This window comes from Bradyrhizobium sp. NAS80.1, assembly GCF_001908205.1.
In the GTDB taxonomy this organism is placed as follows: Bacteria; Pseudomonadota; Alphaproteobacteria; order Rhizobiales; family Xanthobacteraceae; genus Bradyrhizobium.
In genome coordinates, this window is the sequence record NZ_LGHL01000003.1 from 1 (window position 1) to 56,442 (window position 56,442).

Consider the following 56,442-nt stretch of genomic DNA (forward strand, 5'->3'; position numbering starts at 1 on the left):
CGCGCCCCCTAGTTAAATCCTGATCCTAGAGAATCACGACACGAAACGCTTCGCTACCGACTTCTTCAACAGCCTGCTAGAGCGTTTTCGAGCGAAGTGGATACCGGTGCGCGTCAAGAAAACGCGTAAAAATAGGAATCCAGAGCCCCGTTGCGATTCGATCGGAACGGAAATGGCTCTAATCCTCAGGCTCCGCATTCGGCGCGAGATCAGAGGAGCGGAAGGGCTTGGCCTTGTCCAGTTTCCGGTAGGCTTCCGAGGCGGTTCGCAGCAGCTTCTTTTCTCGCTTGCGGTTGAGGAAGCGCATGCCAGCCTCGGGGCCCGCGCCGCTCAACGATGCTACAAGCGCTTGCCCTCGCGCGTCGTCGTTCAATTGTCCGAGGGACTTTTGCGCCTTACGTAATTGCTTGAGGATGGACTTGTGCTTGGTCAGCGATTTGTCGGCGAACAGATCCTGAAGCGACTCGATCGAATAGGTCAGTCGCTTGTTGAGAATCCGCAGCTTGTGCCGCCTCTCGACGTCGAGCTTCCGAAGCTTCCGAGCCTTCCTGAGCAGTGTCTTTTCCCATTCGGTCAGTTGCGCCGTCGCGTGGTCGGCGAGCGGGCGGCGGCGCAGCCTGACGGCCTCCTTGCTGCGTCGGGTCGACCAGGGGCCGCTCTCGATCCAGGTCGAGGTCTGCTCGACCAGGCGACGATAACGCGCGGATTGCAGCGCCCGTGCCAGCAGGCGGTGGCTTTCGGCGCGCTTCTCGTCCCAGTGCTGGAGTTCGGCAATCACGGCAAGCTCGTTGCCGCTCTCCGCGACGACCCGCTCAATCGCCACGTCGAGATCACGAACCATGCCGAGTTGGCTATTCAGCCATTTCAATTCGGCCCAGACATTCGGCCGCAGCGCGTCGTCGGCCATTGGCGAGAAGAAGCGGATGGCGGTGCGCAGATGAGTCAAGGCGATCCGGATCTGATGCAGCGCCTCCGGGTCCCCGCCGCATGTACCCTCATGTTGGGCGAGGACGGCGTCGAGATGACGGCGGGCGATGATCCGGAACGCCGTATCGCAAGCCATGCCGGGGCTGAGGCGGCCGGGCAGGGCGTTGCGCCTGGTCGCCGGCTTGGCGTGCGCGGTCGCCGACGAACTCTTGGTGGGTCGCGACATCCTTGCCCGCGCCAATCAGATTGCCTTATTTTCCCTCAGCGATCGCGTCGCGGCAGCGCTGGAGCGTCTGCTCTTGTGTCCCGGATGCATCGATGGTCGCCCAACCGATGTGGCCGATCTTATAGTGCTCCTGCTGAGCGGCAACCTGCTGCGTGGCGTCGGATGCGTCCCCCTGGCGGCTTCCGATCCGCGCCTGCCGCGTTGCGAGGTCCGCAACGAGGAATAGGCCGCTCAGCGGCATGTTGCGCTGGCGCGCCAACGCGGCGACAGCGTCTCGCTCATCCTCGCGAGCGAATACGCCGTCGATGATCGCCGAATGGCCTTGCGCCAGCACCCGCCGGGCGTGTTGGGCCAATGTGTCGTAAACGCGAGCCGTGACCTCTGGTGTGTATGCGGATGGCGGCAGCCGGTGCGTGTCCTTGACCCCGAACATCTGTTTGCGGACGAGGTCGCTGCGCAGGACGACGGCTCCCGGCTGTGGCGTAATGATCGGCGCGAGCGCACGTGCCAAAACCGACTTTCCGGTGCCTGAGAGTCCGCCGACCGCAATCAGGCGCGGGGCAGGAGGATGGATCAACGTCCGCGCGAGGTCAAAATAACGCCTTGCGTCGTCAAGAGTGCCGGGATCATGGGAATGCGCTGGCTTCAGCCGTGCCAGCGCCACCTGGGCGCGGATCCCCGCCCGGATGGACATGAACAGCGGCAGGGCGGAGAGGCCGTCGAGGTTCTCGGGCGGCGTCGAAGCAAGATATCGGTTCAGGACGATGTTGGCCGCGAGGGATTGATCGTGGTGCAACAGGTCCATCAGCGTGAATGCGAGATCGTAGAACACATCGACAGTTGCCATCTGCGCGTCGAACTCGATGGCGTCAAACAGGACCGGCTGTTCGTCGATCGACACGATGTTCGCAAGATGCAGGTCGCCGTGACAGCGGCGCACGAAGCCCTGACGGCCGCGCTCCTCGAGCAAGGGACGGATGCGTAAAAATGCCTCGTGCGAGGCTTTGCCGAGTTGCTCGATCTCTTCAGCTTCCAAATGGCGGCCTTTCCGCAGGCCGTTGCTGTTTCCATCGATCAGTCCGGGGATGGAGGAAACCCATGCCTTGCCGTTGGCACGGGGCGCCGCCGCGTGCGAATCCACGATTGCGTCGGCGGCAGCCGAGACAAGGTTCGCATTCAGCGGGCCGGCCTTTGCCAGATGGTCCAGCGTCCGGCGTTCGTCGAAACGAGACATGTCGACCGCATACTCGACCGGCCGGCCGTGACCGTTGACCTGCAGTGATCCGTCCGGCTCTTCCGTGATCGCCACGACGCCGTGATAGATCTGTGGTGCCAACGGCCGGTTGATCCGGATCTCCTCCTCGCAGGCCGCCTTGCGCCTCTCGAGCGTCGAATAGTCGAGGAACGGAAACCTGACGGCCCGCTTGATCTTCAACGCGCGAGTCCCGTCGAGAAACACCGAAGCCGCGTGGGTGTCGATCCGTTTCACGTCGGGACGCGCGCTTAGTGCTTGGAAGACCCGTTCCTGGGCTGCAGACTCGTCCGTCATCTTTGCGGGCATATCCAGATGCATCGGCAAGCGCTCGGGAAGCAGGCTAACTCTTAGAGCGGGATCGCGGCCAGTCCTTGACTTCCGTCAAGGCCTGCCGTCGGCTGCCTGAGCGGTATTCCCGCCTTGAGGAGAATCAAGGGTCCCGGCGAAAGCGGGGCTATCACGATCAGCAAGGAGAATTCCGATGCCCATCAAGGACGTCTTTCTGCCGCTTGTTGGCCCTCCGCGCGGGCCGGCCCTCGCTGCGGTTGAGAAATGCGTGGCTGTGGCCGCGGGCCTCGGCGCCAGGATCACCGCGTTCGCTCTGGAAGACGATGTTTTCGTGCGCCCGACAGTGGTGTTTCCGGCCGATCCGGAATCCGCCCAAGCTGCGGGCGCGCGCGAAGCGTGCGACATGCAGCAACTCCTGAATGCCTTCGTCAATGCAGCCTCCCGCACAGGCATTCGCGCCCAAAGCCGCTCCGGCAAGGTGCCAGCCGACCAGATCGCTTCGACCCTGGCCGAGCATGCGCGTTTCAGCGATCTCTCGCTGGTCCCCGTGAAGCCGCATGATAGTCGAACGGAGCATATCATCGAAACGTTCCTGTTCGAATCCGGCCGGCCGCTCCTGCTCTGCCCGGAACAGCATGTGGACGAGCTACGACCGGAATTTGAGAACGTCATGATCGCGTGGGACCACTCCGCGCGTGCGGCGCGGGCGGTGGGAGATGCGTTGCCGGTCCTTCAGGCGGCCGCCTCTGTTCGGGTGGTGACCGTGGCGGACGACAAGACCGACGCGATCGTGCAATCCAGAACGGCACTCGTTGACCATCTCAGGGAACACGGTGTCTACGCCTCGTTCGAAACCGCGAAGGGCAGCGGCAGTTCGATCGGCAAGGTTCTCGGAAGCTGGGCGAACTCCCATGCCATCGATGCTCTCGTGATGGGAGCCTACCACCATTCGCGCCTGAACGAGACCGTTTGGGGCGGTGTGACAAAGACCGTCATTGGCGAGCCACCGTGCTGGGTTATGATCTCGCACTAGCCAAGTTTCCGGCCTGACCTTAACCTTCGGAACCGCCACCGATCGGGCGCATTTCATGTCAACCTACCGCTTGAAGAATCTGCTGTCGCCGCGCTCAGTCGCGCTCGTCGGGGCGAGCGCCCGTCCGGTCTCCGTGGGACGCGCCATTCTGGAGAACATTCACAAGGCCGAATTCAAGGGGCAGTTCGGTCTGGTCAATCCGCGTCACGCCGAGATCGGCGGCATTGCCGCGGTGAAGAGCCTGGACAGGCTGGACTTCGTGCCCGAGCTGGTGGTCATCACCGCGCCGGCGCGGGAGGTTCCCGCCATCATCGACCAAGCCGGGCGGCGCGGCTCGGCGGGTGCGCTGATCGTCTCGGCCGGACTGGGGCACGGACCGGGATCCCTGCACGAGGCCGCAATCGCTGCGGCCCGCAAATACGGCATGCGGCTGATCGGGCCGAACTGCCTCGGCATTATGATGCCCGGCGTGAGCCTCAATGCCAGCTTTGCCGCGCACATGCCGGGGGCAGGAAATCTCGCGCTGATTTCGCAATCGGGTGCGATCGCCGCCGGCATGGTGGATTGGGCCGCGCAGCGCGGCGTCGGCTTCTCCGGCATCGTCTCGATCGGCGATCAGATCGACGTCGATATTGCCGACCTGCTCGACCATTTCGCGATGGATCACAAGACCCGCGCGATTCTGCTCTATGTCGAGGCCATCAAGGACGCGCGCAAGTTCATGTCGGCGGCGCGCGCCGCGGCACGCGTAAAACCGGTCGTCGTGGTGAAGTCCGGCCGCATGGCGCAGGGTGCGAAGGCCGCTGCCACCCATACCGGCGCACTGGCCGGTGCCGACGCCGTCTATGACGCCGCGTTCCGCCGCGCGGGTGTTCTGCGCGTCTCTGACCTGCGCGAGCTGTTCGACTGCGCCGAGACGCTTGGCCGTGTCGAATCTCCGACTGGAAAGCGCCTCGCCATCCTGACGAATGGGGGTGGCATCGGCGTCCTCGCCATCGATCGATTGGTTGATCTTGGCGGAATTCCGGCGTCCATCTCGGCGGACGCTCGCAAGAAACTCGATGACGTGTTGCCGCCGACCTGGTCCGGCGCAAATCCCGTCGACATCGTGGGCGATGCCGATGCACCGCGCTACGCGGCGGCACTGGAGGTGCTGCTCGGCGATTCCGATAATGACGCCGTCCTCGTCCTCAATGTGCAGACAGCAATCGCTTCGGCCGCCGACATCGCGGCGACCGTGACGGAGCTCGTCGGAAAATACCGCGAGCGGCAGCGCCGATGGGCAAAGCCCGTGCTGGCCGCCTGGGTCGGAGCCGACCACAACATCATTCAGGCGCTTTCCGACGCCGGCATTCCGAACTATCCGACCGAAGATGACGCCGTGCGCGGCTTCATGCATCTCGTGAGGCATCGCGAAGTGGTGGAGGAGCTGAGCCAGGTTCCGCCGGCGATGCCAGATAGGTTCGCGCCGGATGCCCGGGCGGCCAGGAAGATCGTCACCGCTGCGATCGCCGACGGCCGCAAATGGCTCGAGCCTGTCGAGATCAAGCACCTGCTCGAGGCCTACGACATCGCGATGGTGCCGACCTATGCCGCGACCGATGTCGAGCAGGCGGTGGCCTACGCCAACGAGATGTTTGCGAAAGGCGCCACAGTCGTGCTGAAGATCATGTCGCGCGACATCGTCCACAAGTCTGACGTTGGTGGCGTCGTCCTCAATCTGACGACGCCAGACGCCGTACGCGCGGCTGCCACCGACATTCTCGCCCGCGCGAGGAAGCTGCGTCCCGAAGCCCGCATTGAGGGCGTTATCGTGCAGGCGATGGTCGTCAAGGCGAAGGCGCGCGAGCTGATCCTCGGTCTGGCCGACGATCCCACCTTCGGCACCGTCGTCGTCTTCGGCCGGGGCGGGACCGCAGTGGAGATCATCAACGACAAGGCACTTGCGCTGCCGCCGCTCGATCTGCAGCTCGCCCGCGACCTGATCGACCGCACGCGCGTGTCGCGGCTGCTTCGCGCCTATCGGGACGTGCCGGCGGTGAAACAGGACGCCGTCGCGCTGGTGTTGGTCAAGCTAGCGCAGATGGCGGCCGACATCCCGGAGATCCGTGAATTCGACATCAACCCGTTGCTTGCGGACGAAACCGGCGTGACGGCCGTCGATGCCCGCGTCGCGGTGGGACTGCCGGAGCGAAAGTTCGCAGGCTCCGGCCCAGCCAATTTCGCCGTTCGCGCCTATCCGTCGCAATGGGAACGCCAGCTGGCGTTGAAGGGCGACTGGCGCATCTTCGTGCGGCCTCTGCGCCCCGAGGACGAGCCAACCATCCATGAATTCCTGCGTCACGTCACGCCGCAAGACCTCCGCCTGCGCTTCTTCGCGCCGATGAAGGAGTTCACCCACGAGTTCATCGCGCGCCTGACCCAGCTCGACTATGCGCGCGCGATGGCTTTCATCGCATTCGACGAGGCCACTAACGAGATGGTCGGCGTGGTCCGGCTCCATTCGGACTCGATCTACGAGAGCGGCGAATACGCGATCCTGCTGCGGTCTGATCTCAAGGGCAGGGGGCTGGGATGGACCCTGATGCAATTGATCATCGATTACGCAAAGTCGGAAGGGCTGAAGGTCATATCGGGCGACGTGCTCCAGGAGAACACCGCGATGCTCGATATGTGCCGGCAGCTTGGTTTCGAGGTAAAGCCGGATCCGAGCGAGCCGGACATCTGTGACGTCCGGCTGAAGCTCTGAGCGCGGGGCTAGGAGCGCGCGTCAGCCGACGTTGCAGCGGCGGATTCCCTCGCCGACTTCCGCAGGCTCTTGATGATGATGGCGATCAGCGGCACCAGCACCGGCGCGACCGTGCTCAGCGGATGATGCACCGCGCCGGACACCTGGGCCTGGAACGCCCGCGCCTCAAGCTGCAGGGCTTCGATGGATGTGCCGTGAATTTCATTGGCGAGCTTAAGGTCGCGACCCGAGGGAGGACGGCCAGCAATGACGAAGAGAACGCCCGCGATAGCGAAATTGACGGCGCCAAGGATGGCGGCCGCGGCAATTGCGCTCCAGATCTGCACGAGTGCGAAATAGGCCGAAAGCTCCAACATCAGGAGCCCGAATGCTGCGATCAGCGCCGCGAAGGCGCGAAGGCCCAGCCCGACCAGAAGATTGCGTAGCCTGATGTCCGCGATGATCCTGTCCGTGCGCCACAGCGCGCGCAGATGTTTGACTACATTTTCCGTATTCACCTAGTGCCTCCTCAGCATGAAGCCGACGACCACGCCGAGCGCGAAGGCGGACGCAAGCGATGCAACCGGGCGCTCCGTGATGAGGCCCTGGAGCTGTTCCTGCTCGTCGCTGACGGTCTCGCCGAGTTCGGCAAGCGCTGCCCAGATCTGATCGGCCAGGCCTCGGCACGATCTTTCGAATTGTCGAACATCTCCTCGCCGGCGGTGCTCAGCAGACGCGTGACGTCGACCTTCAGCGCCCGCAGTTCTTCGCTCATCCTGTCGCTATCGAACATGGATTTGTTGTCTCCATTGAATCGAAGTGAACCTAAGACCTGCGGGAGCGCTCGCGCTTGACTTGCGTCAAGGGGCGGTGCGTGGTCCTGGTCTTGAGACAGGTCAAACCGATCGCCACATGCTGGCCTAGAAATACCGGCTGAATAGGGGCCAATTGTCCCGAAGAGGAGGAAGTGTGAACTCCGAACCGCTGTTGCTGGCGACGCCGTCCGGCGATGCGCTGAACCTGCGCCCGGAAGGGCCGTGGACCGCAGCGAATGTGGCGACGCTCGAAACGCTGTCCCGATCGGTCGGGGCGGATGTCGATCGATCCAGATCCGTGACGCTGGACATGTCAGGCGTCGGCGCGCTCGACACGCTCGGCGCCTGGGTCCTGGAAAAGCTGACGCGCAGGGCCGCATCCTCCGGCAGATCGGCCGAACTCGTCGGTGTCGCCGATCATTTCAGCGGGCTGATGGACGAGGTGCGTCAGGTCAATCGCCATACGCCAGCGCCGGCGGCCGCGCCGAACCCGGTTCTGCTCTGGCTGAACGATCTCGGCAAGTCCACGATCGGCGCGCGAGAAGACATCGCGGTCTTTCTTCAAATGCTCGGCGCACTGTTCACGGCCGTGATCGGCGTACTGCGTCGGCCACGATCGCTGCGGCTGACGTCGCTGGTCTACCAGCTCTACCGGATCGGATGGCAGGCGATTCCCATCATCGTGCTGATCACCTTCCTGATCGGGGCGATCATTGCCCAGCAGGGCTTCTTCCATTTCCGCAGGTTCGGTGCCGAGTCCTACACCGTCGACATGGTTGGCATCCTGGTGCTGCGCGAGCTCGGGGTGCTGATCGTCGCGATCATGGTCGCCGGCCGCTCGGGAAGCGCCTACACGGCCGAGCTCGGGTCGATGAAGATGCGCGAGGAGATCGACGCGCTCTCGACTATGGGGCTCGACCCTGTCCATGTCCTGATCCTGCCGCGCGTTGCGGCCCTGGTCATTGCGCTGCCGATCCTCGCCTTCATCGGATCGATTGCCGCACTCTATGGCGGCGGCCTGGTCGCGCAATTCTACGGGGATATGGGACCGGCGATTTACATTGCACGGCTGCATGAGGCCATATCCGTCACCCATTTCGAGGTCGGCATCCTGAAAGCACCGTTCATGGCGCTGGTGATCGGGATCGTCGCCTGCAGCGAGGGACTGCGCGTGAAGGGTAGCGCCGAGTCGCTCGGACGGCAGACCACGACGTCGGTGGTCAAGTCGATCTTCCTGGTGATCGTGCTCGACGGCCTGTTCGCGATCTTCTTTGCCTCGATCGGAATGTGACGATGGAGGGAACGCAGGAAGAGTTCGCGATCCGCGTCCGCGACCTCGTGGTCGGCTTCGGGCGCCAGACAGTGCTCGACCATCTGTCGCTTGATGTGCGCCGGGGCGAGATCCTCGGGCTGGTGGGCGCGTCTGGTGGCGGCAAGTCGGTGTTGATGCGGACCATCATTGGTCTCATCCCACGCCAAGGCGGGACCATCGAAGTCATGGGACAGCCAATCGGCGGCCGCACGCAAGACGCGGCCACGACATGGGGCATCCTGTTCCAGCAGGGTGCGCTGTTCTCCTCGCTGACGGTTCGGCAGAACGTCCAGTTTCCGCTGCGCGAAAATCTTGTCCTGTCGCCGGAGTTGATGGACGAGATCGCGATTGCCAAGCTCGAAATGGTCGGGCTGCGGCCGCAGGATGCAGATAAATATCCGGCAGAACTGTCGGGTGGCATGACCAAGCGCGTGGCGCTGGCGCGCGCCCTTGCCCTCGATCCGCCGATCCTGTTTCTCGACGAGCCGACCTCCGGCCTCGATCCGATCGCCGCCGGTGATTTTGATGCGCTGATCAGGACGCTGCAAAAGACTTTGGGACTGACCGTGTTCATGGTCACCCATGACCTTGCGAGCCTCACCACGGTCTGCGACCGCGTCGCCGCGCTCGCGGACGGCAAGATCGTGGCTATCGGCCCGATGCGCGAACTGCTGCAATCCGAGCATCCCTGGGTGCGCGCCTATTTCCACGGCAAGCGCTCGCAGATGCTGCAACACCAGATGAGATGAGACATGGAAACCCGCGCTCCCTATGTGCTGATCGGCGCCTTCGTGCTGGCCGCGATTCTCGCGGTGTTCGGCTTCGTCTATTGGCTGAACAATACCGGTGGCATCGGGCCGCGCACGAACTACCACGTGCAATTCCAGGGACCGGTGCCGGGCTTGCTGGTCGGCGCCGGCGTGCTGTTCAACGGCATCCGCGTCGGTGAGGTGACGCAGCTCGGCCTTGCGCCGGACAACCCGCGCTTCGTCAATGCGACGATCTCGGTCGCCACGACGACGCCGGTGCGTGCCGACACCAAGGTCGGGCTCGATTTCCAGGGGCTGACCGGCGTGCCGGTGGTGACGCTTGAGGGCGGTATGATCGTCGCCAAAGCCGGCGAGACCCCGACCTTGATCGCCGAGGCCGGCGCCGGCCAGAGCATGACGCAAGCGGCGCGCGACGCGCTGCGGCGGGTCGACACCGTTCTGGAGGACAATTCCGGGCCGCTGAAGGACACAATCGCCAACTTCAAGACGTTCTCCGACGGGCTCGCGCGCAACACCGGCAAGCTCGACGGCATCCTGGCGGGCCTCGAGAAGATGACCGGCGGCGGCGCGCCCGCGCAGAAAATTACCTACGACCTGCGCACGCCGCAGAACCTGGGGCCGACCGGCAAGACGCTCTCGGCGTCATTGGCCATACCCGAGCCGACCGCGGTCGCGATGCTCCAGACGCAGCGAATGCTGTTCTCGCCGGTTGGGGACAATCCGGGCTTTGCCGACTTCCTCTGGGCCGACAGCATCCCGAAACTGGTGCAGGCGCGGTTGATCGACAGTTTCGAGAACTACGACATTGCCCACGCGCCGTTGCGCACGACCGATCTCGGGCAGGCGGATTATCAGCTCCTGATCGACATCAGACGCTTCCGGATTGCCACGGAAGGCGAGACCAGGGTCGAGATTGGTCTATCGGCGCGGATCGTTGACAAGACCGGCAAGGTGATTGCCTCGCGCCTGGTCGAGACCAGCGAGAAGCTCGACAAGGTCGAGCCGGCCGCAGCAGTCGCAGCGTTCGACGCAGCCTTTGCCCGTGTCGCGAAGGAGCTGATCGGCTGGACCGTGCAGGCGGTGTGACGCCGGCTATTCCAGCGTCTTCAGGTAGGACAGCAGATCGTGGATCTGGTTCGGATTGAGCTCGAAGGCTGGCATGTCAGCGTGGCCGGTGTAGATGCCTTCGGCCAGCGCCTCGCCGAGGGTCTCGATCGGATAACGCTGGTGCAGGGTGCGCAGGGGCGGCGCGATCTTGAGCGGGCTTGCCGAGGTGCGATCGATCGCGTGGCAGCGTGCGCAATTGGCCCGCGCAAAGGTCTTACCCCGCTGGGCGGCGATCGGTCCGGCCAGGGCAGGGGTGGCCAGAAGCAGCGCAATCAGGCCTTGAATTCGGCCTTGGCGGAGCGCGCCTTGCAGCATCAACGTGATCCCCTTGAACTCCGGAAAGCAGAATAAGGCGGGGATACCTGCCAAATTTGATTTGAGTCAATTGGCTTTGGCGCAGTGCAGTAAAATGCAGCCTGCGCGGTAGACTCGGCCTGATGCGGAGGCAGCCGGCGCTTGGAGCGGTGGATGAAGCCTTCCGTGGTGACAATTGAGCCGAACGGGCATTTCTGCAGTGATTGCGCGGTCCGCGACTTCGCGGTGTGTTCGTCGCTGGACCCGGCCGAGCTTAGGGAATTCGAGCATCTGGGGCGTCGAGTCCATTTTGGTACGGGCGAGACCGTCTTCTCCGAGGAAGATATTACGACCTCGTTCTACAATCTCCTCGAAGGCGTCATGCGCTCTACAAGCTGCTGCCCGACGGCCGGCGGCAGATCGTGGGGTTTGCCTTGCCCGGCGATTTCCTGGGGATGAATCTTTCCGGCCGTCACAATTTCTCGGCCGATGCGATCGGCGCGGTGACCGTGTGCCAGTTCGCAAAGGCGCCCTTCGGCCGTTTCATTGAGGACCGGCCGCATCTGCTCCGACGGATCAACGAACTGGCGATTCGCGAGTTGAGCCAGGCGCGGGATCACATGGTTCTGCTCGGCCGCCGCTCGGCGGACGAGAAAATTGCGACCTTTCTGCTCGGCTGGCGCGAACGGCTGTTCGCGCTCAAGGGGCTGCCCGACACGGTGCCACTTCCGATGAGCCGCCAGGATATTGCGGACTATCTCGGCCTGACCATCGAAACCGTCAGCCGCACCTTCACCAAGCTGGAGCGCCACGGCACGATCGAGATCATTCACGGCGGCATCAGCCTGCTCGACCCTGCACGCGTCGAGGCCCTGGCTGCTGCTTGACGTCTGATCCATACGCGGCGCTCCGCGATTTTGATCCCGATTAATGACGCCGTCCACGTGCCGCCGATAATGCCCAAAACAATCGGGGAGGTGGTTTATGCCCGCTGACGCGTTGCCGGTGACCATTGTCGTCGTAGCGGTCTTCGTCGGTTTTGCCGGCGCTTTGGCTTGGGCGGACCGACAAACCAGCGCAGGCCGGCTCGACCGGGATTCCAAGCGTGAAGCTCCTGAGGCCGCAGCCCCATCTGACGGGCTGATCGCCGGCCAACTCTTGACCATTCGGTAGCGCCTCAACGCAATCGCAGCTTGCGCTGTGTGCAACTCTGAAGCGGCCAAAATGGATCGGCGCATCCTTCGGATGCCGAGTTCGAGCCCTCCGCGGCATTTTCGCCGTATTTGCCTCAAGCCGCGGGCTTGCTTTCCGGTTGAAAACCCTGCCAACGTTGACTACGCAGGAACTCCAGTGCCTCGCAGTCTTAGGAGCCCCGTGGCGTGCCTCAGGACAAGACCGGCGACCCCCGACAGTCGGCGGGCAACAAACTATCGGTCCTGCGCAAGCACCCGATCTTCGCGGATCTGGAGCCGGAGGCGCTCGATCAGCTCTGCCGTTACGCCAAACACACCACGGTGAAGCGCGGGGCGACGATCGCTGCCAAGGGCGATCCCGGCAACAACCTGTTCGCGGTGATCACGGGGACAGTAAAGATTTCCTCTTCATCGCCAGATGGCCGCAACGCTATTCTCAATCTCATCGGTCCCGGAGAAATCTTTGGCGAGATCGCGGTTCTCGACGGTGCGCCCCGTTCGGCCGATGCGACCGCCAACACCAATTGCGAGCTCTACATCATCGATCGCCGGGACTTCCTGCCGTTCGTGAAGAGCCAGCCGGCGCTGGCCATGAAATTCATCGAGCTGCTCTGCGCACGCCTGCGCTGGACCAGCCAGCAGGTCGAGCAGGTGATCCTGCAGAATCTTCCGGGCCGGCTTGCGAGCGCGCTGCTCGGTCTCACCGAAGAGCGCAAGCTCGATTCAGGCAGTGGCATGCTCGCCATCACGCAGCAGGAGATCAGCGAGATGGTGGGAATGACGCGCGAGAGCATCAACAAGCAATTGCGCGCCTGGGCCGGGCGCAACTGGGTCCGCCTCGAGCATGGCGCGATCGTCGTGCTGGATATCGACGCGCTGCGCGAACTCGCCGAGAGCGGCCTCGACGGCGAGTAGGCTTCACACCTAATTGTCGATGATGGCGACCGCGCGGGTCCAGCCCGCGGAGGCACGTTCGATCTTCACCGGAAAGCACGAGACCGCAAATCCGGTCGAGGGCAGCTTGTCGAGATTGTGCAGCTTCTCGAGGTGGCAATAGCCGATGTGCCGTCCCGCCTTATGGCCTTCCCAGATCAGTCCGGCATTTTTTGTTTCAGCATATTTCTTTGCGGTGTAGACGAACGGCGCGTCCCAGCTCCAGCCGTCGGTGCCGGTCAGGCGCACACCGCGTTCGAGCAGGTACATAGTGGCCTCATAGCCCATGCCGCAGCCGGAATTGACGTAGTCGGCCTGGCCGAATTTGGCGCCGGCGCTGGTGTTGACGACCACGATCTCAAGTGGCGACAGCGTATGCCCGATGCGTTTCAGCTCCTTCTCGACGTCGGCGGCGGTGGCCACGCAGCCGTCAGGCAGATGCCGGAAATCGAGCTTCACGCCGGGCTGAAAACACCATTCGAGAGGCACCTCGTCGATGGTCCACGACCGCTCGCCGCGATTCATGGTCGGATGGAAATGCCAGGGAGCGTCGAGATGCGTGCCGTTGTGGGTCGACAGCGAGACCTGTTCGACGGCCCATCCCTGGCCGTCCGGCAAGTCCTGCGCCTTGAGCCCGTCGAAGAATTGCAGCATGCGCGGCAGGCCCTGCTGGTGATCGATGTACTGGATCGTCGGGTGGTTGCCCGGCGGATCGGCCGTCACGTCGTTGCGCAACGGCACGGAGATGTCGATCAGCTTCCGCGGCATGGGCATTCCCTCGAGATGATCCGATGTTTCTGACATCTTGAGGGGCCTCCATTGGCGGCGTCAAGTCACGCGCCGGCGACGTCAAGTGACGCGCTGGCGACGTCAAGTGACGCGCTGGCGACGCCAGGCCAGCCCGCGGTGATGAGTAACGGCAGATCGATCAATGCAACTCCTGCATTGATCGATGCCGGAATTGGCTTGGACTCAGAATGCCGCCCGCCCTAGGGACGAGATTGGCGATATCGCGCTGATGCAGCGCGTTCGCACAAGGATGGGGCGACCGTCTTGTCCGAACCTCCAAGCCGCAGCCAATAGCGGTCGAGCATGAAACGAGAGGAGCGTCCATGGATCCGACGAGCATCGTCACCTCGCATCCAGCATTGGCCGACGGCGAGGCGATTGCAGCGGGGCCGGCTCTTGCCGCCCAGGCCTCCGCTGGAGAGGGCTGCGGGGAATTTCCCCGATATCAGCCACCTCTTCATGCCACGACGCCGGGGACTACACGGCGAAGCAGCCAAATCCGCTCGACTCCGTCGCACAATCCTACCAAGGTGGTGCGGTTGTAGCGCTTGACTTCACACCTGAAGTGGAGCGACCCAAGGCGGCCGGCAGCACCTGCCCAACGACAACATAACTAACTCAGGAGGAAAGCCCAGATGAAGACACTAACCGGTATCATTGCAGCCGCTGTGCTGGCGGTCTCAGCGCCCTTGGCGACTGCGCGCGATTTCCGCTCCGCCGACATCCATCCCGCCGATTATCCGACCGTCGAAGCCGTCAAGTTCATGGGCAAACAGCTCGCGACGGCGAGCGGCGGCAAGCTTGGCGTGAAGGTGTTTCCCAATGGAGCCCTTGGCTCCGAGAAGGACACCATCGAGCAACTCAAGATCGGCGCACTCGACATGATGCGGATCAACGCATCGCCGCTGAACAACTTCGTGCCTGAGACCATCGCGTTGTGTCTGCCCTTCGTCTTCCGGGACACGCAGCACATGCGTACGGTCCTCGACGGGCCGATCGGCGATGAGATACTGGCGGCGATGGAGCCCGCAGGATTGATCGGGCTTGCTTATTACGACAGCGGCGCCCGGTCCATCTACACCGTCAAGGCACCGGTCAAGTCGCTCGCGGATCTCAAGGGCTTGAAGATCCGCGTCCAGCAGTCCGACCTGTGGGTCGGTATGATCGAGAGCCTCGGAGCCAACCCGACGCCGATGCCGTATGGCGAGGTCTACACCGCTCTCAAGACCGGTCTGGTGGACGCTGCCGAGAACAACTGGCCCTCCTACGAGTCATCGCGCCATTTCGAGGCAGCCAAGTTCTACAATGTCACCGAGCACTCCCTGGCGCCCGAAGTTCTCGTGATGTCCAAGAAGGTCTGGGACACGCTGAGCAAGGAGGATCAGGCGATGATCCGCAAGGCGGCCAAGGAATCGGTGCCCGTCATGCGCAAGCTCTGGGACGAGCGTGAGCAGGCTTCCCGCAAGACCGTCGAGGCGGCAGGCGTTCAGGTGATCACGATCGCCAACAAGCAGGAATTCGTCGATGCGATGAAGCCGGTGTACGCGAAGTTCGCCGGTGACGAAAAGCTGCAGAGCCTCGTCAAGCGTATCCAGGACACGAAGTAAAACACAGCGGCGTCGGGTCCGGAGTCGCCGACCGGCGACACCGGGCCCTCGCAGGGAGACCCGGATGTCAGACCCACACGTCGCAAGTCACGAGCCGGAGGCCGCAGCGGCACGCCCGTCTACCGGCTTGCTGTCGCGGATCAATGCCGTCGTCGCTCGCTTGGGCATGTATCTGTCCGTGAGCGGCCTGCTCGTCATCGTCACCATCGTGTTCTATCAGGTGTTCGGACGTTACGTGCTCAATTCCAGCCCGACCTGGACGGAGAACCTTGCGCTGGTTCTGATCCTGTATGTCACGCTGATCGGCGCGGCCGTCGGCGTGCGGGATGCCGGACACATCGGCATGGACAGTCTGCTGGTGATGCTTCCGGATCGCCTGCGCGAGAAAATCGAGCTTGTAATCCACGTCCTCGTGGCCGTGTTCGGCGTTGCGATGGTCTACAACGGCTGGATACTCGGCGCGTCGGTTGGAACCGTGAAGATCCCCAATCTCGGCCTGCCTGAGGTCGTGCGCTACATACCGCTGATCGCCTCCGGCGTCTTGATCGTCTCCTTTTCAATCGAGCACATCATTGCTCTGCTGCGCGGCGAAGAGGTCGTCCCGTCATGGAATTGATCATTCTCGGCGCCTCCTTCTTCGGCTTCCTGATCCTCGGCGTACCGGTCGCCTTCGCGATCGGCCTCTCGGCGATTTGCACCATCCTCTACGAAGGCCTGCCGGTTGCGGTCATCTTCCAGCAGATGATGTCGGGGATGAACATCTTCTCCTTTCTCGCTATACCGTTCTTCGTCTTCAGCGGTGAGTTGATGCTGCATGGCGGCGTCGCCGACAAGATCGTGCAGCTCGCCAAGAACCTCGTCGGACACATCCGCGGCGGGCTCGGCATGTCGAACGTGGTCGCTTGCACGCTGTTCGGCGGCGTATCCGGTTCGCCGGTGGCCGACGTGTCGGCGATGGGAGCGGTGATGATCCCGATGATGAAAAAGGAAGGTTTCGACACCGACTACGCCGTCAACGTCACCACCCACGCTTCGCTCGTCGGAGCGCTGATGCCGACCAGCCACAATATGATCATCTATGCACTTGCCGCGCGCAAGGTATCGATCGGCGCGTTGATCGCCGCCGGCATCTTGCCGGCGCTCGTGCTGATGGTGTGCATGCTGGTTGCCGCTTACGCGGTCGCGGTGAAGCGAGGTTATCCCGCCGGTAAATTCCCGGGCTGGGCCGAGGTGTTCCGCTCGTTCGCGGCCGCGCTGCCCGGCCTTCTGATCGTCGGCATCATCCTGGCGGGCATCCTGTCCGGTGTCTTCACTGCAACTGAATCTGCCGCCGTCGCGGTCACCTACACGATCCTGCTGACGTTCTTCATCTACCGTACCATGACCTGGAAGAACTTCCTGCGGGCCGCTGCGAAGGCCGTGAAGACGACGGGCGTGGTGCTGCTGCTGATCGGCGTCTCCACCATGTTCCAGTATCTGATGGGGCTCTACGAGGTCGCCGACCTCGCCGGCGACATGATGAGCAAGGTCTCCACGCAACCCTGGGCCATCTTTCTGCTCATCAACGTCATCCTGTTCCTGCTCGGCACGTTCATGGACATGGCTGCGACCATCCTGATCTGCACCCCGATCTTCCTGCCAATAGCGATGAAGGCGGGCATGGATCCGGTGCAGTTCGGCATGCTGATGCTGATCAATTGCGCGCTCGGGTTGAACACCCCGCCGGTCGGAACGACGCAGTTCGTGGGCTGCGCCATCGGTGGCATCTCGGTGGGCGCGGTGATGCGCACAATCCTGCCGTTCTACGCCGCCCTGATCGCAGCTCTGATGTTCGTGACCTACATACCCGCGTTCTCGCTGTGGCTGCCCCGCTTACTGATGGGTTACAAGGGATAACAGCAACACAGGGAGAATCTGTCCGTGACCGACTATCGCAAGCTCTTCGATCTCACCGGCAAGACGGCCGTGGTGCTCGGCGCCGCCTCAGGCATCGGCAGGTCGTCGGCCGAGGCGCTGGCCGGGCTTGGCGCCCGCGTCGTCTGTGCCGATCGCGCGCTTGACGCAGCGGAAGCGACTGCCGCCGGCATTCGTGACAACGGCGGCTGGGCCGAGGCCGCCGCGTGCGACGCCGCGAGCGCTGCCGACGTCAATGCGCTCGCCAAAACCGTGATGCAGAAGTTCCCGCGGCTCGACATTGCCGTGACCACGCCCGGGCTCAACATCCGCAAGACCATCCTCGATTACACCGAGGAGGATCTCGACCGCGTCATCACGCTCAACGTCAAGGGTACGGTCTGGTTCTTCCAGGCCTTCGGCCGCATCATGGTCGAGCAAAGGGGCGGCAGCATCATCGCCTGCTCGTCGGTGCGCGCCGTCACGATCGAGCCGGGCCTTGCCGTCTATGGATCGACCAAGGCCGCCATCGGCCTTCTCGTGAAGGGCTTTGCCTCGGAGGTCGGCCGCTCCGGCGTGCGCGTCAATGCGATCGCTCCGAGCATCGCCGAGACCGCGCTGACCGGCCCGTTCAAGCAGCGCCCCGACATCTACAATCTCTACGCCGGCCACACCGTGTTCAACCGCTGGAGCAGCGCCGATGAGGTCGCAACCGCGGTGGCCTATCTCGCCTCGGACGCCGCAAGCTACGTCAGCGGCAGCACGCTGTTCGTCGACGGCGGCTGGACGGCGGTCGACGGGCCGCCGACCGGCTTGACCCAGCTGCACGAATAGGGCGGCCATCCGCATCTAGCCGACAAAGCCCACGCGTTGGCGCAGATCCCTGTAATCTGCGCCGGTCAGCAGCGCGATCAGCGCGGCCGCCTCTTTCGGATGCGCGGCCCGCGTGGTCACGCCGGCCGTGTACATCGTCACGAGCTCGGATCCCGGCGGCAGCGATCCTGACAGCACAATGCCGTCGGTCGCGATGATCTCGGTGGCCTGGGTGCACCCGATCGGCCTCGTGGCGGTGGATGCCGCAAGCTCCCTCATTGCGGTTGCGCCATTCGGAAAGATCTTCAGGCGCGAGGCGACTTCATAGGCGATGCCGAGCTGGTCCAGCACCTTGGCGACGTGTCGTCCCGCGGTCGAGGCCTTGGTATCAGGGACGTAGATTGCGTCGGCGCCGCGCAGCACCTCGCGCAGATCGGCTTCGGTCTTCACGGTCACCCTGGGATCGCGGCTGCGGACTGCCAGCGCGGTCTCGACCCGGCCGATATCGGCGATCGAGGAGCGGATCACGAGCTTCTCCTCGGCGAGCTTTGCAAGGAGGGCCTGCGTCAGGATGACGAGGTCGGCCGGCGTGCCTGCACGCAGCTTGTCGGCCATGATGCCGACCGCGCCGAACTCGCCGTCGATGCCGAAGCCGGTCTTTGTCTTGAAAGCGTCAGTGAGGCCGCGCACCAGGCCTTGCGCCGCGCCACCGCTCAGGATGTTCACTGTCATCACGATGCAAGCTCCATGGCTGCGATGATCTTGTCGCGCGTGATAGGAAGGTCGCGCACGCGCACGCCGAGGCAATCGAAGACCGCATTCGCGATCGCCGCCGTCACCGGACCGGGAGCAGCTTCGCCGGCACCGACCGGCTCGATCTCCGGCCGCTGGATGATCTCGACATCCACCACCGGAACCTCGCTGAAGGTGAGGATCGGATAGTCCGTCCAGGAGGTTGAGGTGATGCGGGCCCGGTTGAATCGGACGCGCTCCTTCAGCACCCAGCTCGTTGCCTGGATCGCGCCGCCCTCGATCTGGTTGACCACGCCATCCGGATTGATGGCCTCGCCAACATCGACCGCAAGCGTCAGCCGCTTCACGCGGATGTCGTCGGTTCCTTCGATCTCGGCAATCGCGGCGCAATAGGCGCCCATGTTCTTGTAGCGGGCGAAGCCGACGCCGTGACCGATGCCGGATTGCTTCGGTGGTTTCCACTGGGCGCGTCGCGCCGCGGCCCGGATGACGTCCTTCGCTCGATCGTCACGCAGATGCCGTAGGCGAAACTCGATCGGGTCTTCGCCGCGCAGGGCGGCGATCTCGTCGAGCAGAGATTCGATGGCGAACACGTTGCCTTGCGCACCCAGGGTCCTCAGCGCCGAGGTGCGCACCGGCATGGTCAGCAGCCGGTGGCTCGTGATCGTCCAGGCCGGAAAGTCGTAGAGCGGAACGGAATTGCGGTCGCCGCCGCCGCCATTGGCAGCCGGCGGATTGGACGAGATCATGCGCGGATACGGATCTGCGATCTCGGTCGCGGCGAGCAGCGCAGGCTGTGCCGCACGCCCCGGCCGCGCTGCGTGGCCATTGCTCCAGATCGCATGGCGCCAGCCGACGATGTCGTTGTCCGCATCGAGGTCGGCTTCGACCTCGATGGCCATGGCTGCACCGAACGGCGCATGGGACATCTCATCGTGGCGTGACCACTGCACCCGGACCGGGCGGCCGCTGGCAGCTTTCGCCAGCAGCACGGCATCGAGCGCGACGTCGTCGGCCGCGTTGTGTCCGTAGCAACCGGCCCCCTCCATGTGCTCGACAATGATGCTCTCGGCCGGCAGCTTGAGCACGATCGCGAGATCGGCGCGCAGCAGGTAGACACCCTGGCTGTGCGTCCAGACGTGGACACGATCGTCGTCCCATTGCGCCATGGCGCAGGATGGTGCGATCGAGGCATGCGCGATGTATGGGCGCGTATATTGCCGGCGGAGGGTTTGGGCGGGCTTGGGCGTCGTCGCCGCCGTCCTGGTATCGATGATGGTCGTTTCGACCGGCTGGCTCTTCAGGAAACCCGCAAGGTCATCTTCATTGGGCAGCGGCTCGCCGCCCGACCATGCCGCGCCCTTGCGTAAGGCTTTCAACGCGGCTTCCGCCGCCGCCACACTGTCGGCGACCACGCCGCCAAAGTTGCCATCGCGCACGATCGCGACGAGACCGGGGACGGCGCGCGCAGCCGCCTCATTGAGCACGATCAATCTGGCGCCCGAGACATCCGGCCGCAGCACGCGTCCGTGTAAGATGTCCGGCAGCGCGCGGTCGTGGATGAAGCGCGGGCGCGCGAACACCTTGTCGGGAATATCGACGCGCTGAACCGAGTGTCCGGCGACGGCGCGCTTGGCGGCAATCTTCGCTGCTGCGCCTGCCGTGGCGTCGTGGTCGAGAGAGACCTCGCCGGCCAGCTCCCAATAGCTGGTTCTGACATTGCCCGGTCCCGAGATCGTGCCGTCATCGACGTCGAGCTGGGATGGATCGACGCCAAGGCGTTCCGATGCTGCGGCCAGGAATAGCTGGCGCACCTCAGCGCAGACGTGTCGGAGCGCGCGGCCGGACTGCTGGACCGAAAGGCTGCCCGAGGTGACGCCCTCGTTCGGGCTCGTCGCCGTCGAGGCGCGGATCATCTCGATCCTGATGATCTCGACGTCGAGCTCGTCCGCGGCGATCTGGGCCAGCGCCGTGACGATGCCCTGGCCGATCTCGACCTTGCCGGGCGAGATCGCCACGTGGCCCTCGTCGGTGATCCGCACCCAGGACGACAGCTTTGGATTGGCCGCCAGGCTGACCGGCAGTTTCGGGGCGGGGGACGGTGTCGTCATGGCGCGGCCATCTCCAAAGCCGCCCGCAGCACGGCGCGAACCATGCGGTTATGCGATCCGCAGCGACACAGATTGCGATCGAGCGCCGCTCTGACCTCACCCTCCGTCGGCGACGGATTGCGCTTCAGCAGCGCCGCCGCGCTGACGAGGATTCCCGAGACGCAATAGCCGCACTGCATCGCCTGTTCGGAGATGAAAGCGCGTTGCAGCGGATGCGGTTGCTCCGCCGTGCCCAGGCCCTCCACCGTGACAATGTCCTTGCCGGCGACCGACCACATCGGCATGTCGCAGGAGGTTACCGCGCGGTCGCCGACCATGACGTAGCAGGCGCCGCACTCTCCGGCGCCGCAGCCAAAATGCGGGCTGGTGACCCCGAGCCGGCCGCGCAGCACCTCGAGCAGCGTCTGATCGGGATCGGCATCCACGGCGGCCGCGGCGCCATTGAGCTGGAATTGAATGTTGGGCATTATCACTCCACGGCCTCAGGACTTGTCGAACTTCTTGACGACGTCGGCCCATTTCTCGATGTCGCCGCGCAGGAACTTGTCGAACTCCTCCGGTGTCATCGACATGGGCACGGCGCCTTGCTCGGTCCAGAGCTTGACGATGTCGGGCCGCTTCACCATTGCGTTCACGGCGGCATTGAGCTTGTCGATGATCGGCTTCGGCGTGCCGGCCGGCGCCATCAGGCCCAGCCAGATCGTTGCCTCGTAGCCGGGTACTCCGGCTTCGCCAGCGGTCGGCACGTTCGGCAACACCGCGGATCGTTGCTTGCCGGTGGTCGCGAGCGCGCGGACCTGGTTCTCGCCGATATTCGGCGCCATCGCCGGCACCGCGTCGATCATCATCTGCACCTGCCCGCCGATCACGCCGCTGCGCGCCTCGCCGCTGTTGCGGTAGGGGACGTGCACGACGTCTATGCCGGCCATGGCTTTGAACAGCTCACCGGCCATGTGATAGGGCGTGCCCTGGCCAGAGGAGGCGTAGTTCAGCTTGCCCGGCTGCGCTTTGGCGAGCGCGATAAACTCTTGCAGCGTCTTTGCCGGAACTTGCGGGTTCACCACGATGACGAGATCGGAATAGTTCACCGGCGCGATCGGCGCGAGGTCGCGCATCAGCTCGTATTTGCGCTGCGCCGGGGTCAGCAGCGACTCGTTCGCTGTCTGGGTGTTGGACATCATCAACAGCGTGTAGCCGTCGGCGGGCGACTTCGCCCCCTCGACCGTGCCGATGACACCGCCCGCGCCGGTGCGGTTCTCGATCACGAAGGGCTGGCCAAAGCTCTCCTGGAGCACGTTGCCGATCAGCCGGGCCGCGACGTCAGCCGGCCCGCCAGCCCCGAAAGGAACCACGATCCGGACCGAATGAGCAGGATAATCTTGCGCAAGCGAGGGGGCAGCAGCGAATTCAGCAACCAGTCCGCCCGCCAATGCCAGCGCGAATCTTCGGGCTGTCATGCCCACCTCCCGGATCTCGTTCTTGTTGGCCGGCACTGTAGCGGCAGGTGAAGCGGACTGTCGACGCCTCACAAAGCCTAGCGGGCAGGGAATATCGGGCAGATTTCGGTGTGACCGCGCCGCCTTTCGCGGTTGCGGCAGGAACCCGCGGCGCGTGCGGTTTGAGCAAATCGCATGGGCATTGCCGGATAAATACGCTCGGCTGGCTGGTATTTTGGTGTTACGAATTTGGTCATGAACCAGCACGCCAAGATCGAAATCCGCCACTCGACCTGTCCGCACGATTGCCCGTCGGCCTGCGCGCTCGATATCGAGGTGGTCGAAGGCCGCAGCATCGGTCGCGTCCGCGGTTCGAAAAAGCAGACCTACACGGCGGGCGTCGTCTGCGCCAAGGTCGCCCGTTATGCCGAGCGCATCCATCATCCTGAAAGGGTGACATTTCCGATGCGCCGCATCGGGCCGAAGGGCTCCGGGCAGTTCGCGCGGATCTCCTGGGACGAGGCGCTGGACGAGATCGGAGATCGCTTCAATCAAGCCGAGCGCGAGTTCGGCGCGGAATCGATCTGGCCCTATTACTACGCCGGCACGATGGGGCTGGTGATGCGTGACGGCATTAACCGTCTCGCGCATGTGAAGAGATACTCGCGCTTCTATTCGACGATCTGCGCCAACGTTGCGCGTATCGGGTTCGCGATCGGCACCGGCAAGATCGCCGGCGTCGATCCGCGCGAGATGGCGCTGTCCGACCTCGTGGTGATCTGGGGTACCAATCCCGTCAACACGCAGGTCAACGTCATGACGCACGCCGCGCGGGCGCGGAAGGAGCGCGGCGCGAAGATCGCGGCGGTCGACATCTACGACAACGAGACCATGAAGCAGGCTGACATCAAGATCATCCTGCGCCCCGGCACCGACGGCGCCTTCGCCTGCGGTGTCATGCACGTCCTGTTCCGCGACGGCTATGCCGACCGCGCCTACATGTACAAATACACCGATTGCCCTGATGAACTCGAAGCGCATCTGAAAACGCGAACCCCCGAATGGGCCTCCGCGATCTGCGGGGTGCCGGTGGCGGAGATCGAGGCCTTTGCGAAAGCCGTGGGCGAGACGAAGCGGACCTTCCTCCGCCTCGGTTACGGTTTCACCCGCTCGCGCAACGGCGCGACGCAGATGCATGCGGCGCTTTGCATTCCCGCGGTGACAGGCGCCTGGCAGCATGAAGGCGGCGGCGCCTTCTTCAACAATTACGCGCTGTGGCATTTCAACGAATCCGTCATCGAAGGTCACGACGCGATCGACAAGACGACGCGTGCGCTCGATCAGTCGAAGATCGGCCGCATCCTCACGGGCGACGCCGAAGCCCTGCACGGCAAGGGGCCGGTCAAGGCGATGCTGATCCAGAACACCAATCCGATGACGGTCGCGCCAGAGCAGGCGAGGGTAGCCCAGGGTTTCGCGCGCGAGGATCTGTTCGTCGCGGTGCACGAGCAGTTCATGACCGAGACGGCGCAGATGGCCGACATCGTGCTGCCGGCGACCATGTTCATGGAGCATGACGATCTCTATTACGGTGGCGGCCATCAGCACATCTCCGTCGGTCCGAAGCTGATCGAGCCGCCCGGCGAATGCCGCTCCAACCACGAGGTCTTGCAGGCGCTGGCGCCGCGACTTGGCGCAAAACATCAGGGCTTCGAGATGACGCCGCGCGAACTGATCGACGCGACATTGAAGCTCAGCAACCACGGCGACATCGCGGGGCTCGAAGCCGACATCTGGCGCGACCTGCAGCCGGACTTCCGCACGTCGCATTATCTCGACGGCTTTGCCCATGCCGACGGGAAATTCCACTTCAAAGCCGACTGGGCCCATCCGCCGTTCGGCATGACGATGGGGGACGTCGACAAGATGCCGTCGCTGCCGGACCATTGGGCGGTGATCGAGCACGCCGACCAGGTCCATCCGTTCCGGCTCGCGACCAGCCCCTCGCGCAGCTTCCTCAACACCACCTTCAACGAGACGCCATCGTCGCAGGCGCGCGAGGGCAAGGCGAGCGTGATGATCCACCCCCTGGACGCCACCGCGCTCGACATCGCCGATGGCGATGCCGTGACACTCGGCAACACCCGAGGCGAGACCACGCTGGTTGCGACGCTGTTCGAGGGCGTGCGGCGCGGCGTGCTAATCGCGGAGTCCGTTCACCCCAACAGCAATCACATCGGCGGCCGCGGCATCAACATGTTGACAGGGGCCGAAGCCATCGCGCCGATCGGCGGAGCCGCGTTCCACGACAACAAGGTCTGGATCAGGAAAGCCGTCGCGACCTGAGGCGTGCGCCCGGGCCTCGATCTCCTGCAATTTGCGTCGAGGCGCTAAAGCGGCGCCTCCCCGCAGATTGCTCTTGCACCTGCCGCCCGGGCTGCCGCAAATGGCTGCAAAACGGCAGCAAGGAAGCGAGTGCCATGACCGACACCACAAGCGTCATCACCGAGAAGCGCGGGCAGGCGTTCTGGATCATCATCAACCGGCCGGAGAAACGCAACGCGCTGAACGGCGACGTGATCGCCGGCATCACCAAGGGTTATCGCGACGCGCACGACGACAAGGACGTCCGTGTGATCGTGCTGACGGGCGCGGGCGACAGGGCGTTCTGCGCCGGTGCCGACCTGCAGAATTCCGGTGCGGCTTTCGCGATGGATCATTCCAGGCCGAATGTCGACTATGCCGATCTGTTGCGCCTGTCGCAGAACGCCACCAAGCCCGCGATCGCCCGCGTGGGCGGTGTCTGCATGGCCGGCGGCATGGGCTTGCTCTGCATGACCGACATGGCTGTCGCGGCCGATCACGTCATCTTCGGCCTGCCCGAGGTGAAGGTCGGCGTGTTCCCGATGCAGGTCTTGAGCCTGTTGCAGTCCATCGCGCCGCCGCGGCTCGTCAACGAATGGGCGCTGACGGGCGAGCCGTTCGACGCGAAAGCGGCTCAAGGAGCGGGCCTCCTCAACTACGTCGTGCCCGCGGCCGAGTTAGATGCCAAGGTCGACTGGCTGATCGGCCGCATCGTCGACAAATCGCCGACCGCCATCCGCCGGGGTAAATATGCGATGCGCGCGATCGCCTCGATGTCCTTCGACGAGAGCATCGCCTACACCGAAAGCCAGATCGCACTGCTCGCGATGACCGAGGACGCCAAGGAAGGGCTGAAAGCGTTCAGCGAGAAGCGCAAGCCGTCCTGGACGGGGAAATAACCATGTCAAATCGGCAGGCCTGAGTTCTAGCCGTGGAGACCCGCAATAACCCACGATGCGGTTATTCAGACACGGGGGTAGGGGCGAGTCCGATAAGCGCTGCTCTTGCTCGTTCCTCGTGGCGCTTCTTGGAGCCCGCGATCAGCTGTTTGCGAGTGCGTTTGGCATAGGTTGGCAGTTGGCGTGCCGATCGATGACGGCCGGCTGCGCGTAACTCAGCATCAGTGAGATCGCTGTCCGCACCTTCAGTAAATCCACCGTGACGGAATGAGGTAAAGGAGAGTTCACTCCGAAGCTCAGCTGCCGCGACGATCCTTTTTACGACACCGCGCAAATAACGCAGGTCCTTGCGATCTGTGATCCAAGGGAGCTGTGTAGGGGATCTGCGATGTTCATGATCGCGCCGAAAGACCAGCCCCGAGACTACAGTTTCCTTGATGGCGTCGAGCTCCGCCATCAGTTCGGGGAAAAGAGGTTCGCCCGTTTCGTCGAATAGTGGCCACCAGGCTTCCTCGCCATTCTTCGGATGCACGATCTTCACGCTGTTCGGCCGCTCCTTTGGCCGATAGTGCGAGATCTCGAAAGCTCCGAAGACGTGCTCTTCGCGTTGCAGCCACTCCCAGGTCAACAACGCGGCAGTTCCGACCGAGCGGTATCCGAGCTTCTTCGCCGCCGCCCTGAACGCGACGAGTTCATCCCAAGTCGCTGTGGGCGTCTGGCGGACAGGCTGGCCAGGCGCACGGGTCTTTAGCCCCATCCGCAAAAATGGATTGATCGCCGGCACTTTCGTTTCTTGTGCGCGCTGCCCAACAAACCATGCGCGCCTGCAAGAGGCCATGGCTGCATTGGCAAAGCGGCGACGCTCGCGCTTGATAACGTTCCCACATGCGTCCCTGTCTTCCACAACGAGCAGTTTCGCGTAGATTGCGTCGACGAAGCCTTTCGTAAAATCGGAGAGGTGCTTCGAGCCGGCACGAGTGCCGTCCTTCAGTGTGTGATTAGCGAACAGGGCAAGACTTTGCTTGTATAAGCGCTGCGTGTTGTGATCGATCTCTCTCCATTTCTGGTGGGCTTGGAAGATGCTGACCAGCCAATCGAAAGTGCCAGGCGCGGGAGAAGGCGGAATCATATCGGTCAACCCTCGTGAGCGCCAACTGTCGAAGGCGGGAAGGAGGATATTCTCAACTCGGTCAACGGCAGCGGCGTAGTGTTCCCCTAACGCTTCGGCCTTGACGTTGCAGCCCTGCTGTCGAGCCCAGGTCGGCGGTTCAAAGAAGTATGCGCATCGATCACGCTTCAATGGCTTTCGTCGGCAGTAGCGCGGAAGCTTCGATCCAGTTTGGGATAATTTCATACGAGAGAAACCAGGTCTTCCGATCTGTCTCGATCCATTGACCTCGCCGGTGCCGCGAAGTTGTCGATGGCAGCCTTCGACCAAATTGGCTGTCGCGCGCGTCCAATTCCGCGATAGCCAACGGGAGCTGGTGCCTCGCCGCGACCAACAGCGCGTGCGAGTTCACCTGTATCGCGATAATCGAGGTAGGCGGCGGCCATGTCAGCGCGCATGAGTGCAGGCCATGTGCCGATGGGCGGATAACGGGCAGGAAGGGCAGGGCGAAGTGCCATGAGCGTAGGTCAATGGTCGAAATGTCCGGGCTGTGTCATCAAATCCTCAAGTCGTTTGAGGGGCTCCTGACCTGTGGAAGGCCCAAAAGGTAGAGCTTGTGGTCAAACGTCTTGCCTCTTGCGCGCATACTTCCAAGCCCTCGTGTCAACGCCACCTTCGATATTGAAAGCCAGTGCGCCACAGAAAAAGGAGAGCAGAGAGCTCGTGTGGCAATCGGCTGGCATGGCGTGAAAATAGGACGGACGATGTAGCCTAACAGAAACGATCAGGGTCGCACGCGTGGTCGGCACTTACGGGTTCAATAGAATCCTGGTCGCAAGGCGGCGACAGCTGCGTGTCCGGTCTTGTAGTGGCAGGATCGCCCTATCTGGGCCGTCACGAGCAGAGTAGGCCTAGGATGCGTGTCTTATTACGGATCGCTAGCGGCGCACCAAATAGCCGCGCTCGCCGGACCAAACTCCTCGCTCGCTTAAAAGGCCGATTGGAGTGGTGCGGATTGGTGAAATGCGAAGTTCGATCGATCTGATGATGGGGGCGCAATTGTCCGAATGCCCAGCAACACCGATCGACAAAATAGCGAGGCGCTTCGGCTCGCACTGAGTAATGAGTGGTTTATGCACCGCGACGGACGCCGGCTGTTGGCACTCAAGCGCCTATCCTCGCCCGCTGGCTGAGAGTCAGCTGATTCTGCTGAACTACCAGTACTCAATCCGACAATCCTGTTGATCAACTTGCATGAGAAGGCGCAGCAAGTCATCTCTTTGTCGGAATGATACGGATCGTAAGTACCGCAGCGGTCGTTCGCTCTCAAGGGTGCTCGGCTGGAGTTCTTGGACGTTCGCAAGGTTGCGATTGGGATGTCGCCGCCAGGGTGTAATCGCTGTCGTTGAGACGCTTTTGATCTGTGCCATCGCGCGTGCGGCGTTTGCCGCAACGGGCTCTCGTGAACCGAGCCGCTCTGCGTCTCGGCCGACGGCTTCGATCCCTCGCGCACCGTATAGTGTCTCTCGCCGGAGGCGCTCGGTCCCGGGTTCCGTCGCGTTCCGCGCCGGCGCTATGCTAACCCTCCTGCGGGTGCCTTTTTAACCGGTCTCGAGACTGCAGTCGGTCCCGCGTCCCGCCTGACGGCGGCGCTATGCTGACGCTCCTGCGGCTGCCTTCTTTGGCCCGCAGTTGCGGGCCACGGCCCTTGAGGATTCGAGCGCGGAACTGTGCGCCGCGTTCTTGCGTGCGGCACTGGGCGTTGAGCCGACGGTGCGGCGCACCGACTACATCGCCTCGTGGCTTGAGATGCTGCGCGAGGACAATCGGGCGATTGCCCGCGCGGCAAGCCAAGCCAGCAAGGCGGCGGATTACATTGTCGGTTTTTTGACAGATCCCGCTGTCGGCATAGCAGGTGGGGATGGGGAGTGTGAGGCGGCTTGAAGCATCTCTTCTTTACTCGGAAGAAGAGTGAGAGGGGGGGTGGAGTTTCCGCGACGGGTTGGAAGCCGAGAGAGAGGCTCTCGGCAGCCCGCCGTGGAGCATCGAAATGGTGGAAGCTGTCCCGACGATCACGACCTGTGACTTTACCTTCAGTAAGGTGGCGTTGGAGCACCACCAGATTGAGTACATCGGCCAGCGGGAGGCTGCGTGATGTCACGCGGCGCTTCCGAACTGGCGCGGCGCCTCGCGCGAGAAGCCGAGGCGGTGTGCCGTCACTATCTCTCGAACGGTCGGCGCCAAGGTCGCTATTGGCTGGTTGGCGATGCCCGCAACACGCCGGGACGCTCGATGTTCGTTCGATTGAAGGAATCGCCCAAGGGGCCAGCCGGGAAATGGACTGATGCCGCAACGGGCGAGCACGGTGACTTGCTCGACGTCATCCAAAAAAGCTGTGGGCTCCTCGACTTCCACGACGTGGCGAATGAGGCGCGCCGCTTTCTCAATTTACCTCGCTCGGACTCAGAGCCGTCGCCGAAACTTGCGCACACCAGAGCGCCAATCAGCTCGCCCGAGGCGGCCCGGCGGCTCTTCGCCATCTCGCAGCCAGTTGCCGGGACTCTCGCAGAGGTCTACTTGCGCAATCGGGGCATTTTAGCGTCACGCGACGATAGTGCGCTGCGCTTCTACCCGCGCTGCTACTACCGACGCGACGAGGACGCGCCCACCGAGATATGGCCGGCATTAATCGCACGTGTCACGGATCTTGATGGCCGGGTCACCGGCGTGCATCGCACCTGGCTCGATCCCGATGGCTTCGATATTGTTCGCTTGGGCAAAGCGCCGATCGACACACCGCGACGTGCCATGGGTGACCTTCTCGGTAATGCGGTTCGATTCGGGACGGCCGACGACGTGCTGGTGGCGGGAGAGGGCATCGAGACCATGTTGTCGCTGCGCTGTGCAGTTCCAACGCTGCCAATGGCTGCCGCGCTTTCCGCAAACCATCTTGCTGCCCTGCTGCCTCCGCTGCAGCTACGCCGACTCTACGTCGCGCGCGATCTTGATGCGGCCGGCAACTTCGCGGTAGCGGCCCTGACCAAACGCACCTTGGACGCCGGTATCGAGGCGATACCGCTGACGCCCCGGCTTGGAGACTTCAACGAGGATCTGCTCGCCTTTGGCCTCGATGAGCTTCGTGAGGCCTTGCGCGTACAGCTCGCTCCACAGGACGTTATGCGCTTCATGTCCCCGGCGGCTGCCGAGACGAGTTGAACGTGCGTTGCTTAAAGGGCGTCGCGGTCGGTTGTTTGGGGCCGCGGCCGCCGGACAGAGTCGCGCCCGAGGCCTTCTGGAGGGCGATCGGACGGCAGGCGGGTGCGGCCCTGCAATGGCAGAGATTGCGTCTATTTTCCGCCGGCGCGCCTCGCGCCTTTGCATCGCGAAACAAAATACCCGCATCTCTGCAATCCTCCGCTGTCGCTTCGGCCCTTCGCTTTCGCTTCGGGTTCTGGTCCTTTCCACCCGCCGTCAAGTGATCGCCACGAAGGCCGCGATGGGCGCGGCCGATCCAGCAAAGGGCCTCACCCATGATGACCGACCACGACGACACCGATTTCGAACCGCCGCACGCTCCGTCTGCGACCGATCACATCCTGAGCGAGCTTCAGCTCTATGGCTATCGCCCGTTGCAGGGTGAACCCGATCCAAGGCCACTTCCGGAAGGCAAGGTGATCGCCGGTGCTGTCGCCGACATCTTCGATGCCTTAGTCTCGACACTGAATGACACTCGCCTCGAACCGGATCTTGAGGACTTGCTCTGGTCGGCCGTCAATCTCTTCCATCGTGCGGCGGCCCGCATCGAACGCGAGCTCGACACAAACGAGCAGGCGCAGCAGAAGAGCCAACGGGGGCAAAATGGCTCGGAGGTACGATCCGTCGAGCTAGAACGGCTCACTGCCGAGGGCATCACGCTCATAGAGCGCCGCAATGCCATGGAAGTCTTTCGCGACCAGGCTGCCGAATGGTTCGAAGTCCACACCGGCACGCCCTGGCGGCCGCGGTCTGGATCAGTCATCAACCACGGCACGCTCACCGCCGCGATGATCGACAGCCGCGATTTCCTCGCCGCCAAGCGTCGGGCCGAAACCGAGGTGATGGTGCCGGCCGGCCCGAAGATCGCGCTCACCGGCGGGCTTGACTTCAACGACGTTTCGCTCGTTTGGGACCGGCTCGACAAGGTTCACGCGAAGCATCCCGACATGGTCCTGCTTCACGGCGGTTCACCGAAAGGTGCTGAATTGATCGCTGCGAAATGGGCCAGCAATCGCAGGGTACCACAGATCACCTTCAAACCCGACTGGACGAAGCACGCCAAGGCTGCACCATTCAAGCGCAACGACGCCATGCTGGCAATCATGCCGGTCGGAGTCATGTACTTCCCGGGGACCGGCATACAGGACAACCTCGCCGACAAGGCGAAGAAGCTCGGCATTCCGGTCTGGAAATTTCGCAAAGACGGCGCGTGAGCGCCGTCTTACTCGACTCCAGCCGAAAATCGGTTCGCGCGGGCACCGCCAGATGAAGCTAGCCCGCTCATCAAAGGCCATTTCATCCGAGACCTTTGTCCGTCGCGTCTTGGCCTGTACATCCAAATGCGCCCTGACGGAAGGCCGACCATGGATTCGTCCTCAATGTCGCTGGGCTCATCCTATTTTTCTGGCTGACCCTTCTCTCGCGACATGTGCCCTGTCGTTCATCGCTGCAGTTAGAATTGGCTCGATGAGATCGGTCCCTCGAGGCTACAGACGAGTGTCTTTGCCAGCGCCGGATCGAGAGGCGCTCGGGTCGAAACTCGAGCTGATTGAAATGCTCTTCGCAAGACGCGCCTGTGAATCTAATCCGATGTACCGTCAGTCACTCTCGGCTTTGGCCGAACGCGTCTGCGTATAGTCGTTCAATCTTTGAGACCTCGTCATCCGTCAGCGCAGCGAATTCATTCTCTCTCGCGCGCTTCGACAGCCTGCCCTGATTCTGTCTGAGGAAGCCGAATAGATTGTTCAGCGTCCGCTCTGGCATGTCGATCATGTTCTCGATGCCGGCGCGGAACGTATCGAAGCCGAGAAGGAAGCTGGTTTCGTTCGGAAGATCCCGCTCTATTGTCTGGCGCACGCAGGCGTACAGAAACTCCGCGTGCGGCGTCGCATCGAAGAACCGGTAGAAGTCTGCCGTATCGTTGAGAACCCTGACATTGCCGCTTGAGGTCGCCTCCCACCTGATGCAGGACAGCAGCCTGCCCGAATAGCTCTCAAGCACGTTCTTATACTGAGCGATCCGATCGAGGATCGCCGAGGACACAGGAAAGTGCACGCCCGCCGGGTTGAACCCGCGACGTGCGAGAACATGATGCATCAGATAGCGATGAATGCGCCCATTGCCGTCCTCAAACGGGTGGATATACACGAAGCCGAACGCGAGAACGGCCGCCGCGACAACGGCATCGAGGTTGTTCTCGGCGCTGTGGTCGAAAGCGATCAGTCCAGCCATGAGCGAAGCGATGTCCTCATGCTTTGCACTGATATGGTCCGGAATGGGCCGTTGCGTGTCGCGGTCGTGCTCGCCGATAAAGCCGTCGTCCCTGCGAAGTCCGAGCTTCACGAAACGCTCGTCCCCGATCACAATGCGCTGTAGGCGAAGAAACTCCTGCTCGTCGAGCGGTGCGCGACCTGCTTCGCCAATGGCGCGGCCCCATCGCTGGATCCGATCCTGCGGCGGCCTTTCTCCTTCTATCACGTAGCTGGACTTCGAGTCCTTCAGCAGAAGGAAGGCGGCGGTACGGGCAAGCAGATCCTTCGGCACTTGGCTCACGACGGCGCGCGCGCGCTCTTTCCAGTCCTGCGCGATGAATTCGTTCAGCGCAGCAGTCTTAAAGACGAGCGGACAAAATTCCGGCGTGCCGGGAAGGTTGTTGCGGACGCGATGCCGAGCCGAATTCTGCCCCGCGCCACCAAACTGGATGTCGGTATCGACAGCATCTACATACGAGACCTTGTCCGCGGCAGGCAGGCTAAGCTCGCGGCCAAGCAGCCATTCGTACAAGAACCAGATGCGGCGCGTGTACACCCCTGTAGGCTTCCGTCGCACAATTTCGGCAACGTCTTCGTCCTTGACGGCGAGGAACAGCCGCTTGAGGAGGGCGAGATCCAAGCCCTCGTACTTGAGCGCAAAGGTCAGGTGCCCCTCAAGCGAGGCCTCAGGCGCATGGCGCGGCGTATAGATGTGCCAATCGTCCTGTTCAACGATGCGGTGCTTGATGCCGATCGCCGAAAGCGCCCGGGGAACCGGGACAGGCAGATTGTAGGCGTCGATCAGGGCGGCGTAGCCCACCGGGATGGCCGTCTCGGGTAGCCGTCGGTCGTGAAAAACGTTCACTGGTCCTGAAAATCGTTCGCTCATGGTAAATTTCCCGAAAAAAGCTCCCGTCTCCTGAATTTTCTTCGCAGAAGCCCTTAAAACCATCGAAGCATAAACAGTCCATGAAAAACAATCTCCAAATGCGAGTTTTGTGAAAATTATTCACCGACTGGTTCCGCTCGCCAGTCTGGCACCCAGCCTCCCGTTGGGACTGGCCATCCTCCGGCCGAGCGTGCCGTGCGTTGCTCTCCGCGTCAGTGGCCACTCCTCCGAGTTTGAAGACGGCCAGATCGAAAGAACATGCGAACGACACATGCCCACGACTGCGCTGTTGCCGGCGGCCCTTGCAGCACTGTCACTGCGACCCGAGGTCAACCCGGTCGGAGATTCGCATGTACGCGGCAGGCCAACGGAACGCTGTGGCGTGCTGGTCAATCAGCAGCAAGTAATTGAGGCCCGGATGCTTTGATCGTGTGATGACTGAGAGAGTTGAGATCAGCTTTTGACGGCACTTTCGGCCGTACCCGCGCCCTGCACGCGGGAAACGCCCGCGCGTGCGATGAGGTTTGCTGGTGTTTGCCGAGGCGCGTCTTCCTTGCCGTTAATGCGCGGCCGTCAGCATGTGTCCGATCGATCCAGCCTAAGTCCTTGTGGTGCGTCGGTGTCGGAATCCATGGTGCTCCGTCAGTTCGTTCACGGTGCGCGTCCAACGCAACCTCGAATGGGCTGATCAGGCCCGAGGGCCGGCAAGAGCCTCGATCGCCTTCCCGCAACGGCTGCGCCTGCTTTTTTCCCCTGCCGCGACGAGGCGGCATTCCTCGCGGGAGACAAAAAAGCAGGCTTGCCGCCGTCCTCCGCTGGCGCTGCGGGCCTGAAGGCTGCGGGCCGATCGCTCCCCGGGCCAAGGATCGCCATCGAGGCTGCGATGGGCGCAGCCCGAGCAACCAACAAACGGAGACTATCATGGCTACCATCATCGGCACCTTCACCGCTTCGGACAACGGCTACGTCGGCTTGATCAAGACGCTGACGCTGAACATCAAGGCAAGGTTCGCCGCGTCCGAGAAGGACAACGACAAGGCGCCCGACTACCGCATCTTCGCAGGCATGATCGAGTTCGGCGCCGCCTGGAAGAAGACCGCCCGCGACAGCGAACGCGAATACCTCTCCGTCAAACTCGACGATCCGAGCTTCCCGGCCCCAATCTACGCTTCGCTGGTGAAGGTCGAAGGCGACGCGGGCTTCACCCTGATCTGGTCGCGCCGCAACGGCGACTGATCCCTCGGAATCATCAGCCCCGCCTCCTCGGAGGCGGGGCTTTTTGCGTTTTCTGCGCAGCATTGAAGGAAGCAGAAAGAGCATTTTTTTGAAGGGTTGCTAAGGGCTCCGCCCTCGCGCCGGCAAGGGTGAAGCTCACTTCGTGTGCCGGCTGGAGCGGTGTCCCCGGTCTTCCGCGCAAAGGATCTTCATGACGACGTCGTCATCAGGCGCGTGCAGACGCGCAGCCTTCGGCGCGCCCTTGCCAGGCGGGTGATCCCCCTCCGCGTCCTGCCGCCCTTGCCCTTGCTACCCCACGTCTCGCCGACGGGCAGGGTTGCAGCGCAGCGCTGCGCTTCAACCTCAGCCCATAGGAGAATGACCATGAACATGAACATGATGACTTTGTCCCAAAGCGAACAGCCTTTGTCGGGCGGTTTCCGCGTGGATGTATCGCGTGGCCAGCGGATCGGCCGCGTGTCGTCCGAGTGGTTTGCGCGACCGGACGACGAGCGTTACCTGAATTTGCCGGACCTCTATGAAGCGGTGCGAGGACGTGCCGAACGCGCGCAGGCACGGACGGTGGAAAGCCGGGCTATCCGGGTGGAGGCGAACTGCGAAAATTCCGAGCGGCTGGCCCTGACGGTGCCGGGACGTGACGAGCCGGTGGCGCCGACGCATTGGAGCTTTGGCCAGTTGAGTACGCTGGTTGGCGCGCCGACCTCCTACCTGCGGCAACTGCCTGCGGCACTATCGGCCATCAACCTGCAACACGGCTTGCTGTCACATCGCGCCTTATCCTAACACTGTGATCCTGTCTCAGAATCAGGCATGGAGCCGCGTCACCGCTGTTGCGGTGAAGCTCTTCAGACGTCCGAGTCAAGCGTTCCCGCAGCGAAGCGAGGACAACGCTTGACGCGGCGGCGCCACCACAAGCTATTCGAAGGGGTGCAGGCGAAGTCCTGCAACCCTGCCACGCGGCGAGCGGGAGAGCGCGGAGGGGGAACCCCTCGCATCCTAAACAAAAAGAGTCGCGCCGAAGGCGCTCCGCTTGGGTATGTGCGTGCAGTTGTACTTTACGAACCTTGACGTGCTGTCGCGTCCGCTTCCGCTTTCCATTGATGGCCTTGCAGTGAGTACCGCGCCCGGTGCGCTCGACGTTGCCGAGCGCGCCGGGCTGATCGACGGCATGCCGTTCATCCTCATGGATGATGGAAGCTACGATCTCAATCTCAATCGATTCTTCCGCGCCTGCCCAGGGATGGGCGCGCGCTCGCCGAACACCTAGCGGTCCTACGCGCGGGACATTCTGGTCTGGGCTCGCTTCCTTCGCGAGCGGCGCGGCGGCAAGACGGTCTGGCAAGCAGACCGCCATGACGTTCTGGCGTTCCATCGAGCACGGCGGCTATCTGCGGCTCCCTACCGCATCTCGGCATCGAGCTGGAATCGGGGCATCGCGGCGCTCGACAAACTCTATCGGTGGGCCGTCGAAGAGGGGATCATGACGACCTCGCCCTTCAGCTACGGCGTGACCGCTTATAGGAGGGCGGGGACGCGCGCGTTGCTGGCGGCGACGGCGAACCGCTCGCGCGAACGTGCCGCGCGGCGGCACGATATGCGTTTCATCGATCTTGGCAGCTATTTGCTATTCCGCGACGTCGGCTTGCGCGGAAGGCTTCCGGACGGTTCGGAGGACCCGGCCTGGCGTGGCCGCAACGGCGAGCGCAATGCGTTGTTCGCGGAACTCCTGGTCACGACCGGTCTGCGGTTGTCCGAGGGCGGCAGCTTGCTGCTCGCCGATCTTCCGCGCAGGTCGGATTCCAGCATGCGCTCGCTCCCGTTCGACCTTCCCGGGGCGGTCGCCAAGGGCGGACGACCGCGCCGCATTCGCATCCCCCGCCGGGTCTTGAAGCTCGTCAGCGACTACATCGATCTTGAGCGAATGATCTCGGCAGCCCGGCGAGAGCCGACGGTGTCCAATCCGTTCTGGTTGACGTCGGATCGCGAGAAGGTCGTCGACGCGAAGGGCAAGCGGGTTCGCCTCGACCGGCTGACGCCGCGCGAGCGAGGCCGTGTGCTGACCGGCGCGCCCGGCAAGGCGCAGCATGCTCTGCTATGGCTGACGGAAGGCGGCGCACCCGTCCCGTCAGCAACCTGGGAAGCCGCGTTCCGCCGCGCCTGCGCGCGCTGCCACCGTTTCGGCATCGACGTCAACGTGACGCCGCACACGCTGCGGCACACCTTCGCCGTCAACATGCTCTCCATGCTGATCCGTGAGCAGATCGGGATCGTGTTCGATCCGCAGGATCGACATGGCGCGGCCTACCGTCGGATTCTGGGGGATCCGCTGCAGAAGCTCCAGCACCTGTTGGGCCACGCCAGCGTGACCAGCACTTACATCTATCTCGACAGTCTTGCCGAAGCGCAGGAACTGGTCGACGCGGCCGCCGATCGCTGGGCCGAAGATGCGGCCGGTAACGCGCAATGACCGATCTGACAGCTGGACCGGTGCGGCGGCCGGGACGCCGCGCGCTGTTTCCTGAGGCATTGCCTGATCCCGAGGGCGAAGCCGCCGCTGCCATCGCCTCGCTCCGATTCACTGTCACCCTCGCGGATCGCAGCATCACGATCGATCTGACGATGCTGTCCGGCCGCAAGGCGTTGGCCCAAACGCTTGCGGGCGCGCTCTGGCGCGCCTGTCAGGTCGGCGGCCCCGTAGGCTCGATCTCAACCGCGGCGGCGTATGCCAGTGCGCTCAAGCTGTTCTGGCGGTATCTCGATTCCGTCAGCCCCAGTGTCACGCGCCTCTCAGACATGAGCGCGGCCTGCATCGACGGATTCGATGCGTGGATGGAGGAGAGTGGGCTGCACCCCAATCACAGGCTTCACCGCATGAGCAAGGTGCTCAATCTATGCCGGCTCGCCGAGGCCGCCGAGCCGGGTTGTCTGCCGCCCGATGCCTCGAGGCGGCTGATGTACACGAGCGACCGACCGGGGGTGCGCGCCCGGCCACGCGATGCCTACGGCGATGATGTCGCCACGGCCGTGCGGAACGCCGCTCGCACCGATCTCACCACGCTGATCGGTCGCCTTGCCGAGACGGATCGCATTCCGACGCTCGAAGATGCCGATCGGAGCAAAGCTCTGCAAGTTGCGCACGAACGCGCAATGGCTGTAGTCGACGCCGAAGGCGTCATTGGTCACCGGCACCCTGTCTTCAAGCGGCTCTACACGCTTCGCCGCGAGAGCGGCTTGTCGAACGATCGCCTGATCCACGATCTGCACGGCCGCCGTCATCTGCTCGCCATCGATCTCCTGCCGCTGATGGTCTTGCTGTCGCTCGATACCGGGCTGGAGATCGAAGCGATTAAGGACTTGCGGTCGGATTGCCTGAAGAACCCTGCGGGCGGCTATGTCGAGATCGAGTATTGCAAGCGGCGGGCACGCGGTAACGAGTGGAAGCGGTTGCGCGTGCGTGATGGCGCTTCATCGACACCGGGCGGCCTGATCCGCAAGGTGCTGCAGTGGACCGCTCCGGCGCGAGGCCGGCTTGCCGCCTGCACGCTCTGGGCTCACTTCGCCTGGGGGCGGTTGACCCCGCGCGTCCTCGCCACGAAGGAACTTGTCGCCTCATGGACCGAGCGACATGGTATTCGCGATGAAGAGGGCAAGCCTCTCCGGCTCAACCTGACACGCCTGCGCAAGACGCACAAAGCGGCTTGGTATCGGCGAACCGGCGGTCAACTCGACCGCTTTGCGGTCGGCCACAGCGTGGCCGTTGCGGCCAATCACTACGCCGATATCCCCGCGCTTCGCCATATCCACGAAGCCACCATCGCCGACGCCACAGGGGACGCGCTCGACGCCGCCCTGCATCCGTGCGTCCTCTCATCACAAGATGAGGCAGCCATTCGAGCCGATCCGGACGAGGCCATCGGTCTGCCGGTTTCTGGGCGTGCGGCCGTCAACGCGCTGTTCAGCGGCGAACAGGATGTCTGGCTCGCCAGTTGCGGCGGTTTCTACAAGAGCCCGTTTGGCGACGAAGGGGATGCCTGTTCGTCGCCGTTCTGGGGCTGCCTCGAATGCAGCAACGCGGTGATCACCGCACGCAAGCTGCCCGCGCTCCTGTCGTTTCTGAGCTTTATCCGGGCGCAACGACAGTCGCTCAGCGAAGCCGACTGGATCACCAAGTTCGGCCGCATTCATGGGCGGATCGCCGATCAGATTTTGCCGCGGTTCAGCGCGGCCGAGATCGAACAGGCCGGCCAGCTCGCGGCATCGGACCCGACGCTTATTTACCTCCCGCCCGAAGCTGGAGCACCATGATGCCCGCCGTTAACAACGCCTTGCTGCAGCCCGCATCGCTGCCATCGGCCATCTATGGCGACGACGAGCCTGTGCTTGCCGGCATTCCGGTCAGGGAGGATGCCAACCGAGCGCAATTCCCGCGCTTTGGCGATGACCACTGGGATTTGGGAGCCGCCATCTTCCGGGTGAACGCCCGCTACAGCAATTACCGGCTCAATTTCGCCCGCATCGTCGATCCTGTGACCCGGCGGCTCGCTAAGGAGTATGTGCTCGCCCGCCTGCGCATCCATGTGCCGGGATACCGGGCACCGTGTGGTGTCGCTTGGGCGATCCGGCTGCTGCGGTACATCCAGCATTTTGCAGCGTTCCTCACCGCACGTATTGGCGCCGTCGATCTGCACCGGATCGATCAGCCTCTCCTCGACTCTTATCTGGCGCACGCCCGCGACGGCGGCCGGCGAACGCCGCACGAGACAGTGAAGTATGTCGAGGTGCCGATCGACCTGCATCATCTGTCGCCATGGCTGACGGGCCGCGGCATCGGCTTTCTGCCGTGGCGTGGGCGTGCGGCTCACCATGTTGCCAAGCGGCCGCCGGCGCCGGCCGAGAATGCCACGCCGCGCATTCCCGAACCGATCATCGGCGCCATGCTGCGCTGGTCGCTCAAATACGTCGAGGTCTTTGCGCCGGATATCCTCGCCGCGCGAGTGGAACTCGATGCGCTCGAAGCCCGTTGCGAGCAACTAATGGCGGAGGACGCGCGCGCCGGACGAGCGGTCGCCGAGACCTATCGTGCGCGCATGATCAAATGGCTCGAGGCGCGCCGGATGGTCGGCAGAGGCGTGCCGATCTGGGAGCGGGCGCCCAATGTCGCCCGCCGCATCGACCTGCAAACGGGCGCAGAGACACCACCTTACAATCTTCACCTGATGCGCCTGCACGTCGGCGCTCGCGAGAGCGGCCGTGTCAGCCAGTCCGAACCGACGGCACGGCTGATTGATCAGGCGGCGGCCGAGCTCGGGACCGAGGTCGGCGGCCTCGATACGCCGATCTCGATCGACCCGGACACCGGTATGCCGTGGCGCCAACGCTTCGACGGCCTGAGCCTCGCCCGGGAGGAACGCATGCTGCAGGGCGCCTGTTACGTCATCTGCGCCTACCTCACCGGCATGCGCGACAGCGAGGTGCAGGCCATGCAGCCGGGCTGTGTGTCGGCGGAGCGCAGCGCCGACGGCTTGGTCGAACGCTACCGGGTGCGCAGCACCGTCTACAAGCGCCAGGGGGCGCGCGGCGTGACGGCCGACTGGATCACGATCGAACCGGTCGCCCGCGCCGTTGCGGTGATGGAGGTTCTCTCGGCGCGCAATCGCCGGGAGAAGGGATTATCATCTCTCTGGGTGGCGCTGAAGGACTGGCCCTGGAGTGCCGATCATCTCGGCATCGGCGCGACGCCGACCCTAAACTTGTTCCGCGAAGGTCTCGATGCGCGCTCTGGCGACGAACCGGTCATTCCGCGGATCGCGGATGAACCCTGGAAGTTCACGACCCGGCAGCTTCGCCGGACCATCGCATGGTACATCGCCAACCGCCCGTTCGGCACCGTTGCGGGCAAGATTCAAGACAAGCATGCCTCGGTCGCCATGTTCGAGGGGTATGCGGGTTCGGCCCGAGGCGATTTTCGCTTGGCGGTCGAACGTGAACGCGCCCTCGGGCAGCTCGACGACATCATCGCCCATTATGAGGCGTTCCGTCGCCATGAGGGTCCCGCCGGACCGGCCGCCGCGCGACTGCGACGCGAGTTCGCCCGTGTGCAGGATGAGCTTGGTGAGCTGCCCGGCCGGATTGTAGATCGCAAACGATTGCGCACCATGCTCGCCCATCTCGGCCGAACCTTGCATGTCGGCTTTCTCAACGACTGCCTTTTCGACGCCGCGACCGCGCTGTGCCTCGCAGCCTCGCCCGATCCTGAACGCACCGCACCAGCCTTGTCGCGATGCAGTCCGGATCGTTGCCCCAACGCTTGCCTGACCGCGCGCCATCTTGAGCCATGGCAAGCCTCGATCGCGGAGGGCGAAGCTTTGCTCAGCGACGGTCGCCTGTCGTCGCTGCAACGCGCAGCCATCGCGCAGGACAACGAGCGCAAGCGCCGGCTGATTGCACCCCTTGTAGATGGTGGCGCATGACCGCACGAACGGGTTCGAAGAGCGAGGCGGCGTTGCGGGCGGCGATGGCACGATTGCTCGACGGTCGGCCCGAGCGCACCGACGGCGCGCTCACCGTCGCCAACCTGGCGCGCGAGGCAGGTGTCAGCCGGGCTACCGCGAACCGCGCCGCGGATCTTCTCGCCGAGTTTCGTGTCGCCGAAGCCCGCCAGCGCCGATCGTCTCCCCAGACCCTGAAGCAGCGCATCCGCACCCTCGAAGCCGAACTCAGAGCCGTGCGCGGCGCCGAGATGGCCGAGTTACGTACGCGCAACCGCACGCTCGCCCAGCATATCCAGATCTTGACGTTGCAAGTCGCCGAACGGGATGCGGTGATCGCGCGCTTGCAGGAAGAGCTCGCCCAATCGCGTGAGGCCAACGTCATTCCGCTGCGGCGCTCATCTCGCGACGGCGCAGGCTGAGAGCCGCGCAGCATCCCATCGCAGTCTGATCCCGCAGCGGCCGCTCGCATGGTCATCGTCTCCTGTGCTCGCCCGTCGAGGCAGGGGCTCGGTTGTGGCAGACGCTGCCGACCCGTCAACCCTGTTCCGCACCAGCGACCGAGAACAGGGTGTGACGGGCCGGCCCGCCGCGTCTGCCCCTGATGCCTCGCCCTCGACGGAGAGGGCGAGCACAGGAGACAGACATGACCAGGGATCGCAACAGCACCGCCCAAGCCAGCAAGGATATCTACGAGCGCGTCACCAACCAGATCATCGCCGCCATCGAGGCCGGCGCTGGCGAGTACCGGATGCCTTGGCACCACGACGGATCGTCCATCACCACGCCCGTCAATGTCGCCTCACGCAAGGCTTATCGCGGCGTCAACGTCATCGCGCTCTGGGCCGCGGCGCAGGCGAGCGCATATCCGAGCAGCATCTGGGGCACCTATCGCCAATGGCACGAGCTTGGCGCTCAGGTGCGCAAGGGCGAGCGTGGCCACTTGGTGGTGTTCTGGAAGCAGACCGATCGCGACCGCGACGTCGATCGTCAGGACGGCGATCAGGATAGTGATGAACCGGCCTGCCGCATGTTTGCCCGCGGCTAAGTCGTCTTCAATTGTGCCCAGGTCGACGGCTACACGCCACCCGAGCTGCCGGCGTTGCCGGAGACCGAACGCATCGCGCATGCCGAACGCTTCTGCGCCGCCCTTAGCATCGATATCCGGCATGGCGGATCGCAGGCCTGCTACATCCCATCCAGGGACTACGTGGAGATGCCGGCGTTCGCGAGCTTCCGCGACGCGATCGCTTATTACGCCGTCTTGCTCCACGAGTGTGGACACGCCTCCGGCGCCAAGCATCGCCTCGATCGCGATCTCACCGGACGGTTCGGCTCGGCTGCCTATGCCATGGAGGAATGCACCGTCGAGTTGCTCAGCGCCATGATCTGCGCCGACCTCAATCTCAGCGTCGAACCGCGGCCCGATCACGCCGCCTATGTCGCGTCCTGGCTCGAGGTGCTCCGCTCCGACCAGCGCGCCATTTTCACAGCCGCCAGCAAGGCACAAGAGATCGCCGACTGGATGCATGCCCGGCAGCCGGCGTAAGCCGGTTGCGCTATTTGTCGCGCGTTCAGATGCTCGGCTCGTTGTTTCCCGCGCACCGTCCGAGTCAGAACCTGCATCAATGGGAGCTGCACGAAGAGAACCGACACTGTCGGCTCGGACGGCGTTATTGTGCCGCTGCGCTCTTGAGCTACCTGTTCAAGAACGGAATCGCGGTCTCCGCCACCGCGTCTGGCAGCTCCTCGTGCACCGCCAGCTTCCCTTTTGCGAGCCGTTCGGACCGAACGTTCGGAAGGTCGGCAAGCGCTTCCATCTCGGCGCGAGACTTCGGTGGAGTCTCGTTCCCATAGACGACGAGGATCGGCACGTTCGCGTGGCGGGCGAGATCGAGGAAGGCGCCACGGCTGTCTATCCGATCGAGGCCGCCGGTCACGAAGCGCACCGAGCCGTGCCGGGCGCCTGGCGCGCGGGTGACAGCGAGCTTCTCGGTCAGGCGGTCCCCCGTCAGCCAGCCTGGATCGCTGTAGACGTGCTCGCGTGCCATCTTCCTGATCACGATGCGGCTGACGTTGAGCCGGTAGAGCAATGGCCCGACGACGGGATGATCGACCGCCGCGCGCACACGCGCGAACCAAGCGCGCGTCCCACCCATCATGGTCGGCAAAGGTCCCCGCCATGTCGGCGCGATCAGAACAAGCCGCTCGATCGTGCCGGGGTGGTAGACTGCCTGATAGAGCGCATAAGTCGCGGCATGGCCGGCCGCGATCACCGCATGGGGCGGCGAGACGATCTCGCTCAGGAACCAGTTGAGGAAGGCCGAGAGGATATCTGGCGACCAGTCGTCCCGTGGGCGCGGACGATCGCCGAAGCTCGGCCAGTCGACGGTTGCGACACGGAACTGCGATTGGAGCCTGTCGAAGAGCGGGCGCATTTCTCCCCGCGTCGAGATCGAGCTCAAGGCCGGCAGAAGTACCACCGAGCGCCCGCTGCCGGCTTCATCCATGCCGAGTGCGATTTCTCCGCGCTCCCATCGGCAGCGAATCGTTCGCTCCATCGCGCTGCTCAGGCTGCCTTGGCCTCTGGCTCGAGGTCTGGCGGCGCTTGCACCGTCTTCTCCGGCGCCGGTAGCAGCCGTGCCGAGTTGAGGATGAACACCAGTTCGGACACGACATGGATCGCCGCGGCGAGCAGCGGGTTCAGGAACCCGAAGGCGGCAAGCACGATGCCGAGCGTGTCGACCCCGATTGTGCCGGCAAAGTTCTGCCAGATGATGCCGCGCGTGCGGCGAGCGACGGCGAGCGTTTCGACGAAGCGTTCGAGGTCGTTGCCGAGCAGCACCACATCGGCGCTTTCTTGCGCCACATCCGTGCCGGAGCCCATGGCAACGCCGACATTGGCTTGAGCCAGCGCCGGCGCGTCGTTGATGCCGTCGCCGACCATGGCGACGAAGTGCTTCTGCGCCACCAGCGCCTCGACACGCTTCAGCTTGTCCTCGGGTAGAAGCTCCGCCTCGATTTCCTTGATGCCGAGCGCAGCGCCCACAACCGTCGCCACGCGCAGCGTGTCACCCGTCAGCAGGACCGTCCGGATGCCCATGCGCTGCAAGGACGCGACGGCCTCTCTTGCCTCGGGCCGGACCGTGTCCGCCACGACGATGCCGCCGAGCAGAGCGCCGTCTCGGGCAACAAAAACCTGCGTGCCCGCGCCGGTCTCATCGTCGGATGAGACTGGCACCTTGATGCCATTGTCCGCCATCCAGGCCTGATTGCCCACCAGGATAGTGGCCTCGCCAAGCTTCGCCGTGATTCCGCGTCCAGGCGTGTAGCCGAAGCTCGTGGGCTCCGCGATCTCGCGTCCTTGGCGGCGGGCATAGGCGAGGATCGCCTTGCCGAGCGGGTGCTCGGAGCGCAACTCGGCCGTAGCAGCAGCATCGAGCAGCTCATCCACCGTTGTCCCAGTGTTCGGCACCACGCGCTGCACCTCGGGGCGGCCAAAGGTCAGCGTGCCGGTCTTGTCGAGCACCACCGTGTCGACGCGGCCCAAGGTCTCCAGATGCACACCGCCCTTGACGATGGCACCGAGCCGGGCCGAACGGCCGATGCCGCCGAGGATGGCAAGCGGCGTGCCGGCGGCGATACCGCAGGCGCCGGCGACGATGATGACCGAGATCGTCGAATAGATGTCGCGCGTGATCAAGAAGGTCAGCGCGGCCGCGCCCAGCGCGAAGTAAACGAGATAGCCGGCCAGGCGGTCGGCGAGGCGCTGGACGGGCGCGCGCGACTTTTCGGCGCGCTCGACCGCCTCGATGATCTTGCCGTAGCTCGTATCGCGGCCGATCCGCTCGGCGGCAATTTCGAGCGCCCCGGACTGATTGATCGAGCCGGCAAAGACATGCGCGCCGGCAACCTTCTCGACCGGCATGGATTCTCCGGTAATGCGCGACTCATCGACGAAGGAATGGCCCGACAGCACGGCGCCGTCGACGGGAATGCGCCCGCCGGGCGCAACCAGGATGGCGTCGCCGACCGACAGTTCCTCCGCCGAGACGGAGTGAATCGCACCGGCCCGGCGCACCGACACCTCACGCGGCAAGAACTCCAGAAGATCGCGGATCGCCTTGCGGCCGCGACCGACTGTCAGGCCCTCCAGCACCTCAGCGACCAGCACGAACAGCGTGATGACGAGCGCCGTGAACAACTCGCCGATGGCCGCCGCCGCAACGATCGCGATCGTCATCGACAGCTCCATCGTCATGCGGCGCTCGACGATGTTCTCGAATGCCTCCTTGAGGATCGGCCAGCCGCCGATCAGGAGACCGACGATGCCGATGAGGCTGACCGTCGCAAACGGCTCCCACACCCTGAACCACACCGCGGCTGACGCGGCCGCGACGAGGGCGATCCGCACAGCCTCCGGCCATTCGAACGGATGGTCGTGATCATGCCCGTGCTCATGATCGTGGTCGTCATGATCATGATCATAATGGAGGTGAGAATGCGCTTCCGGCGCCACGGTGCGCGCTTCCGCGTCGTCTACTAGTGTCAGGCGATGAGAGGTGTTCTGGACGGCCATGATGGCGAGCTCCGGTCCTATTTGAGATAGGCGCGCACGACGTCGATCAGCTCGGCGGCGCCTTCGTTGCGTTGCTTCTGCTCGAGGTCGGCATCGGCCACATGCAGTTGAATGTGGTCCTCGACCACCTCGGCCATGAGCCCGTTGATCGCGCCCCGCACCCCGGCGATGAGCTGCAGCACGTCGGCGCAGCCCCTTTCTTCCTCAAGCGCCCGTTCGACCGCCTCCATCTGGCCGCGGATGCGGCGCACGCGGTTGAGCAGCTTCTGTTTCTCACGGGTCGTATGCGACATGCGGCCTCCTCATATTGCCGCATATATAATACCCCCCTATACTATTCAAGATGGCGCAAAGAACTCCCTTTCAAGCCACTCATCCCTAGCCATTGTGTCTCACGCCGCTGGTCGCCCTGAAGACCCCAGAACGTATGAGGTCCGCTGATACTGAGACAGCTTGACTGTTCAGATAACGCGCCGAGCTCGTGAAAACATTGGAGACCAATAACGGGCGCGTTGAGCTTCGCGCTGTCACCGGGCCGGACTATGGCCGCATTTGGGACCATGAACTGGTTGCGGCGGTCATGAAGATCGCAGGCAATGGCACGGGTGACACGCGGTGGAAGGTCCCGGGCGTGATGGATTGGTCAACCATGACCCACAATCCGTTTGTAGACGTGACCAAGGACACCACGACGCTTTACGCCAGCGATCGCGATGTATTTCTGTTTCTGGTCGACGATACCAATCCGATCGAGGCGGGCCGCTTGGCGGACGGGTCGCCGGAAATTTGTATTTTCGGGGATTTTACTGCTGGAATAGTGAAGTCGGCAGCAAAACGCTGGGTATTGCAAGCTTCTACCTTCGCGCCGTGTGTATGAACCGCAATCTGTGGGGCGTGGAGAATTTCGAGGAGATCACTATCCGGCATTCGAAATTCGCCGCACAACGTTTCGCGCATGAAGCCGCCCCCGCGCTGACGCGCTTTGCCAATTCCTCGCCCGCGCCATTCGTCGCCGGCATCAAGGCCGCACGGGAGCGGATCGTTGCCCGCACCGACGACGACCGGGAGACCTTCCTGCGCAAGAGCGGCTTTTCCAAATCTGAGACATCAAAAATCATCGAAACCGTCTTGGGCGAAGAATATCGCAAGCCGGAGAGCATCTTTGATTTCGTGCAGGGCATCACCGCGTTTGCTCGCGGTAAGGCTCACCAGGATACGAGGCTTGAATTAGAAGGCAAAGCCAAGCGCTTGATGGAGCGTGCAATCTGACACTGTGAGCCGCGCAATCGGGAACGGCCGCGCGGCTTCGGTCGATGCCTGACGCGCCGCCGCCGATGCGGCAAGCCGGATCGGCGGCGGCGACGCGTATCCGCGTCCGGCGCTCGCCGGGCCTCCGGCCCGGCTCGCGATAACCAGGAACAAACTAGAAAAGTGTGATCCTTGTCATCTCACCAATCCCAAGATGGAAGAGCCGCAGACAGTTACTTCTTCTCGCGATTTGGTCGGATCGGCTTGCGCCCCTTGGGCAATGTCTTGGGCGTCGTCGCTCCTTTAGGCGGCTGAAGGAAGAATTCCGATAACTGAACACCAAGCGTTTCCGCCAGTCGGTCGAGCAGATCAATCGTCGGGTTCTCCGATTGCCGTTCAAGGCCGCTCATGTATGATCGATCGATCCCTGCATCGTACGCCAATTGCTCTTGCGGAATGCCGCGATCGACGCGGATCCGACGAACATTCCAGGCCACAAGCGCACGAGCTTTCATGCGCAAAAGCAGCCATTTGGTAGGCCATCAAACCACTGGCTATAACCGATCTATTTCGATAGTTTAGTCCATAAGATAGGCTCAGGCTTCAATGAAGCGCCATATGCTACATGAATAGACCGCCAGTGGACCCCGACGTTGCAGATGTGGCGCCAAATGAATCGGCGATAACGGCCTATGACGAACAGCATGTCGTCACATACATTCGCCTTCTGCAGGCGGAGGGTGAGGGAGCGGACTGGCGGGAGGTGGCTCGTATCGTCCTACATATCGATCCGGAGCGAGAGCCGGACCGTGCGCGGACCGCATATCAGACTCATCTTGCGCGCGCCAAGTGGGTGACCGAGCAAGGGCGCCTCTTACGCGGCACTGGCTCGAAATAGAAGAAAATCGCCGACTAGAGCCTTTGCAGCCGAAACAATTTTCTCCCGTTAACCGGTGGTCGTTCTCATGCACCACGTGGTGCCAAACTAGGGGCTTCCTACAACCGCCTCGTTCATAACTATTGCGCCGCAATCCTTGTTAGCTGCGTGCAATGGGGTGGAAGCAATGCCTGAATTCGACTGGCGATCGCCGGATTCGTTTAAGAGCCTAGAGAACGCCGAGATCACTCACATCGCCTGGGAAGGCCTTCGTATGAACGTGGACTACCAACGCGATTACGAAACAATGATCGCGAACAGCCCCGATGGAGAAGTGACCGAGGAATTCAGGAGGAGGTGGGGCATCTGCTTTCGCCCACGATCCGCAGCGGTCTTTCAAAGAACAGGCAATCTTTTGGACACCTGAGGTTCTAGCGTCCGTTGTTCCGGTGGCAACCGCCCCGGCTGTTTCCCACAAGTCAGCGTCTCACCCGCTGCTAGACTTTGCAGCCGGACAGGTGTGCCGCGCCGCTGACGGCTGGCATGCGGTGCTGCACATCGGCTCGGTGGAGCATCGCATCTGGTCGAAACAGCCGCTGATCGCGGGCGCTCACTACGCAGCCGAGTTGCCGTTTGACGGCGATTTCGAAGCGCGCGCGCACGCTGCTAAGCGGCTGTGGCGCGCGATGAATGGACGCGCGCCGGGACCTGCCCTTCATCGCTTGCCCAAACAGCGGCGCGAACGATTGTGCGCGGCCCTTCGCGCGGTCGCCGCGTATTTCGCCGGAGCGACTTATCGCAGCATCGCAGCGGCTCTGTTCGGGGGAAAGCGCATACCGGATCGCGCTTGGAAAACACACGATTTGCGCAGCCGAACCATCCGCCTGGTACAGGGCGGCCTCGCGTTTGTGCGCGGAGGCTATCGCAAGCTTCTTCGACCCGGGCACAGGCACGAATAGCGCCGCTCCTCTGGGGGTGCCGAAAATCGCCCCATCCATATTCGGCATCCCCCTCCGACACCGCGCTTCTCCATGATGACCGCACACACGCCGGCGCCGCCAGCCGCAATGCGCTGTCACCTTGGAGCTCTCAAATGCCAGATCCGATGGCCGGTCTACCCCCGCGCTTCCTGCGTACACCGGAGGCCGCGCGGTACCTCGGTCTCTCAGGTCGCACGCTAGAGAAGCACCGCACGTACGGCACCGGCCCGACGTATCGGAAGATCGGCGGGCGTGTCGTTTACGCACTGGATGATCTGAAGGCTTGGGCCGATCTCGGCGCCAAAACGTCGACGTCGGATCCAGGCAAGGGCACCGTGCTGCCGGCCAAGAAACATCCGGTCCTGCGCCCGTATGCGGGCCAGGAACGTCGCTGATCACCGGGCAAGGACAGTGACAATGCGGCGTCGGCATCATTCCGAGCGCGACCAGGTTGAACTTTTTCGGGCGCTGCCCGGCGATCTCGCACCGCGCAATGCGCAGGATGTGATGGCTTATCCCTTCTTTTCGCTGGCAAAAACAAAGCGGATTGTGCCGATCGACTTCCGAGCGGGTGCAATCGCAATTCGTGTCGAAGCCGTGCCGGAACACGGCATGGCGACCATCTGGGATGCAGACGTTTTGATCTGGGCCGCGTCCCAGATTGTCGAAGCCCGTGACGCCGGCTTGAAGACGTCGCGCCTGATGGCTGCAACGCCTTACGAAATTTTGACGTTTGTCGGCCGCGGCACCAGCGCGCGCGACTATGACCGGCTGAAGGCTGGTCTCGACAGACTTCAGTCAACGACCGTGCTGACATCGATCCGCCAGCGGACAGAGCGCCGACGGCACCGTTTCTCATGGATCAACGAGTGGAAAGAAACGGCCGATGCAAACGGACGTCCATTCGGGCTCGAACTGGTCCTGCCTGATTGGTTCTATGCCGGCGTGATCGATGACGCACTCGCGCTCACGATCGATCGCGCCTATTTCGATCTGACGGGAGGGCTCGAGCGGTGGCTCTACCGGCTCGTTCGCAAGCACGGCGGGCGGCAGAACGGGGGCTGGAGTTTCGATCTTGTGCACCTCCATGCCAAGTCCGGCATCCTCTCGCCGCTCAAGCACTTTGCTTACGATGTACGTCAGATCGTCCAGCGCCAGACATTGCCCGGCTATCAGCTCGTGCTCACGCGCGATCCGAACGGTACCGAGCGGCTGAACTTCGCGCCTACGCCCGTCGATCCCTTAACGGCACGCCTGCGCCGGCACGGTCTCATTCCAAATTCGGAGGACAGCCTGTGAATCAGCTCGTGCTATCGGGGACCGTAACCCTCGTGCTATCGGGGACCCGATCCTCGTGCTATCGGGGACCGGAATCGAGCTTAAGAGCTTGTTTCTCCGTACCTTCTAGCCGCTCTAACTTTACTAACCAAAAATCCTTCGGATTTTTTCTAACGGACCGGACCACAAGTGTCGGTGCGCGAGGTTTCGCGAACTGGTGCAAGGTTTCGCGAAACGGCTCCAGGATTCGCGAACTGGATTCACGAACCAGGAGCTGGATCATGAGTAGATCCTGCAACCTGCGTCGTTCTCTGCGGCTTGGGTTTCCATGGACGATGACGCCGCCCCGGCCTGGCCCGATGGTCGCGAAGCAATCTGGACGCCTGGTCCGGACTGAGAACGATGCCGAACTGAGACAGCGCTGCACTGATCACTGCGCCGCGACGTTGATGCGCGCGATCGGCAGCGATCCATTTCCCCAACGCCTCGGCTTGCGCGCCGCTCAGTTGCGACCGGCGTTGAGGACGCTCCAGCGCAGCTTCCAGGCCGTGCGTTGCAGCGTCGTGCAGCCAACGACTGAGCGTTTGCCTGGTGACGCCGACGCTCTCCGCTGCAGCCTCGACCGGTGTTCCGTCGCGAACCGCCGCGAAGGCGAACAAACGCTGATGACGCAGTTTGTAGCGCTCGCTGAGAGCTCGCTCGCGCAATTCACTTCCAGTCTCCGGAAGAGATATGATCCAACTGCGCCAACTCCAGGGTCCTCTTGGCGAAGGAGCATTTGCCCGCGTGAGCATCACGCGCAGCCGGTCGCCGATCTCGGAGGACAGGTCGGGCACACGAGTGAGCAGGCGATCGAGCCGAGGGGCGTGCAGAATCGCGATAGTGGCCGGCAGGCGTGTCGGGAGGTCCTCGAGCAGCCAGGCAAGGATCGCCAATCCACCGTAGTTCGAGGCCCACACAATATTATTGTGTTGGCTAAGGCCGAAGTCGTTAGCGATGCGAGCAAACAGCCGGTCGCGGTACCTTCCCGGAATGTCGATCCAGACCATGCCGAGAAGAACATCGACCAGCGCCATCGTGGTCGACCAGTCGAGCGCGCCGACGCCGGGGAGCTCTGTTCGGTTCAATTGCTTGCCCGCGACAAGGAGTTCCTGAAGCCGCAGCGCCGCTTGATGCGCGCCGTCGCCCGCGACGCCTGCGAGCGTCGCGCCGCATCGCCGGCAGATGCTTGGGTCAACCGGTTTGCGAGCATTGAGACCAGAGGCGCGCAGCACGCAATAACAAGACGGACAACGTCCTGTCAGGACGGTCCGATGCTGCGGGCAGATGCCGGCCCAACCGTTCATCCAGAGCAGTCTCAAACAGCCCCGCCGGTCTTCAGCAAGGCATTGCGGACAAATGTTCACGCGGCGGTCACTTGGATTGCGAGGCAAGGACAGGGCGGAGCCGTGCCTGCTGCAGAACCGCTGTGGGGCCTCGTCGTCGCGGGCGCTCGCCGAGCCGATGAACGTCATCCCTACAAGTGCATGCGTGCTGATGCCGGTCCTTTTTGCAATCCGCGCCAGCGTTTGGGTGGATGGACGACGCCACCATTCCGCGTCGACATCGGCATCGATGCCAAAAGCCATGCGGCCCAGCGCCAGCGGCGACAGTCTCAGAGCAACGCTCAGCCGCAAAATCCAGGATGCCAGAGCCTCACCGTTCTGCGGAGCAACGTGCACGGGCAAGAGTCCAGTCGTCGCCGGAGCTGGCGGCAACGCCATGACGCCAAACAGATCAGATCGCAACACGTCTACGCTCGGAGGGCCGGATGAAGCCTGCACCCTCGATCATGCGCGGGGAGATCGTTTCCACCCCCGTCTCGACTGCCTTAACGGCGGCGCGAATGACGATTGCGATGACCTCGCCAAGCACACCTTCGGCAGCCGAAAGGATGCGGGCTGCCATGGCCGGATCCGTCAGATGCGATGGCTTGCGCAGCGGGAGCACCGCCTCCAGCGTGGTCAAGAGGCGGCGATACTCTTTATCGTCGGTCCATAGCGGTAGCGGCCAAGGCTCGAAGCGATTGGCCAGTTGTTCGTCACTCCGGATCGCGCGCAGCGCTTCCGCCGTGCCGACCCCGACCAACGGGATCTGCAGTTCGTTGCCGAGCCAGCGAAGCACGTTGAGCAAGCGCCGCTGCTGCAGCGCTGTGCCGGACAGCAGATTGTGCAGTTCATCGATCACCAGCAACTGTACTTTGGTGGCACGCATGAGGCGGACGGCCGCGTCCTGCTTGGCGGCGATCCGATCACGGGCGCCGAACGGCATTCCCAGCGCATCGAGGATCGCGCCGAAGAAGCGGCCTTCGTCTGGACCCGACGGCATTTGCACCTTCAATACGGGAATGAGTGCCGGGCCCTCGGCAGGTTCGCCGCCGGCCGCCAGATGTGTTCGCCGGAACTTCTCCACGATCATCGTCTTGCCGTTGTTGGTCGGACCGACCAACAGAAGATTGGGCATCCGCAATCGCTTCGGGAAGCTCAAGAGGTCTTCCAGCGCCGCCAGGACGGCTTCCGCCCGTGCGTAGCCGATCCATCGATCTGTGCGGATCCGCCGTATCCGCGAGGCAGCATCTTCGTCGGCAAATGGCCGCGTCGAGGGGCGGAGATGCGCATACTTCTCGCTCATTCCCATTCCTCCACAGGGAACATCCGCTCGTGCGGCTGCAGGTCCATGCTTGTCTGCTCAAGCGTGTCGACCGCATCGAGCTCGACCGGGAGCAGATCGGACCGCTCGCCGGCGGGCACGATGCTCTTGCGTCGCTCGCGCTGCCGGCGCGCCGTCTTGCTGGCAAGAACCGCGTCGTTGGCAATCGTGCGCATAGCCTCGATTGTGCGGAAGATCGCGGTCTCGTCGACCAGAGCCCGGCCGTCCTCGCGCAGCCCCTTCAGCGCCAAGCGGTGCTCCCACAGGCTAATGGGCGGGCGCCGCAGATCGCGGTAGCTCAAGTCATAATAGGAGCCGTCCGGGCCGAGCAGATAGATGCGACTGAGATCGCGCGGATCATAGCGGATGATCATTGGCTCCGGATGTCCGGTCCAGGTGCTGAGCACGTCGGCCCAGTAGGCAATCGAGTGCAGCGCCACGCCATCGCGCCGGATCATGCGCCGGGCAATCGGCAGGAAGTCGATCAGGAAGCGGCGAGGATCGGCTACCGCTGTTGGTTCGCCGCGGCCAAGCGTCGTGCCATCACCGAGGGTGCCGCGCTTCCAGGCAGCCAGCGGCGTCATGCCGATGCCCCGATGCAGATCGCAGTGATAGACGCCAGCGATTGCGTGGCCCAGCCAGCGCTCGACTTCATCGAGCGTCATGGCAGCCGTCTTGTCGGGGTTCAGATCGCCCTTCGCCTGCACATTGGAGAATGTCGTTCCCGGCAGCAGATGAACCTTACCCATCACGGTGCCGATCAGCCGCTCAATGTGCCCACCGTAATGCGGCGTCCGAACCGGCCTGTGATCAATGGCGATGCCATACTGTTCGCAGCCGCGCTTCAAGGCTTCGGATCGGAACTCCTTGGCGTTGTCGAGATGCAAGCGCTCGGGGATGCCGCGCACCGGCCAGACTGCGTCGATGCCGCGCTCAGCCAACCAGCTCTCCTTGGAGAGGGCTGCATGACTCAAGCACAACGCGACCGACGTCGCAGACGGCGGCTCCAACGACAGATGGAATCCAGCAACACAGCGCGTGCAGACATCAATCGCAAGCGTCAGCCATGGGCGCTGGATCGGCATCCGGGTCACGCTGTCGACCACGATGACGTCGACCAGCGTGTGGTCGATCTGAATCAGCGACAGGGGCCAGTGGGCCTCAAGGGATCCCACTGCGGGAAGGTAGCGATCACGGGCAGCCTTGCGGCCTTCACGCTTTGCCACGACGTCGCGCGGACGACGCGTTTGCAACCGCGCGGTAATTGCCTTACGGCTCGGTGGAACCAAGCCGGCTGCGATGCAGTGGCGCCTGACCTCATCAAAGAGGTCGGCGATCCGCGGTTGCTGACGGGTCAGATAGAAGTTGTCGATCACCTCGCTGATCAGGGCGTCGACCTCCTGATCAAGCAGGGATCTGCCTCGCTCGGGGCCGCGGCGACGCGGCAACAGGCTGGTGAGCCGTGCATCGGCCAGGTAGCGCCGCAGCAGCGCGTACACGTGGGTCGGTCCGTAACCAAGTTCAGCCGCGGCCGCGATGACGTCGCGTCGTTTGCGCGCCGAATTCTCCGCCAGGCGACGGATGACCGGCAAACAACGACGGGCCTCGTCCCAAGCTGCCGCATCAACCGTGGACAGCTCGGGCGCGCTCATGGGACCGTGACCTGTGTCTCGGCCGTGATCGGCTTCGTGAGATCGACGACGAGTGTGCCGCGCGCAATCAGTCGCCAGACTACGGCGAGACTGGCCTCGCGCGACGTCGGCAGTACATCGACAACCTCGCCAACATTGGCCGAGCGGGCGCGGACATATGTAATCGCTTGCTCTGCAAGCACCGCGTCAACCGGCGTGCCCCGCAGCGGCAGCAAACGCTTCGCCGCTTCAAGGCGCGGACCGCGGATGCCGCGCTCGGTAGCGATCCTGAATCGCGCACCGTTGCTGCGCGCCCAAGCCCGAGCAGCTGCAAAGGCTGGCCGGAGCCTGCGCCATCCCGCGCGCAAGTCAGCCCGATATTTGATCTCGACGATATCGGTGCGGCCGTCGCTCCAAATGACGCGGAAGTCCGGCGTATATCGGCGCTGCCGACCTTCATGCTCAAAACGGATTGTCAGCGGCTGCGCCGTTCTGACGGCGCCCGCATCCATGAAGCTCGCGAGCGTCACGAAGTCCCGCTCCAGCGCGCTCTCATGCTCCGTCACACCGGTCGGCAACGACTGGAATCCGGTCACATGCGACCGGTGGCTCAGCGGAATGCGCCGCAAATCGCCCTCCATCCGGAAAACGACTCAGTACGCAATCCTCGCACATTTTGGGATCAGTTCACAAACATGGAACGAACTCTATGCACGCCAGTCCTTGGTCGGACTCAGGTCCGCTCGCCCGCCGATTCACGAAACCTCGCGCACCGACAGTATTGGAGGCGACCGGCAACAGCGGGCCGTCAAACCTGCTTGCCGGCAGAAGCCAAACAGGTACTTCCCCGCCCCCAAAGCTCATGGCTACCCGTTCCAGCCTCGGAGAGCGGCGGCATGAGCGATCTCACCGAAGTGGAAGTGTTGTGGCTCGAGAAGCGCATCGAAAACCGCGTTCGGTTCGGTCGTGTCGTCAAGGAACGGAAGCTTGATCGTCACCGGCGTGTCCTGTCATTCGCTCCTGGCAGCATCTTTGCCTTTGTCCGTTGGACCTCCAACGACTTTGGAACGACTATTTCGCGGATCGACATCGTGCGCGCGGTCGCACAGGGACAGCGCTGCTCGACCGTGCCGTATGTGACGCCCGGCGGTGAGATTTTGCTGCGGCTCTCCGGTTGGCCGAAGGTCGAACGAGTGTTGCAGATGATCGACGCCGTTGAGGCGCTCGGCATCGATCCCGCCGACGTTGCGCCTGATCATTGGCATCACGTTCATAATCGTCTGTCCGTCAACGAAAACCCGCGTCCGTATACGAAAGCGCGCCACCAGGCTTGGCTTAACCGTCAGAGAGTGATCCGGTGACGGGCCGCCTGAAGACGCTGGCCGCGACGTTTGGGGCCGTTGCTGCACTCGTCGCGACGATCGTCCTAGAGCCACTTCCGCTCTACATCTGGAATGCATCCGCGAGCGTGCCGGTCGGTCTCTATCGCCTGCGGCCGGCGGAACACCTCCATGTCACTGAGTTGGTCGCCGTGCAGCCGCCGGAGCCGCTTGCGACCTTCCTCGACGTTAACGGCTATCTGCCGGTCGGCGTCCCGATGCTTAAGCGCGTGCTGGCGCTCCCCGGTCAGACGGTCTGCAGAAGCGGGATCACGATTTCGGTCGATACCATCGCGGTGGGCGAGGCGCGGGATCGCGACGGGCGCGGCCGGCCACTGCCGAGATGGCAGGGCTGCCGCGTCGTCGGCGACGGCGAGCTGTTTCTCATGAATTGGCAGTCGGACGACTCTCTTGATGGCCGGTACTTTGGATTTCTTCCGGCGTCGGCGGTGATCGGCCGCGCGCTTCCGATCTGGACGTGGGAGGAGTGATCGTGCGTGTTCCACGTGTTCGCCCCGCCATTCCTCCGTTCGATCGATTGCGGGACCATTCCTCGGTCCCGACCAATGTTTGCAACGCCGGCGCGCGCAGCGGCGGTCCAGGGCGGCCGAACGGCCGGCGCGAAGCAGCTTTACCCTGGACGGGCGCGAGCACGACGGCATGCTTGGCTCGGTCGGACGTGCGTGTTTGGGCCATTGCGTCGCTGCTGCTCATCTGGGCTGTGCCGCACGGTGCGGCTCTGGCCGAGAGTGGAGCGGCCGCGGTTCGAGCGGTCACTCAGGTGAGCAACCCGTTTGCAGCTTTCGTCGACGAAGCTTCAAAGCGCTTTGCAGTTCCGGGGAATTGGATCGGCTCAGTCATTAGCATCGAAAGCGCTGGAGACGTGCGCGCCAGATCGCCCAAAGGTGCACTCGGCCTGATGCAGATCATGCCGGCGACCTGGACCGAATTGCGCCAACGCTATGATCTAGGCAACGATCCGTACGATCCGCGCGATAACATTCTGGC

The 56,442-nt window shown here is 63.4% G+C and carries 51 protein-coding genes and 5 pseudogenes (1 of these 56 only partly in view); 36 read left to right on the forward strand and 20 right to left on the reverse strand.

Annotation, left to right across the window (positions count from 1 at the left end):
- Positions 1–178 precede the first annotated feature (178 nt).
- Entirely contained in the window at positions 179–1,153 is a 975-nt protein-coding gene (locus AC629_RS00375; protein WP_084802812.1) for a CHAD domain-containing protein, read from the reverse strand.
- Between the two features lie 25 nt (positions 1,154–1,178).
- Positions 1,179–2,702, reverse strand: coding sequence for a bifunctional aminoglycoside phosphotransferase/ATP-binding protein (locus AC629_RS00380; RefSeq protein ID WP_084802863.1), 1,524 nt, complete (start codon positions 2,700–2,702; stop codon positions 1,179–1,181).
- 187 nt (positions 2,703–2,889) lie between these two features.
- Between AC629_RS00380 and AC629_RS00385 the strand changes: the two genes are divergently transcribed.
- Both AC629_RS00385 and AC629_RS00390 read left to right on the forward strand, forming a co-directional pair.
- Complete coding sequence (locus AC629_RS00385) at positions 2,890–3,729, forward strand: universal stress protein (RefSeq protein WP_084802813.1); 840 nt, start codon at positions 2,890–2,892, stop codon at positions 3,727–3,729.
- Between the two features lie 55 nt (positions 3,730–3,784).
- Positions 3,785–6,478 (forward strand): bifunctional acetate--CoA ligase family protein/GNAT family N-acetyltransferase, encoded by a 2,694-nt coding sequence (locus tag AC629_RS00390; RefSeq protein WP_084802814.1) that lies wholly within the window; start codon positions 3,785–3,787, stop codon positions 6,476–6,478.
- A gap of 8 nt (positions 6,479–6,486) precedes the next feature.
- Here AC629_RS00390 and AC629_RS00395 read toward each other — a convergent pair whose 3' ends face one another.
- Positions 6,487–6,975 (reverse strand): phage holin family protein, encoded by a 489-nt coding sequence (locus tag AC629_RS00395; RefSeq protein ID WP_084802815.1) that lies wholly within the window; start codon positions 6,973–6,975, stop codon positions 6,487–6,489.
- On the opposite strand from AC629_RS00395, the gene AC629_RS47585 reads away from it, so the two are divergent.
- From AC629_RS47585 to AC629_RS00415, 4 genes are all read left to right on the forward strand, one after another.
- Positions 6,949–7,311: a hypothetical protein gene (locus AC629_RS47585; RefSeq protein ID WP_210418975.1), complete on the forward strand. Its 363-nt coding sequence runs from the start codon at positions 6,949–6,951 to the stop codon at positions 7,309–7,311. The genes AC629_RS00395 and AC629_RS47585 overlap by 27 nt on opposite strands.
- Before the next feature lie 115 nt (positions 7,312–7,426).
- Complete coding sequence (locus tag AC629_RS00405) at positions 7,427–8,563, forward strand: ABC transporter permease (RefSeq protein WP_084802816.1); 1,137 nt, start codon at positions 7,427–7,429, stop codon at positions 8,561–8,563.
- A gap of 2 nt (positions 8,564–8,565) precedes the next feature.
- The gene (locus AC629_RS00410; RefSeq protein ID WP_084802817.1) at positions 8,566–9,333 is read left to right on the forward strand and encodes an ABC transporter ATP-binding protein; all 768 of its coding nucleotides are present in this window, start codon (positions 8,566–8,568) and stop codon (positions 9,331–9,333) included.
- A gap of 3 nt (positions 9,334–9,336) precedes the next feature.
- Positions 9,337–10,440, forward strand: coding sequence for an ABC-type transport auxiliary lipoprotein family protein (locus AC629_RS00415; protein ID WP_084802818.1), 1,104 nt, complete (start codon positions 9,337–9,339; stop codon positions 10,438–10,440).
- A gap of 6 nt (positions 10,441–10,446) precedes the next feature.
- On the opposite strand, the gene AC629_RS00420 is transcribed toward AC629_RS00415, so the two are convergent.
- On the reverse strand, positions 10,447–10,776 hold the full coding sequence (locus tag AC629_RS00420; RefSeq protein ID WP_084802819.1) for a c-type cytochrome: 330 nt from the start codon (positions 10,774–10,776) through the stop codon (positions 10,447–10,449).
- Positions 10,777–10,929: 153 nt separating this feature from the next.
- Between AC629_RS00420 and AC629_RS00425 the strand changes: the two are divergent.
- From AC629_RS00425 to AC629_RS00435, 3 genes and pseudogenes are all read left to right on the forward strand, one after another.
- Positions 10,930–11,642 (forward strand): annotated as a pseudogene (locus AC629_RS00425) (Crp/Fnr family transcriptional regulator).
- Positions 11,643–11,739: 97 nt separating this feature from the next.
- Positions 11,740–11,928: a hypothetical protein gene (locus AC629_RS00430; protein WP_084802820.1), complete on the forward strand. Its 189-nt coding sequence runs from the start codon at positions 11,740–11,742 to the stop codon at positions 11,926–11,928.
- Between the two features lie 206 nt (positions 11,929–12,134).
- On the forward strand, positions 12,135–12,863 hold the full coding sequence (locus tag AC629_RS00435; RefSeq protein ID WP_074119705.1) for a Crp/Fnr family transcriptional regulator: 729 nt from the start codon (positions 12,135–12,137) through the stop codon (positions 12,861–12,863).
- A gap of 9 nt (positions 12,864–12,872) precedes the next feature.
- On the opposite strand, the gene AC629_RS00440 is transcribed toward AC629_RS00435, so the two are convergent.
- Complete coding sequence (locus AC629_RS00440) at positions 12,873–13,649, reverse strand: cyclase family protein (protein WP_084802864.1); 777 nt, start codon at positions 13,647–13,649, stop codon at positions 12,873–12,875.
- Positions 13,650–14,305: 656 nt separating this feature from the next.
- Here AC629_RS00440 and AC629_RS00450 point away from each other — a divergent pair.
- From AC629_RS00450 to AC629_RS00465, 4 genes are all read left to right on the forward strand, one after another.
- Positions 14,306–15,277 carry a TRAP transporter substrate-binding protein gene (locus AC629_RS00450; protein ID WP_084802821.1) on the forward strand — a complete coding sequence of 324 codons (972 nt, stop codon included), beginning with the start codon at positions 14,306–14,308 and terminating at the stop codon, positions 15,275–15,277.
- Positions 15,278–15,341: 64 nt separating this feature from the next.
- Complete coding sequence (locus AC629_RS00455) at positions 15,342–15,893, forward strand: TRAP transporter small permease (RefSeq protein ID WP_084802822.1); 552 nt, start codon at positions 15,342–15,344, stop codon at positions 15,891–15,893.
- Positions 15,884–17,173 carry a TRAP transporter large permease gene (locus AC629_RS00460; protein WP_084802823.1) on the forward strand — a complete coding sequence of 430 codons (1,290 nt, stop codon included), beginning with the start codon at positions 15,884–15,886 and terminating at the stop codon, positions 17,171–17,173. The genes AC629_RS00455 and AC629_RS00460 overlap by 10 nt, the downstream gene beginning before the upstream one ends.
- 24 nt (positions 17,174–17,197) lie before the next feature.
- Positions 17,198–18,004, forward strand: a complete 807-nt coding sequence (locus AC629_RS00465; protein ID WP_084802824.1) for an SDR family NAD(P)-dependent oxidoreductase — start codon at positions 17,198–17,200, stop codon at positions 18,002–18,004.
- 15 nt (positions 18,005–18,019) lie between these two features.
- On the opposite strand, the gene AC629_RS00470 is transcribed toward AC629_RS00465, so the two are convergent.
- The 4 genes from AC629_RS00470 to AC629_RS00485 are packed head-to-tail and all read right to left on the reverse strand — an operon-like array spanning position 18,020 to position 22,304.
- Complete coding sequence (locus AC629_RS00470; protein WP_084802825.1) at positions 18,020–18,718, reverse strand: molybdate ABC transporter substrate-binding protein; 699 nt, start codon at positions 18,716–18,718, stop codon at positions 18,020–18,022.
- Entirely contained in the window at positions 18,715–20,847 is a 2,133-nt protein-coding gene (locus AC629_RS00475; protein WP_084802826.1) for a xanthine dehydrogenase family protein molybdopterin-binding subunit, read from the reverse strand. Before AC629_RS00475 ends, AC629_RS00470 begins: the two co-directional genes overlap by 4 nt.
- The gene (locus tag AC629_RS00480) at positions 20,844–21,314 is read right to left on the reverse strand and encodes a (2Fe-2S)-binding protein (protein WP_084802827.1); all 471 of its coding nucleotides are present in this window, start codon (positions 21,312–21,314) and stop codon (positions 20,844–20,846) included. Before AC629_RS00480 ends, AC629_RS00475 begins: the two co-directional genes overlap by 4 nt.
- A gap of 15 nt (positions 21,315–21,329) precedes the next feature.
- Positions 21,330–22,304, reverse strand: a complete 975-nt coding sequence (locus AC629_RS00485; RefSeq protein WP_084802866.1) for a Bug family tripartite tricarboxylate transporter substrate binding protein — start codon at positions 22,302–22,304, stop codon at positions 21,330–21,332.
- 234 nt (positions 22,305–22,538) lie between these two features.
- Here AC629_RS00485 and AC629_RS00490 point away from each other — a divergent pair, with 234 nt between their 5' ends.
- Together AC629_RS00490 and AC629_RS00495 are read left to right on the forward strand one after the other, a co-directional pair.
- Positions 22,539–24,629: a molybdopterin-dependent oxidoreductase gene (locus tag AC629_RS00490; protein ID WP_084802828.1), complete on the forward strand. Its 2,091-nt coding sequence runs from the start codon at positions 22,539–22,541 to the stop codon at positions 24,627–24,629.
- 134 nt (positions 24,630–24,763) lie between these two features.
- On the forward strand, positions 24,764–25,546 hold the full coding sequence (locus tag AC629_RS00495; protein WP_084802829.1) for an enoyl-CoA hydratase/isomerase family protein: 783 nt from the start codon (positions 24,764–24,766) through the stop codon (positions 25,544–25,546).
- A 61-nt stretch (positions 25,547–25,607) separates the two neighbouring features.
- Here the strand turns inward: AC629_RS00495 and AC629_RS00500 are convergent, their stop codons facing one another.
- The gene (locus AC629_RS00500) at positions 25,608–26,846 is read right to left on the reverse strand and encodes a site-specific integrase (RefSeq protein WP_084802830.1); all 1,239 of its coding nucleotides are present in this window, start codon (positions 26,844–26,846) and stop codon (positions 25,608–25,610) included.
- A 1,500-nt stretch (positions 26,847–28,346) separates the two neighbouring features.
- Between AC629_RS00500 and AC629_RS00505 the strand changes: the two genes are divergently transcribed.
- The 3 genes from AC629_RS00505 (at position 28,347) to AC629_RS00515 (ending at position 31,123) form a co-directional block, all read left to right on the forward strand.
- On the forward strand, positions 28,347–28,598 hold the full coding sequence (locus tag AC629_RS00505; protein ID WP_084802831.1) for a zincin-like metallopeptidase domain-containing protein: 252 nt from the start codon (positions 28,347–28,349) through the stop codon (positions 28,596–28,598).
- Between the two features lie 210 nt (positions 28,599–28,808).
- Positions 28,809–29,870, forward strand: a complete 1,062-nt coding sequence (locus tag AC629_RS00510) for a DUF7146 domain-containing protein (protein ID WP_084802832.1) — start codon at positions 28,809–28,811, stop codon at positions 29,868–29,870.
- A 317-nt stretch (positions 29,871–30,187) separates the two neighbouring features.
- A complete protein-coding gene (locus AC629_RS00515; protein ID WP_084802867.1) occupies positions 30,188–31,123 on the forward strand; it encodes a DUF2493 domain-containing protein in 936 nt (311 codons plus the stop codon).
- Between the two features lie 388 nt (positions 31,124–31,511).
- On the opposite strand, the gene AC629_RS00520 is transcribed toward AC629_RS00515, so the two are convergent.
- A complete protein-coding gene (locus AC629_RS00520; protein WP_210418976.1) occupies positions 31,512–33,050 on the reverse strand; it encodes a Fic family protein in 1,539 nt (512 codons plus the stop codon).
- Between the two features lie 921 nt (positions 33,051–33,971).
- On the opposite strand from AC629_RS00520, the gene AC629_RS00525 reads away from it, so the two are divergent.
- The 5 genes and pseudogenes from AC629_RS00525 (at position 33,972) to AC629_RS00540 (ending at position 36,753) form a co-directional block, all read left to right on the forward strand.
- Positions 33,972–34,286: a DUF736 domain-containing protein gene (locus tag AC629_RS00525; protein WP_084802834.1), complete on the forward strand. Its 315-nt coding sequence runs from the start codon at positions 33,972–33,974 to the stop codon at positions 34,284–34,286.
- 369 nt (positions 34,287–34,655) lie between these two features.
- A pseudogene (locus AC629_RS00535) lies at positions 34,656–35,060 on the forward strand (DUF932 domain-containing protein); the annotation flags it as partial.
- 337 nt (positions 35,061–35,397) lie between these two features.
- A complete protein-coding gene (locus AC629_RS48130; RefSeq protein WP_245331644.1) occupies positions 35,398–35,553 on the forward strand; it encodes a hypothetical protein in 156 nt (51 codons plus the stop codon).
- A 12-nt stretch (positions 35,554–35,565) separates the two neighbouring features.
- A pseudogene (locus tag AC629_RS48135) lies at positions 35,566–35,751 on the forward strand (site-specific integrase); the annotation flags it as partial.
- A gap of 15 nt (positions 35,752–35,766) precedes the next feature.
- A complete protein-coding gene (locus AC629_RS00540; protein WP_245331645.1) occupies positions 35,767–36,753 on the forward strand; it encodes a tyrosine-type recombinase/integrase in 987 nt (328 codons plus the stop codon).
- A 422-nt stretch (positions 36,754–37,175) separates the two neighbouring features.
- Here AC629_RS00540 and AC629_RS48140 read toward each other — a convergent pair whose 3' ends face one another.
- On the reverse strand, positions 37,176–37,562 hold the full coding sequence (locus AC629_RS48140) for a hypothetical protein (protein WP_245331646.1): 387 nt from the start codon (positions 37,560–37,562) through the stop codon (positions 37,176–37,178).
- Between AC629_RS48140 and AC629_RS48145 the strand changes: the two genes are divergently transcribed.
- From AC629_RS48145 to AC629_RS00560, 4 genes and pseudogenes are all read left to right on the forward strand, one after another.
- Positions 37,518–38,591 (forward strand): hypothetical protein, encoded by a 1,074-nt coding sequence (locus AC629_RS48145; protein ID WP_245331647.1) that lies wholly within the window; start codon positions 37,518–37,520, stop codon positions 38,589–38,591. The genes AC629_RS48140 and AC629_RS48145 overlap by 45 nt on opposite strands.
- Entirely contained in the window at positions 38,588–40,756 is a 2,169-nt protein-coding gene (locus AC629_RS00550; RefSeq protein WP_084802837.1) for a hypothetical protein, read from the forward strand. The genes AC629_RS48145 and AC629_RS00550 overlap by 4 nt, the downstream gene beginning before the upstream one ends.
- Positions 40,757–40,788: 32 nt before the next feature.
- Complete coding sequence (locus AC629_RS00555) at positions 40,789–41,196, forward strand: hypothetical protein (protein ID WP_245331648.1); 408 nt, start codon at positions 40,789–40,791, stop codon at positions 41,194–41,196.
- Between the two features lie 224 nt (positions 41,197–41,420).
- Positions 41,421–42,323: pseudogene (locus tag AC629_RS00560) on the forward strand (ArdC family protein).
- A gap of 148 nt (positions 42,324–42,471) precedes the next feature.
- On the opposite strand, the gene AC629_RS00565 reads toward AC629_RS00560, so the two are convergent.
- The 3 genes from AC629_RS00565 to AC629_RS00575 are packed head-to-tail and all read right to left on the reverse strand — an operon-like array spanning position 42,472 to position 45,646.
- A complete protein-coding gene (locus tag AC629_RS00565; protein ID WP_084802839.1) occupies positions 42,472–43,335 on the reverse strand; it encodes an alpha/beta fold hydrolase in 864 nt (287 codons plus the stop codon).
- Positions 43,336–43,343: 8 nt separating this feature from the next.
- Complete coding sequence (locus tag AC629_RS00570) at positions 43,344–45,353, reverse strand: heavy metal translocating P-type ATPase (protein WP_084802840.1); 2,010 nt, start codon at positions 45,351–45,353, stop codon at positions 43,344–43,346.
- Positions 45,354–45,370: 17 nt separating this feature from the next.
- Positions 45,371–45,646, reverse strand: a complete 276-nt coding sequence (locus AC629_RS00575; protein ID WP_084802841.1) for a metal/formaldehyde-sensitive transcriptional repressor — start codon at positions 45,644–45,646, stop codon at positions 45,371–45,373.
- A 176-nt stretch (positions 45,647–45,822) separates the two neighbouring features.
- On the opposite strand from AC629_RS00575, the pseudogene AC629_RS44725 reads away from it, so the two are divergent.
- Positions 45,823–46,622, forward strand: a pseudogene (locus AC629_RS44725) (DUF932 domain-containing protein); the annotation flags it as partial.
- Positions 46,623–46,834: 212 nt separating this feature from the next.
- Here the strand turns inward: AC629_RS44725 and AC629_RS00585 are convergent.
- Complete coding sequence (locus AC629_RS00585; RefSeq protein ID WP_084802843.1) at positions 46,835–47,116, reverse strand: helix-turn-helix domain-containing protein; 282 nt, start codon at positions 47,114–47,116, stop codon at positions 46,835–46,837.
- 110 nt (positions 47,117–47,226) lie between these two features.
- Between AC629_RS00585 and AC629_RS48150 the strand changes: the two genes are divergently transcribed.
- The 5 genes from AC629_RS48150 to AC629_RS00610 all read left to right on the forward strand — a co-directional run bounded on the left by AC629_RS48150 (position 47,227) and on the right by AC629_RS00610 (position 49,757).
- The gene (locus tag AC629_RS48150) at positions 47,227–47,499 is read left to right on the forward strand and encodes a DUF2285 domain-containing protein (protein ID WP_084802844.1); all 273 of its coding nucleotides are present in this window, start codon (positions 47,227–47,229) and stop codon (positions 47,497–47,499) included.
- 166 nt (positions 47,500–47,665) lie between these two features.
- Positions 47,666–47,905, forward strand: a complete 240-nt coding sequence (locus tag AC629_RS00595; RefSeq protein WP_084802845.1) for a transcriptional regulator domain-containing protein — start codon at positions 47,666–47,668, stop codon at positions 47,903–47,905.
- 259 nt (positions 47,906–48,164) lie between these two features.
- The gene (locus AC629_RS48155) at positions 48,165–48,437 is read left to right on the forward strand and encodes a DUF2285 domain-containing protein (RefSeq protein ID WP_245331653.1); all 273 of its coding nucleotides are present in this window, start codon (positions 48,165–48,167) and stop codon (positions 48,435–48,437) included.
- 134 nt (positions 48,438–48,571) lie between these two features.
- Positions 48,572–48,853 (forward strand): helix-turn-helix transcriptional regulator, encoded by a 282-nt coding sequence (locus tag AC629_RS00605; RefSeq protein ID WP_018272755.1) that lies wholly within the window; start codon positions 48,572–48,574, stop codon positions 48,851–48,853.
- Between the two features lie 22 nt (positions 48,854–48,875).
- Positions 48,876–49,757 carry a replication initiator protein A gene (locus AC629_RS00610; RefSeq protein ID WP_084802847.1) on the forward strand — a complete coding sequence of 294 codons (882 nt, stop codon included), beginning with the start codon at positions 48,876–48,878 and terminating at the stop codon, positions 49,755–49,757.
- A gap of 239 nt (positions 49,758–49,996) precedes the next feature.
- Here the strand turns inward: AC629_RS00610 and AC629_RS00615 are convergent, their stop codons facing one another.
- From AC629_RS00615 to AC629_RS00630, 4 genes are read right to left on the reverse strand one after another with little or no spacing between them, the layout of a single operon-like run.
- Positions 49,997–51,457: a TniQ family protein gene (locus AC629_RS00615; RefSeq protein WP_245331654.1), complete on the reverse strand. Its 1,461-nt coding sequence runs from the start codon at positions 51,455–51,457 to the stop codon at positions 49,997–49,999.
- Positions 51,458–51,512: 55 nt separating this feature from the next.
- Entirely contained in the window at positions 51,513–52,412 is a 900-nt protein-coding gene (locus AC629_RS00620; protein ID WP_084802849.1) for a TniB family NTP-binding protein, read from the reverse strand.
- Positions 52,403–54,076 (reverse strand): TnsB C-terminal domain-containing protein, encoded by a 1,674-nt coding sequence (locus AC629_RS00625; protein ID WP_084802850.1) that lies wholly within the window; start codon positions 54,074–54,076, stop codon positions 52,403–52,405. Before AC629_RS00625 ends, AC629_RS00620 begins: the two co-directional genes overlap by 10 nt.
- A complete protein-coding gene (locus tag AC629_RS00630; protein WP_245331649.1) occupies positions 54,073–54,684 on the reverse strand; it encodes a TnsA endonuclease N-terminal domain-containing protein in 612 nt (203 codons plus the stop codon). The genes AC629_RS00625 and AC629_RS00630 overlap by 4 nt, the downstream gene beginning before the upstream one ends.
- Positions 54,685–54,951: 267 nt before the next feature.
- Here AC629_RS00630 and AC629_RS00635 point away from each other — a divergent pair, with 267 nt between their 5' ends.
- The 3 genes from AC629_RS00635 to AC629_RS00645 form a co-directional block, all read left to right on the forward strand.
- Positions 54,952–55,416: a DUF2840 domain-containing protein gene (locus tag AC629_RS00635; protein ID WP_084802852.1), complete on the forward strand. Its 465-nt coding sequence runs from the start codon at positions 54,952–54,954 to the stop codon at positions 55,414–55,416.
- Entirely contained in the window at positions 55,413–55,925 is a 513-nt protein-coding gene (locus AC629_RS00640) for a S26 family signal peptidase (protein WP_084802853.1), read from the forward strand. Before AC629_RS00635 ends, AC629_RS00640 begins: the two co-directional genes overlap by 4 nt.
- Positions 55,926–56,098: 173 nt before the next feature.
- Positions 56,099–56,442, forward strand: partial view of a lytic transglycosylase domain-containing protein gene (locus AC629_RS00645; RefSeq protein ID WP_245331650.1) — the start only. The gene runs 382 nt beyond the window's last position; 344 of the gene's 726 nt are visible here — the first part of the coding sequence; it begins with the start codon at positions 56,099–56,101; its stop codon lies off the right edge, out of view.

Excerpts from the sequence above, each read along its gene's own strand:
- AC629_RS00375 (WP_084802812.1), bottom strand. The coding sequence starts at position 1,153 with ATGTCGCGACCCACCAAGAGTTCGTCGGCGACCGCGCACGCCAAGCCG.
- AC629_RS00380 (WP_084802863.1), bottom strand. The coding sequence starts at position 2,702 with ATGACGGACGAGTCTGCAGCCCAGGAACGGGTCTTCCAAGCACTAAGC.
- AC629_RS00385 (WP_084802813.1), top strand. The coding sequence starts at position 2,890 with ATGCCCATCAAGGACGTCTTTCTGCCGCTTGTTGGCCCTCCGCGCGGG.
- AC629_RS00390 (WP_084802814.1), top strand. The coding sequence starts at position 3,785 with ATGTCAACCTACCGCTTGAAGAATCTGCTGTCGCCGCGCTCAGTCGCG.
- AC629_RS47585 (WP_210418975.1), top strand. The coding sequence starts at position 6,949 with ATGTTTGACTACATTTTCCGTATTCACCTAGTGCCTCCTCAGCATGAA.
- AC629_RS00410 (WP_084802817.1), top strand. The coding sequence starts at position 8,566 with ATGGAGGGAACGCAGGAAGAGTTCGCGATCCGCGTCCGCGACCTCGTG.
- AC629_RS00415 (WP_084802818.1), top strand. The coding sequence starts at position 9,337 with ATGGAAACCCGCGCTCCCTATGTGCTGATCGGCGCCTTCGTGCTGGCC.
- AC629_RS00420 (WP_084802819.1), bottom strand. The coding sequence starts at position 10,776 with ATGCTGCAAGGCGCGCTCCGCCAAGGCCGAATTCAAGGCCTGATTGCG.
- AC629_RS00430 (WP_084802820.1), top strand. The coding sequence starts at position 11,740 with ATGCCCGCTGACGCGTTGCCGGTGACCATTGTCGTCGTAGCGGTCTTC.
- AC629_RS00440 (WP_084802864.1), bottom strand. The coding sequence starts at position 13,649 with ATGCCGCGGAAGCTGATCGACATCTCCGTGCCGTTGCGCAACGACGTG.
- AC629_RS00450 (WP_084802821.1), top strand. The coding sequence starts at position 14,306 with ATGAAGACACTAACCGGTATCATTGCAGCCGCTGTGCTGGCGGTCTCA.
- AC629_RS00455 (WP_084802822.1), top strand. The coding sequence starts at position 15,342 with ATGTCAGACCCACACGTCGCAAGTCACGAGCCGGAGGCCGCAGCGGCA.
- AC629_RS00460 (WP_084802823.1), top strand. The coding sequence starts at position 15,884 with ATGGAATTGATCATTCTCGGCGCCTCCTTCTTCGGCTTCCTGATCCTC.
- AC629_RS00475 (WP_084802826.1), bottom strand. The coding sequence starts at position 20,847 with ATGACGACACCGTCCCCCGCCCCGAAACTGCCGGTCAGCCTGGCGGCC.
- AC629_RS00480 (WP_084802827.1), bottom strand. The coding sequence starts at position 21,314 with ATGCCCAACATTCAATTCCAGCTCAATGGCGCCGCGGCCGCCGTGGAT.
- AC629_RS00485 (WP_084802866.1), bottom strand. The coding sequence starts at position 22,304 with ATGACAGCCCGAAGATTCGCGCTGGCATTGGCGGGCGGACTGGTTGCT.
- AC629_RS00490 (WP_084802828.1), top strand. The coding sequence starts at position 22,539 with ATGAACCAGCACGCCAAGATCGAAATCCGCCACTCGACCTGTCCGCAC.
- AC629_RS00495 (WP_084802829.1), top strand. The coding sequence starts at position 24,764 with ATGACCGACACCACAAGCGTCATCACCGAGAAGCGCGGGCAGGCGTTC.
- AC629_RS00510 (WP_084802832.1), top strand. The coding sequence starts at position 28,809 with ATGTCACGCGGCGCTTCCGAACTGGCGCGGCGCCTCGCGCGAGAAGCC.
- AC629_RS00515 (WP_084802867.1), top strand. The coding sequence starts at position 30,188 with ATGACCGACCACGACGACACCGATTTCGAACCGCCGCACGCTCCGTCT.
- AC629_RS00520 (WP_210418976.1), bottom strand. The coding sequence starts at position 33,050 with ATGAGCGAACGATTTTCAGGACCAGTGAACGTTTTTCACGACCGACGG.
- AC629_RS00525 (WP_084802834.1), top strand. The coding sequence starts at position 33,972 with ATGGCTACCATCATCGGCACCTTCACCGCTTCGGACAACGGCTACGTC.
- AC629_RS00540 (WP_245331645.1), top strand. The coding sequence starts at position 35,767 with ATGACGACCTCGCCCTTCAGCTACGGCGTGACCGCTTATAGGAGGGCG.
- AC629_RS48140 (WP_245331646.1), bottom strand. The coding sequence starts at position 37,562 with ATGACGGCGGCCGTGCAGATCGTGGATCAGGCGATCGTTCGACAAGCC.
- AC629_RS00550 (WP_084802837.1), top strand. The coding sequence starts at position 38,588 with ATGATGCCCGCCGTTAACAACGCCTTGCTGCAGCCCGCATCGCTGCCA.
- AC629_RS00565 (WP_084802839.1), bottom strand. The coding sequence starts at position 43,335 with ATGGAGCGAACGATTCGCTGCCGATGGGAGCGCGGAGAAATCGCACTC.
- AC629_RS00570 (WP_084802840.1), bottom strand. The coding sequence starts at position 45,353 with ATGGCCGTCCAGAACACCTCTCATCGCCTGACACTAGTAGACGACGCG.
- AC629_RS00575 (WP_084802841.1), bottom strand. The coding sequence starts at position 45,646 with ATGTCGCATACGACCCGTGAGAAACAGAAGCTGCTCAACCGCGTGCGC.
- AC629_RS00585 (WP_084802843.1), bottom strand. The coding sequence starts at position 47,116 with ATGAAAGCTCGTGCGCTTGTGGCCTGGAATGTTCGTCGGATCCGCGTC.
- AC629_RS48150 (WP_084802844.1), top strand. The coding sequence starts at position 47,227 with ATGAATAGACCGCCAGTGGACCCCGACGTTGCAGATGTGGCGCCAAAT.
- AC629_RS00595 (WP_084802845.1), top strand. The coding sequence starts at position 47,666 with ATGCCTGAATTCGACTGGCGATCGCCGGATTCGTTTAAGAGCCTAGAG.
- AC629_RS48155 (WP_245331653.1), top strand. The coding sequence starts at position 48,165 with ATGAATGGACGCGCGCCGGGACCTGCCCTTCATCGCTTGCCCAAACAG.
- AC629_RS00605 (WP_018272755.1), top strand. The coding sequence starts at position 48,572 with ATGCCAGATCCGATGGCCGGTCTACCCCCGCGCTTCCTGCGTACACCG.
- AC629_RS00610 (WP_084802847.1), top strand. The coding sequence starts at position 48,876 with ATGCGGCGTCGGCATCATTCCGAGCGCGACCAGGTTGAACTTTTTCGG.
- AC629_RS00620 (WP_084802849.1), bottom strand. The coding sequence starts at position 52,412 with ATGGGAATGAGCGAGAAGTATGCGCATCTCCGCCCCTCGACGCGGCCA.
- AC629_RS00625 (WP_084802850.1), bottom strand. The coding sequence starts at position 54,076 with ATGAGCGCGCCCGAGCTGTCCACGGTTGATGCGGCAGCTTGGGACGAG.
- AC629_RS00635 (WP_084802852.1), top strand. The coding sequence starts at position 54,952 with ATGAGCGATCTCACCGAAGTGGAAGTGTTGTGGCTCGAGAAGCGCATC.